The organism is Alteromonas genovensis (assembly GCF_010500895.1).
GTDB classification, from domain to species: domain Bacteria; phylum Pseudomonadota; class Gammaproteobacteria; order Enterobacterales; family Alteromonadaceae; genus Alteromonas; species Alteromonas genovensis.
Genome location: NZ_JAAAWO010000012.1, coordinates 1 through 57,671, shown reverse-complemented (window position 1 = coordinate 57,671; position 57,671 = coordinate 1). Strand labels below are relative to the sequence as shown.

Genomic DNA, 57,671 nt, shown 5'->3' with positions numbered 1-57,671 from the left:
TCTGAGTGTGTGGCAATCTCATACACATCGTACATATTGCCTTTGTAATGCTTGTAGCGGCCTGGCGTAATGAGCTGTTTCGTTTCCATTGTGGGTCCTTATTCTTAGCTAGCTTTATCATGTAATTGAGTTTGTTAGATGGCTTGGCTCTTTTTGCTTAGCTCTTTTGGCTTAGCTCTATTTGCTTAGCTTGGCTGGCTTGGCGTTAATCGTCAAAGGGTAAGATCAATTGCTGTGTTGATTGATGGGCAGCTAAGCCTATGTGTATCCCCACCAGGCGAATTCCCCGTCCGTTGGCCCGCTCGAACGCCTCTTCCATCAGCGTTGCAAAATAATGCTCTTCAAGCATGGCATGTCGATGCTCAACGGTAGTCAGCTGAAAATCATTAAACTTAAGCTTAACGCCCTGTGTTCTTAAACGCACAGGCTTCCCGGTTCTTTTCTTGTGATTTTCCATGCGATCGTGGAGCTTTTCGAGTAAATGGGGAAGGAATGCCTTGCACTGTTCAATCGTTTGAATATCGTCACTTAAGGTACGCTCTACACCAATTGATTTTCGCTCGCGAGACACCGACAATTCGCGCTCGTCGATGCCATGGGCCCTTTCCCACAATACGCTGCCAAACTTTCCAAGCTCTTTCTGTATTCGTTCAAACGGATACTGGCGCACATCGTTACAAATGTTGAGCCCCATGCGCGCTAATTTTTGCATTGTCACTTTACCCACTCCAGGTATCTTCTTGAGGGGCATATTGCGAACAAACTCATCAAGATTATCCGGCGTAATAACACAAATGCCGTCGGGTTTGTTTTCATCACTCGCTACCTTTGCAACGAACTTACATGGGGCGACCCCTGCTGATGCGGTTAGACCTAATTCGCTTTCGATTCTTGCGCGGATCTCTTCAGCTATTAATGTGGCGCTGCCGCCGCAAAACTGACTGTTAGTCACATCAAGGTATGCTTCATCTAATGACAATGGCTCTACTAAGTCTGTGTAGTCAGAAAATATTTTACGAATTTTTTGAGACTCGCTGGCGTAAACGTCCATGCGGCCTTTTACTAAGGTAAGATTTGGGCACAGCTTCATGGCATAAGCGGTAGCCATTGCACTACGCACGCCATATTTTCTTGCCGGATAGTTACACGTTGAAATCACGCCTCTGCGATCAGAACTCCCCCCTATCGCGATGGGAATATTCTTAAGCGCAGGATTATCCCGCATTTCCACTGCGGCATAAAAACAATCCATATCAACGTGGATGATTTTTCGCATTTAAACTCGCATTGCGGTACTAGGATGCTGATAAGTGTATGCTAATACCAAACTGTACATATAGACAGTATAGTAGCGACTAGCGAAGACTTAATCCAGTGAGACGTGCGCTTTGAAGATTAAATGATAAGGTTTCTAACAGCCGCTGGTTGTTAGACTAATGATAGGTTTTGAATCAGCTGAACGAGCAGCTGCATATCTCACTCTGCAATTTGCAGGGTCTGGAGCCTCATCTAATGTAAGGTTGATATTTCCCAACCTACCTGAACAATTGCCTCCACCCCAAGTTAATCCTTCGCTTACATCCATCGCCCTTTCAATACCGCTTGGGTGAGGGCACGGGAAGCCACAGCGTAGGGTAATAGTTTGTCCGGCAAGTTCTACAGTCGGGTCTAAGTTGCAATCGGTTTTATTTTCGAGCCTGGCCTTATAATTGACAAGATCCGACGCCGTTTTCATTGATCCCTCTGCAGCTTCAAGGGTGGCAATTCGACCATCACGTCCTAAGTCTACTAATCGAGGCACTGCAGTCACTGCGAGGATCCCTAAAACAACGATTACAACAATCAACTCGATAAGGGTAAACCCTTTTTCACCTAACTTCATAAATACTCTTCTTTAGTATCAACATATTCATAAGGTAATATTTATTAAGAGATAGTATATGAACTTAAAAGTAACTTGAAATAAAACCGATACAAAAAAGCCGCTAGTGATGACTAGCGGCTTTATTCATTTAGGAAAAGTTGTTAGGTCGCGTATTAACCTACAAAATTTGGTTTTGCTTCCATTCATTCAGCTTTTTCTGACGTGCTTCTTCTTTTTCCATGCGCGACTTTTTGCGATCGCAAGGCTCTGGGCAGTCACACGCTTTTTCTATACCGATTGCGCCTAACCCGCCACAACTTCCCGAAATAGTTTTTCGCTGCACTAGGTAACCAATGGCCATAGCAGCAACCATGGTCAAAAAGAAACCGAATGCGAGAATAAATGTAGACATACCTACCCCTTAATTATGTACTGTGACCAGTTTATCAAATTCTGGCGACGCATACTCCTCAAAACTATCGTCTGTGCGACGAATGAGGAATACAGCAAGATTTTCCTGCTCTGCCACTTCAATAGCCTGTTCCCACCCCATCACGTTAAATGCAGTGGCAAGGCCGTCTGCGGTCATTGATGACGGATGGATAACCGTTACCGACACTAGGTTGTGAGATATCGGGTATCCTGTTGTTGGGTCAATAAGATGAGAATAACGCATGCCATCTTCTTCGTAATAATTACGATAGTCACCCGATGTTGCCACAGCGTTTGTTCCAATCGACACCACTTTTTGAATTGCCCGTTCTGTAGTCACTGGCTTTTCAATGGCAATTAACCACTCGCTACCATCACCACGTAGTCCCTTAACACGCATCTCGCCACCAATCTCAACTAAGTAGTTTTCGATGTTGTACTGCTCTAGTATTTCAGCCACTTCATCAACACCAAAGCCTTTAGCAATGGTAGATAGGTCTACGTACAGCATAGGATGCTGTTTCTTCAGTCCCGTCTGAGTAATACCTAATTTTTGATAACCTACGTAATCGCGAACACCGTCGATATCTTCGCGAGATGGCACTTTCTCAGGTCGCTTAGTGGGGCCAAACCCCCATAGGTTTACCAACGGGCCTACGGTAACATCTAATACACCGCCACTTAATTTGGCCAGCCGCAATGCCTCATTAACCACAAGCAAAGTATCATCAGACACCGCAAAATTATCGGTATAACGATACTGATTAAAGCGCGACAACTCAGACGTGGGGTCGTAAGTTGACATCATTTTGTTAACGTTAACTAAACGCGCATCAATCTCAGCCTGAAGACCTTCTATCGCCTTACCTTTATCAGCCAGGTACTTAACGTTATACGTTGTGCCCATAGTTTGTCCCTGCAGATGCACAACAGGACGACTTTTGTCACTGCAGCTTGCAAGCATTACCATGGCTATGGCTATTACAGCTAATAGAATTCGAACAAAAAATCGAATCACAATAGGTTCCTTACTCTATCCTTTACACAAACAAAAAAGGGGCTTACGCCCCTTTTATAAACTTATTTGCGTAGATTAACCACCGAAGTCATCTAGCATGATGTTCTCGTCTTCAACACCTAACTCTTTAAGCATGTTGATAACGGCAGCGTTCATCATAGGTGGTCCACACATATAGAACTCACAATCTTCTGGAGCAGGGTGATCTTTCAAATATCTTTCTAGCAATACTTGGTGAATAAACCCAGTTTCCCCTTCCCAGTTATCTTCAGGTTGTGGATCAGAAAGCGCTACATGCCACTGGAAGTTCTCGTTTTCTGCGGCTAGCTCGTCGAAATCTTCTGTGTAGAACATTTCTCGAAGTGAACGTGCACCGTACCAGAAACTCATCTTACGCGATGATTTTAGACGACGAAGCTGGTCGAAGATGTGTGAACGCATTGGGGCCATTCCAGCACCACCACCTACGAATACCATTTCGTTCTCAGTGTCCTTTGCGAAGAACTCACCAAATGGACCAGAGATTGTCGCTTTGTCACCTTCTTTAAGGCTCCAAATGTACGATGACATTTTACCAGCAGGTAGGCTTAAGTTATTAGGCGGCGGCGTAGCAATACGCACGTTAAGCATAATAATGCCTTCTTCCTCTGGGTAGTTAGCCATTGAGTATGCACGAATAGTCTCTTCGTCTACTTTAGACTCAATGTCAAAGAAGCCAAAGCGTTCCCAGTCACCGCGGTACTCATCAGGAATTTCAAACTCTTTATATTTAACATGGTGAGCAGGCGCTTCAATCTGAATGTAACCACCAGCACGGAACGGTACGCTTTCACCGTTAGGAATTTTAAGTTTCAGCTCTTTGATGAAGGTTGCCTTATTATCGTTAGAGATAACTTCACAATCCCATTTCTTAACACCAAACACCGACTCTTCAAGTTCGATTTCCATGTCTTGCTTAATCGCAACCTGACACGACAAACGGCAGCCTTCACGTGCTTCACCTTTCGTAATGTGATCAAGCTCGGTAGGTAAAATCTCACCACCACCTGAATGCACATCTACGCGACACTGACCACAAGAGCCACCGCCACCGCACGCTGAAGATACAAAGTAACCAGCATCTGCAAGCGCACCTAGCAACTTGCCGCCTGGCTCAGTTTTAATAGCTTTGTCCGGATCACCATTAATTGTAATAGTAACGTCACCACTTGGTACCAATTTAGACTTGGCAAACATGATGATGAATACTAGTGCCAATACAATGGCAATGAACATGCCGACGCCTAGATAAATTTCTACGTTATTCATTTAAATGCTCCCGAGCTCGATTAAAGCTGAATACCAGTGAATGACTGGAAGCCTAACGCCATAAGACCCGCAATCATGAATACCGATCCAAGACCGCGAATACCGTCAGGCATATCTGCGTATTTCAGCTTTTCACGTACAGCGGCCAATAGCACAATAGCAATTGCCCAACCGATACCACTTCCTACGCCGTAAACTACACTTTCGGTCAAGTTATATTCACGTTGAACGGCAAATGCTACGCCACCAAAAATTGCACAGTTAACTGTGATTAGTGGTAGGAAGATACCAAGTGCGTTGTATAGCGCTGGAAAGAACTTATCCAAACTCATTTCTAATATCTGTACCAACGCAGCAATAACGCCGATGAAGGTTAGAAAGTTAAGAAAACTTAAGTCAGCTTCTGGGAAGCCTGCCCATGCAAGCGCACCTGGAGCAAGGATATTAACGTAAATGATTTGGTTAACAGGTACTGATATACCAAGTACAACGATTACTGCTACACCAAGACCCATTGCAGTTTTAACTTTCTTAGATACCGCCAAGAAGGTACACATACCTAAGAAAAGTGATAACGCCATGTTCTCAACAAATATTGAGCGAACAAATAACGACAAATAATGTTCCACGACTTACTCCTTAGGCTCTACTTGCTCTGGACGGATAGTACGGATAAACCATATCAAACCGCCGATTAAGAAGAATGAACTGAATGGCAGTATTAACAGCCCGTTACCCTGATACCAACCACCGTTCTGAACAAGCGGAAGGATCTCAAATCCAAGAATAGTACCGAAGCCAAATAGTTCTTTGATGGTACCGATAACTACTAGAACGAAAGAGTATCCTAAGCCGTTACCAATTCCGTCAAGGAAGCTCATAAGAGGTGGACTCTTCATCGCATAGGCTTCTGCACGCCCCATTACGATACAGTTAGTAATTATCAATCCGACGAACACCGACAGCTGTTTCGAAATTTCATACGAATACGCTTTCAATATTTGGTCAACAACGATTACCAATGAGGCAATGATTGTCATTTGGATAATAATTCGAACACTAGAAGGTATCTGGTTGCGAATAAGTGAGATAAACAAGTTTGAGAATGCTACAACGCTTGTTAGTGCTAATGACATTACCAACGCTGTTTCTAGCTTTGTGGTAATTGCCAGTGCTGAACATACCCCTAATACCTGAAGGGCGATCGGGTTGTTGTCCAAGATTGGCCCAAAGAGGGCCTTTTTCATTTCTTTAGTATCTGCCATGAGACTTCCCTTATGAACGCCATGCTTGGTTCTTCAGGAACTGGCCGAAGCCTTGCTCGCCTACCCAGTAACGAATTGTGTTTTCTACACCGTTACTTGTTAGGGTCGCACCTGAAAGCGCATCAATTGTGTGAGGATTGCTTGGGTTAGCATTCTTTACTACTCGAATGGCTACATCACCATTTTCGTATATTTCCTTGCCATCCCATTTGTCCTGCCACGCTGGATTTTGAACCTCACCGCCTAGTCCTGGCGTTTCTTTTTGCTGATAGTAAATAAGCTCACGAACAGTTTGTCCGTCTGCATCTAGCGCTAAGAAACCGTACATAAGATCCCATAGTCCACTGCCGTGCACTGGAAGAATAATGCGTGAAACATCACCCTGTGCGTCACGTACCAAGTAAACACTGGCTACGTCAGGGCGGCGTTGGAAACCAACATTGCTGTTTGTTACTTGCGTGCTGTATTCAGTTTGTTTAGCAGCCTTATACATATCGTAATCTGCAGTTGGCGCTTCAACGAATTGACCGCTATCCAGATTAACGAAGCGCGGTTCAACACGCTCGGCGTAAGTGCTTTCAATAACGCTGTTGCTCATGCCCATCTCGTATAGGCCTGCGGCGTTAAGGATATTACTCTTCTTATCAAGAGCAGCGTTCGTCTGCTGTAGCGAGCGCAGGCCAACGGCCGCGCCAGATACAACAATTGAACATACTAAACATACGGCAACAACAATACCTACCGTTTTGCCTAAAGATTCTTTCTTAGCCGACACGTGCTACCCTCCGCTTGATATTGCTCTGCGCGACGAAATAGTCGAACAATGGTGCCCACAAGTTAGCAAATAGAATCGCTAGCATCACACCTTCAGGGAAGGCTGGGTTCAATACGCGTATTAATACCGTCATGAATCCGATGAAGAAGCCGTAAGCCCATTTACCTTGGTTTGTGAATGCAGCCGATACTGGGTCTGTTGCCATAAAGAACATACCGAAGGCAAGTCCACCCACTACAAAGTGCCAGTATGCAGGCATTGCAAACATTGCGTTGGTATCGCTACCGATTAGATTTAGCAATGTTGCAAAGAACGCTACACCAAGACCAACACCGGCAACGATGCGCCAGCTTGCAATACGCATGTACATGATGAATAAACCACCAAGAATAATCGCAAGGGTCGATACTTCACCAGCAGAACCTGAGATAGTACCCAAGAAGCTGTTCATCCAGTGATCCATGTTTGCGTAGTCAAGTTGGCCTGATGCCGCTTGGCTTAGTGACGTTGCACCTGAGTAACCGTCTGCTGCTACCCATACTTGGTCACCTGAAATTTGTGCAGGGTATGCAAAGTATAAGAACGCACGACCAGACAATGCTGGGTTTAAGAAGTTACGGCCTGTTCCGCCAAACACTTCTTTCGCGATAACCACACCGAAGGTAATGCCCAATGCTACTTGCCACAAAGGAATTGTTGCAGGTAACGTTAGTGCGAAAAGTACTGAGGTTACGAAGAAACCTTCATTAACTTCGTGCTTACGCACCGAGGCAAAAAGCACTTCCCAGAAACCACCTACAATAAAGGTAGTGGCATAAATAGGTAACCAGAAACACGCTCCGTAGAAGAACATGCCTAGTACGCCTGCATTCGATAAGTCTCCGCCTAGGGCTGAGAACAAACCTGCCTGCCACGTATCTGGCAGTGTACCTGCACCAGCAGCAATCGCGTCTTGCGCTTGAAAACCAATGTTGTACATACCAAAGAACATAGCTGGGAATGTTGCCATCCAAACCATGATCATTATGCGCTTAAGATCGATACTGTCGCGCACGTGAGTGTTTGCTTTATTTACTTTGCCTGGCGTGTAAAAGATGGTCGCCGCAGCTTCGTAAAGCGCATACCACTTTTCATGCTTACCACCTGGCTCGAAGTTCGGTTCGATTTTTTCTAAATACGCTTTTAAACCCATGACTTAACCCTCTTTCTCTATCGTGGCCAAACAGTCGCGTAAAATAGGAGCATAGTTATACTTGCCAGGGCATACATATGTACACAATGCCAAATCTTCTTCGTCCAACTCTAAGCAACCCAATGTCTGAGCACTGTCAGTATCACCAGAAATCAGATCCCTAAGCAAAAGCGTAGGAATGATATCTAGGGGCATAACGCGTTCATAATTACCAATTGGAACCATAGAGCGTTCAGAACCATTGGTAGTTGTTGTCATATCAAATTTCTTGCTACCACCTAAATGACCTAGGTAGGCACGTGTCACTGAGTGCTTGTCTGAGCCTGGAGTAATCCAACCAAAGAGCTTTTTCTCGTGACCTTCTTTTAATAATGATACTTGCGTGTGAAAACGACCTAAATAACCGTGAACACCTTGTGCTGTTGTACCGTTAAGTACAGAGCCCGACACAACGCGAACGTCACCGTCTACAAGTTCATTTTCTGTTAGTTCTGCTAAATCAGCACCCATCGTTGTGCGAACAAGGCGTGGATTCTTAGCTGCAGGACCTGCTACTGAAATTACACGTCGGCTGTCAAGTTCACCTGTTGTCAGTAACGCGCCAATGGCGATCACGTCTTGGTAATTAACATGCCACACGGTTTTGTTCATGCCAGCAGAATCCAAATAATGGATGTGCGTACCTGGAAGACCAGCTGGGTGTGGACCACCGAACTCTTCGACGTCTACCGCGGCATCACCGGTTGCTACCGATGTACCTGGCGCCTTACAGACGTAAGTCTTTCCACCGCTCAATTGCGTTAACGCCTTCAAACCATTTGCGAAGTCTTCTTGGCGCTCAGCAATAATCACAGCCGGATCGGCTGCAAGTGGATTAGTATCCATTGCTGTAACGAAAATTGAGTTTGGTACAGAATCTAACGCAGGCGATTTGCTAAATGGACGCGTACGAATCGCTGTCCACATGCCAGATTCCACTAGGATTGATTGAAGCTGCTCTCGTGAAGCACTTGAGATTTGTCCAGCAGATAGCGTATCAAATTTAACAGCATCGCTGCCGTTTGCTTTGATAACTACAGACTGAAGCACTCGTTTTGCACCACGATTAACCTCTACCACCTCACCCGCAACTGGTGCAGTGAATTTAACGCCAGGGTTCTTTTTGTCTTCAAAAAGAACCTGACCTTTTTTCACTACATCGCCAGCTTGGACGTGCATGGTAGGGCGCATACCCACATATTCTTCTCCCAGAATGGCAACGCGCGTTGCAGCAGATGCGTCAGCAATCTCCTGCTTTGGCGCTCCCTCAATTGGGAGGTCTAGACCTTTCTTGATTTTTATCATATGTAATTGCACTACTCTAATATAAATACCCTTTTGCATAACCGCAGTTATCCTGCCTGTCAGCATGCAAAAGCGTACTAGTAACAGGTGCTAAACACCTTTTTTGTTTTGATTGGCGGAACTTACCGATAAAGTCGCGGTTTGCTTGCTACTTTGCCGCAACGGCTTATTCCTAACGCGGGCTTCTCGCCCTGTTTTTATTGGACAGCAGTATTTGAATTATTTGTTGCGATAACTCTAATATCAAATTCGTTGCTGCTGTATAGGCAAGGAATCGTAAAAAACTCCTCACTTAATATCGGGATTTTAGCATTAACCAATGCCTTTGTGCCACGCAAATCACAGATAAAGACAAAATTTTCGACAATTTAATGTAAACCTATGGTCTATATCGGCTAATTTTTACTTTTAACGCGTTAAACAGGCTTTAAAAAAGCCGCCTTTAGAGGCGGCTTTCAACATGTTTTAGAGTCGCTATTCAGCGCTTACCAACTTACCTGAGGATCCATATCCTGCTCGTAATCTACCGACTCAATATCAAACCCGAACAGCTTAAGAAATTCGTGATGATAGCCAGCGTAATCACTTAATTCATGGAAGTTCTCTTGCGTGACTTGGTCCCACAACACCTTAATTTTTGCCTGCGTTGCGTCGTTGGTTTCTTTTGCATCCATACGATAGCGATTGGCTTCATCAAGAGTGGGGTTATCGCCAAAGAGGCACTGAGTGAATAACCCGTGAATTTGCTCAATACAGCCCTCGTGGGTTCCCTCTTCTTTCATCACTTTGTAAATGAGTGAGATATAAAGTGGCATTACTGGGATTGCTGAGCTTGCTTGGGTAACAAGTGCTTTAAGCGAACTGACGTTAGCTTCAACAAAGAGATCGCTATTTTTACCAATTATGGCTGCTGCCGCACGGTCTAAATCTTCTTTCGCTTTACCGATTGTCGCTTGCCCGTAAATAGGCCAGGTTAATTCTTTACCAATATAGGTGTAGGCAGTTGTTTTACACCCTTCTGCCAACACATCGGCATCGCGAAGAAAGTCCATCCAGCGTTCCCAATCTTCTCCACCCATTACTTTGATGGTATTGAGAATTTCTTCATCATTAGCAGGCTCTAAAGATACATCGTGGACTTTGTCTTTATCAGTATCGTAAGTTTTGGTGGTATAAGCCTGACCCACAGGCTTTAGAGTAGACTTGTAGGTTACGCCCGTTTCTGGGTCTGTTCTACGCGGTGAAGCGAGACTGTAGATAACAAGGTCTACTTTTCCAATGTTTTGCTTAATCTTTTCGATAGTTTCTGCTTTTATCTCGTCAGAAAATGCATCGCCGTTTACAGTGTCTGCGTATAAACCTTTGGCGTTAGCTTCTTTGTGAAACGCGGCGGTGTTATACCAGCCAGCGGTACCTGTTTTTCTCTCCGTTGGGGCTTTTTCAAAACATACACCCAAGGTTTTAGCGCCATATCCAAAGGCAGAAGTAATTCGAGATGCAAGGCCATAGCCTGTTGAGCTGCCAATAACGAGTACGTTTTTTGGTCCATCACCTAGGTCGCCCTGACCTTGTACATATGCGATCTGCTCTTTAACTGATGCTGTACAACCCGCTGGGTGTGCGTTTGTACATATGAAGCCTCTCACTTTAGGCTTGATAATCATAATAATTTTCCTTATTTAAGCGTGGCGCTATTGTAATGCCGTCATTGCGTTTAACAACTCGGAGCAGATCGAAAATTGTTTATACCATCACACAGCATAACGCAAAGGAAGAGGAATTGAATATGGCCTTGCTAAAAGCCCAATTTACTGAGGATGTTTTTACAGAAGGTGTTTATTACAACAGGTGATTTTTGAGTAGAGATTGGGGCGCAGTAAAATACTGCGCCCCAATAGGCTGATTAACCTAGAATGTCGAGTAGCTCAACATCAAAAATCAGTGTGCTGTAAGGTGCAATTGCTGCGCCAGCACCTTGTTCACCATAGGCAAGATCGTGCGGCACATATAAACGCCATTTTGCGCCAACTTTCATGCTTTGAAGTGCTTCAGTCCAACCTTTGATAACGCCACCAACTGGGAATTCTGCAGGCTGACCACGTTCGTAAGAGCTATCGAACGTTGTACCGTCAGTTAGGGTACCGTGGTAATGAACACGAACCGTACTTTCAGCTACAGGTGAATCGCCTTCACCTTCAGCGATCACCTCAAACTGAAGACCAGACTCTGTTACGTTAACTTCTTCACGCTTGGCGTTGTCTTCCAGGAATTTAGTTCCTGCTTCGATCACAGCTTTGCTTGCTTCTTCTTTAGCAGCTTGCATACGGTTGTGGATTTCACCAAACGCATCGCGAAGCGTGTCGTTATCAACTTGAGGTGCAGAAGCCGCAAACGCATCTTTTAAACCAGCTACAACCGCATCAATCGCTAGGCCGTCGAACGGGTTAGACTGTAGTTGCTGGCCCATTTGGTAACCAATGCCGTAACTTGCTTGGGTTTCTACTGTATTGAAAGTATCAGTCACAATAACTCCTGAAATTAAATTACAAATGCAGTACGAATTTTAAACAACTCGCACACTGCGAGAATTTTTCTGCATTTTCCGGTGCGAGAGTGTATCACACCACAATTTATCTTGCTTTCAGCATTGTTAATTAGGCTATTAAAGTATCAAAATGTTGTAAATTATAACCGAAAGAGGTTAGACAAGTTGCAAAGGACACAGTATGGTTATGACCATATATTTAGGAGGATAGCATGCAAACTCATCACGATGCTGAACTAAAAGATACCGTTCGATATCTTGGAAAGACACTTGGCGAAACGATTAAAAATCAGTTGGGTCAAGACTGGCTTGATCGTATTGAAAAAATACGAATTGACGGCAGAGCCTCGTATCAGGGCGACGGAAAATGTAGCGAAGAGCTGAAAGAAACTTTCAAAACCATGTCTGACGATGATTTACTCACCGTTGGTCGTGCATTCGCGCAGTTTTTGAATTTAGGCAATATTGCTGAGCAAGAGTACAACGCAGCGATGAATGTTGATGCGTCGATGGATGCATTATTTGAGCACCTTGATAAAGCCGAACTTACCACTGAGAAAGTGCAAGAAGCTGTAGGCAAGCTCAATATCGACCTTGTTTTAACTGCCCACCCTACTGAAGTTACTCGTCGAACGCTAATACACAAGCATAAAGAATTAGCCGACTGCTTGCAGGCCGTTCACCAAGAATCACTCAACAACGTGGATCGCGGCAAAGTTGAAACTCGTATCGCCGATTTAATTGCACAGGCGTGGCATACCGAAGAAATTCGTTCGGTACGCCCTACACCTGTAGACGAAGCGCGCTGGGGCTTCTCGGTTATCGAGAATTCACTATGGGAAGCAGTACCAGACTTCCTTCGCGAGTTAAGCGATCGTCTTACTAAAGATTACAATGTTGCGTTGCCACTTGACGCTTCGCCGGTTCAGTTCAGTTCTTGGATGGGCGGCGATCGCGACGGCAACCCATTCGTTACCTCAAAGGTAACTGAGCAAGTATTGTTATTGGCAAGAAAGCGAGCTGCCAAATTATTTGCTATCGATTTAGATCGCCTGCAGGTTGAGCTTTCAATGTACGACTGCAATGACGATATTCGCGCTAAAGTTGGCGATGCTAATGAACCGTACCGCGCCCTGTTGCGTCCATTGGTAAACCGCTTCATTAAAACTCGCGACGGCATTGACGACTATCTTGCAGGGAAAAACCCTGATTCATCGGATTGGATTGAAAGCGACGACGAGCTTATTGATGCACTTATGCTGTGTCATCAATCGTTAATTGACTGTGGTATGCAGGTTGTTGCTAATGGCTTATTGCTAGACACCATTCGCCGTGCTCGCGTATTTGGTATTCATCTGCTGCGCCTTGATGTACGTCAAGATTCAGAGCGTCATTCAGATGTATTCAGTGAACTAACGCGTTATCTTGGCCTTGGTGATTACGCACAGTGGAGCGAAGCAGATAAGCAAGCGTTTCTACTGCGCGAGCTTGGCTCGAAGCGTCCGTTGTTCCCCGCTAAGTGGGATGCATCAGATGATGTAAAAGAAGTACTCGATACCTGTAAAGTGGTGGCTAAACACAGCAAACACGGTTTTGGTATTTATATTATTTCAATGGCGAGTGAGCCCTCTGACGTACTTGCCGTGCAGCTTTTGTTACAAGAAAGTGGCGTAAGCTGGCCAATGCCTGTTGCGCCATTGTTTGAAACATTAGATGACTTAAATAACTCGCCTGATGTAATGCGCAAGCTGCTGTCAATTGACTGGTATCGCGGATACGTGAAAGGCCGTCAGTTTGTAATGATAGGTTATTCTGATTCAGCAAAAGACGCAGGAGCACTCGCCGCTGGTTGGGCACAGTATCAGTCTCAAGAAGCGCTTGTTGCCATTGCTGAAGAGTTTGATGTGTCGCTGACCCTGTTCCACGGTCGTGGTGGTACTATCGGTCGTGGTGGACTACCTGCTCACGCCGCTATTTATTCGCAACCTCCAGGGTCTCTTGAAGGCGGCTTCCGTGTCACTGAACAAGGTGAAACCATTCGCTATAAGTTTGGTATGCCAACTCTGGCTAAACGTAGCTTAGGTATTTATGCCAGCGCTATTATTGAAGCCATGTTGTTCCCGCCTCCGGCACCAAAAGAAGAATGGCGCGAGCTTATCACTACTATGGCAGGCCAAGGCCGCGACAACTATCGCGCCACTGTACGCCACGATGAAGAATTTGTTCCCTACTTCCGCGTTGCAACGCCAGAACAAGAGCTTGGCAAGTTGCCGCTAGGTAGCCGCCCTGCGAAGCGTAAACCACAAGGTGGTATTGAAAGCCTACGCGCTATCCCATGGATATTTGCATGGGCACAAACGCGCTTAGTACTGCCTAGCTGGCTTGGCGTTATGCGTGCAATCGATAGCGTGAAAACACCAGAAAACGAGAAAGTCGTCAACGAAATGTTCAGCGAATGGCCATTTTACCGTTCACGCCTATCAATGTTAGATATGGTGTTCCACAAAGCCGACCCTCGCATCAGTGAAGCGTATGATGAACGCCTAGTGCCAAAAGAGCTTAAGCACTTTGGTGAAGCACTGCGTAGCGAGTTAAAAGAGAGTATTTCTTCCCTACTTGCGATAACTGGCGAAGAGGACATTATGGCAAATGATCCTCAAGGCAAAGAGTCGATGGAAATTCGCGCAGCGTATTTGCAGCCTCTTCACTATCTGCAAATTGAATTGCTTGACCGCATCCGCAAAGCAGGTGATGAGTCGCAAAATACCAGCTTAGAACGCGCTATGATGGTGACGATTGCAGGTATCGCTATTGGTATGCGTAATACTGGTTAATCAGCCATATTAAAAAAACATCAAAAACCCGCGTTTAACGCGGGTTTTTTATATCCTATTTCAGCACTTGCTCTATTTCTTTATCACTTTATTAGATTGTGAAGCTTTAGTTCTATTTTTTATTCGCAGCAATGCTGATTCCCTCACTCGGGACAGTTACCTTCTAGTATCACCCACTATATCGTTAGGCGTGTATTTGCAGTAACAATACAAACCCATAAATCACTGAGGAGATTATTATGCAAGAGATGAAAACTAACGAAATAGAAGCGGTATCTGGTGGAATGAATGATTGGACATCAGGCGGAATAGCCGTTATCGGTCTGGGAATTGCTGGAGGACCAGCCACTGGCGCTTTTGGCTTAGCTGTCGGTGGTGCCATGATGTTTATCGGCTATGTGATGGACAAATAGAAAGCCCATATTAAAGTCCTTTCTAAGGAAGGCGGTTAAAGGAGCTATTGTAATTATGAATTATTTAAAAATAAGCAGCTCGATATATGCAGTTCTTATTATGTCCGCCTTCATTTTAGTACAAGTAAAAGGAGATAATAACGATTTCTTTGACTTCTTCGTTGTATTGACGCTTGGCTATATAGCAATTTTGCAGCATGTTGTTATAAAAGAGATGACTAAAAGCAATGAACGAGACAACGATTAAAACTGAGTTCTTGTTACCACATAAAGAGCGCTTAAAACTGGCAGTGTTGTCATAAGCAGGCTATCCCTCTCTAAAAAGCCCGCGCATGGATGCGGCGGCGAAGCCTACAGGGTGTAACAAAAAGGCTGGATACGTAAGGGCGTAACAGACTGCATGTAACTATTTTAAAACGCAGTGAATCGATGCTATGCGGGGAATGCTTAAACTGGAAGGCTTGTGATTAGCAGGCTTTTACTCTTTCAAGAGCCCGCGCATGGATGCGGCGGCGAAGCCTACAGGGTGTAACAAAAAGGCTGGATACGTAAGGGCGTAACAGACTGTCTGCAGCAGGGATGCTGCAGCCAAGCCTCCATGGATGGAATCTCGGCGTGTCTGTGTAGGCCTTACGTATCCAGCCTTTATCGGCGGATGCAGCGCATCCACCAACAGCCTAATTAGCCGTTTACGAAGTCTACGCCTAGCTTGATATCGCCACGTAGGCCTTCAAGCATGTCGTTTTTCGCTTTTTCTTCAAATGCGCTTAGCTCACCGTATGGCAAGATTTCTTCAACACCGTTTGCACTAAGGCGAACTGGGTGTGCAAAGAATGCTGCGTCATCGCTGTCATCAGTTTGAACGTAAGTGTATTCAACCACGTTCTCGCCTTGCATTGCTGCTACAAGAGACAGGCAGAAACGCGCTGCTGCTTGACCCATAGAAAGGGTTGCAGAACCGCCGCCAGCTTTTGCTTCAACAACTTCAGTACCCGCATTTTGGATACGAGTCGTTAGGCTAGCCACTTCTTCGTCGGTAAACTCAACACCTTCAACTTGTGAAAGAAGAGGTAGAATAGTTGTACCAGAGTGACCACCAATTACTGGTACATGCACAGAAGCAACATCTACACCTTTAAGCTCAGCAACGAACGTTTCAGCACGAATAACGTCAAGCGTAGTTACACCGAAAAGTTTGTTTTTGTTGTAAACGCCTTTTGCTTTAAGCGTTTCAGCTGCGATAGCAACTGTAGTATTAACTGGGTTGGTGATGATTCCAACACACGCATCTGGACAGTTATCAGCAACACCTTCAATAAGGTTTTTAACGATTCCAGCGTTGATGTTGAATAGATCAGAACGATCCATACCCGGCTTACGCGGCATACCAGCTGGAATAAGAACAACGTCTGATCCAGTTAGTGCACCAGCTAGGTCATCTTTACCGTGACCGGTTACTTTAACCGCAGTGGGGATGTGGCTTAAATCAACTGCAACACCAGGAACAACTGGCGCAACATCATAAAGCGCTAAATCTGAACCTGCTGGCAATTGTGTTTTTAACAACAACGACAGCGCTTGACCGATACCACCTGCAGCACCTAACACGGCTACTTTCATACCATTTCTCCTATGGGATTACTCACGTATTTAAACGGAACGTCACACTAATGCAACGCGGGGGAAAACTCAATCACCGGATCGTCTTATTGACGTCATAAGCAGCGATATTTTGTCAATATTCATTATCATGGATGATTATGCAAACAAATTGCCTAAAGTCCACCTGTGGGGCACAATATGCGAATAAAAACCAGATTCTCACGTTTTTGTCACGCCCTACCGACGAAAACGATAAACGACATGAAAAAAGAGCGCTGAATGGCTAATACAAAACAAGAACAACTGATTAAAGCTTTCAAAGAGATACTAAAAGCAGAGAGCTACGGTTCACAAGGTGAAATTGTAGACGCATTAAAGGCCCAAGATTTTGACAACATCAGTCAATCGAAGATATCAAGAATGCTCAGTAAATTTGGCGCAGTACGTACCCGTAACGCCCGTGGGGACATGGTGTACTGTCTTCCCCCTGAATTGGGTATGCCTACCGCTAAAAGCCCCTTAAAGCAGCTTGTGCTTGATGTAGTACACAACAATGTCATGGTTATCATTAGAACTAGCCCTGGCGCCGCACAGCTCATTGCTCGCCTGCTCGACTCATTGAGTAAGAAAGATGGCGTACTAGGTACCATTGCCGGTGACGATACTATCTTTATCGCCCCTGCGGATGTTCAGAAAATTGAAGAATTGCGAATTCGTGTGGAAGAGTTATTCGACAACGTTTAATTAAGACAGTGTTTAACATGGACAGTCTCTAACTGAAACAATCTTACTAAGTAGCGCCAAGCAATAAACGTCACAGCCTATAAAAAAGCCGCCGATGGATATTCACTATGAAGTGAGGCCATTGGCGGCTTTTTGCGTTTTAGTTCACGTTATCATGTTATTCGCACTATCGATGTAGTGCACCTAAGCACTCTATGACAGCAACTTAATTAAGGCATCTGCGGCAGGTCGTGATGACGGTGGATTCTGACCCGTTACCAGTAACCCGTCGGTACATACCTTCACAGCAAAGTCGTCTGCACCTTCAAATTTACCGCCTTTATTTCGCAGCTCGTCTTCCACTAAATAAGGCACCACATCAGTTAACTGCATTGCAGCTTCTTCACTGTTTGTGAAACCTGTTACTGCCTTACCTGCAACAAGAAAGCTACCGTCAGGCATCTTCACGTCTTTAAGTACAATTGGCGCATGGCACACCGCACCAACAGGCTTATTCGCAGCAATAGTATCTTCAATTAATTTAATTGAATGAGCGTTGTCCGACAAATCCCATAACGGGCCATGTCCGCCTGGGTAAAATACCGCATCGAATTCTTCTGCTCTTACATCTTCTAACGGAATTGTAGACGCGATTGCACTTCGGGCAATATCGTCTTTTGTGTAGCGAATAGCATCGTCGGTCATCGCGTCGTCGGAGAGGCTATTGGGGTCGATAGGTACCTGACCACCCATAGGCGATGCAAGTGTAATAAAGTAGCCCTGGTCTTTGAATGCATAGTAGGGAGAGGCAAACTCTTCTAACCACATACCGGTTTTGTTACCCGTATCGCCCATGATTTCGTGTGATGTCATTACCATAAGAATAGACTTTGACATTTGACCTCCTTGCGTTGATTTCCAGAAAATAGAGTCTTCTTCTTTCGTCCAAGGTGAATGATTAGATCAAAAAAAATGCCACTGTCCTTAAAGGACAGTGGCATTTCACACTACAAATGTCTTATATCATTTGATTAGAAGTCGTAACTAATACCAATTTTGATTCTCCAGGTTGAATCGTCAGAATCAAACGCTGTCGAATCGTCGCGAACTCTGTCGATCACATAACGACCTTGTGAGTCAAGTGTGTCAACGTCGTATAAGCGGAATGTACCAAAGTTAGAAGTTTTTACACGACCTGCACTGCTATCAACTAAATTTAGCAAGTTATCTACAATGAAGATCAAACGGCCTTTGTGACCTTCCATCAATCCAGGAATTTCTTGCGTCACGCTTAAGTCAAGTGTCGTAATCCATGGCTCACTTGCAGCGCCCTTCGGTACAAACCCACCTGCATACCCAGCAAGACCGGCCTGCGCAATTGAAGCTTGTAACTCAGCTTCAAGCTCAGGCGATGCATAAACAACATTAGGGTCGTTAACATCAGGAATGTAAGCTAGGTAATTACCGCTGTTGAATTCAGGACTAAATGCGGCGTTGCGAAATTCATCACTACCGAATTCTAATAATCCTCTATCCATTGCAGCTGTGTAAGAGATTGGACGGCCAGAACGACGCTCAAAAAATAAATTGAAGTTCGTTTCATATCCGCTAAAGAACTCAGTCTTATACCCTATTGAGGCTACTAAACGATGCTCTGTCTCAAATCGGCCAGTGCCAAGGAGCGCGTCGTTTCGGTTTATTTGAGGGGAGAAACGATAGTTGCTTTGTGATGTAGAGCTAGTGCCTTGGTTAGCTTCCGTGATGTCTTGATATGCGTAAGACAAAGACATAGATACGCCTTGCTCCCACGATTTATTCAAGCTAGTTGTAATAATGTTAGAACGACCACCTGAAGAATTCGTCAACATAAGGTCACGGTTTTCATCATCGTCAACATAAAGCGTTTGGCCCGTAGCAGTCAGCGCAGTGCTACCGCCAGATGTAGGGCTTTGACTAATTCCAGGAAGTGATACATCAATCCAGTGAGGCGCATCATCTCTGTCTGTGTATATGTATTCAGTAGACCAAGTAAACTGCTCGCCAATACCAGGGATATCGAACACATAGTCGACACCAATTTGCGAGCGGATATCAGTCGGGATGTCAAAATCCGGATCAAGTAGAGACACTACTCCTTCGGCACCTGATGCAAGTAACTCATCAACGGTGCCAGGAATCGCTGCAGAGGCAGCCGGTAATACACCGGTAATATCTGCACCTGTGATTTGTACGTCTTGAGCTTGGAATTGACCTGAATTTACGCCAGCCTGCGAGAATGAGTTACCTAACCATACGTTTGGTTGCCCACCGGCAAACATGCCGATACCACCACGCAAGGTTACGTCATCATTAAATGCATAGTTAAAGCTGAAACGCGGTAAAACTACATCTCTGCCGTCGAACGTAGCATCATTGCGAACCCCTGTTCTTGCAAAGCTTGCTTCGTTGAATTCTGGTCTGTCATCAGACGAGAAACGCTCGTAACGAACACCAAGACTTAACGTTAAATCATCATTAATATCCCATGTATCTTGTACATAGAGCATTAATGTGTCATTTGTAAATTCTGCGGCTGCATTTGCAGGATTATTTGCAATACCATTCTGGTAATCGTAAGAAGCAGCAAGACCATTTCTAAAGTTTTCTAGCCCTTCGAATACCACAGTTCCTTTTGAGTTCTGTAGAAAGATATTAAATACTTCTAAAGACTGATTCTCAATACCAAACTCAATATTGTGATCATCCCAGAGATAGTTAGCATCGATTCTGAAAGTCGTATTCTTACTACTTAGTTTATTAGCATGACGCGATGGATCAGTACCAAATTCAACATCACTCTCAAGCTCTCCAACCTCTTCAATTGTCACTGAGCCAATGTCACTGAAAGAAACTTGGCCGTTATCTACGTCTTGAACGTTGAATGCAATCTCAGTGGAGAAATTATCACTCCAGTCAGAATAAAGTTTTGCACTATAGTTTTGAAGTTCATCACTACGGTTGTAGAAACCCGAACTTAGAGTTAACGTGCCATTATTGTTGGTTAAATTAGCAGTTACGTTACCTTTGTTGTATTGATAAGTTAAAGACGCTCGGTGGTAGTCGTTTATGTTCCAATCTAATTTAGCTACGATACTTTCGTCTTCTTCTACCGGAGAAGCTTCAAATCCACCAACCTGATCTGACGACAGGCCATACACATTTTGAGCGATATTAATTACTTCGTTAATTTCGTCTAAAGTGATATCAGTGTCATTCGGAAATCCAGCTCCTGCAGGTCCCCATTCCAGCGCAGTGTCAATATCAAGTTTTTGATAAGCGCCGAAGAAGAACAGTTTATCTTTGATTATCGGAGCACCAAATGTAGCGCCATAAGTCACTTCACCAAATGTGATTTCCGTATCATTTCCACGAGAATCTACAGTGTCTCCCGCGAGTTCATCGCCAATTTTTTCGTAGAAGAAGTTCCCACTAACCTCATTGGTACCAGATTTAAATACAGCGTTAATCAAGCCACCAGTAAATCCACCTTGCTTAGCCGTAAAGGGCACTGTATCGACAGTAATTTGGTCCAGTGCATCCAAAGGAAAAGGTGAGCGCTGAGTTGGAAAGCCGCCACCATTTAGGCCAAAGTTATCATTCTGGCTAATACCGTCTACTGTAATACTATTGAAACGCGGGTTGTTACCCGCAATTGATAGCTCTCGTGAGCCACCAGTACCGACAGATACAAGTGGATTGGCGCGAATAACGTCTTTTATGTCTCGCGTAAGACCTGATTGGCCAAGTATAGCCTCTTCACCAAAATAGCTGCTGGCACCAATATTTTCGTAGTATGAGCCAGTAGAAGAACCCGAAACTGTGATGACTTCGACATCGTTTGAATTTAGTTTTCTGTTTATTTTTTCAAACTGGCCTAACTGTAAAAAAAGCCCGTCAAGTGTTTGGTCCTCAAACTCTTTCGAATCGATAGTTACTTTATATGGCCCACCTACACGTAGGCCCTGTATCGTGTAATTACCATCCTCATTGGTAGTGACAGTTCTGCGTGTACCAGATGGTAGGTGGGTTACGGTAATATCAACACCCGCTTCAGGGGCACCTGCAGGATCTAAAATTGTGCCACGAATACCCGATGAAGTTTGTTGCGCTAAGGCTGCGGAGGAAAGTCCTGCAGAGAGAGCAACAGCGATCGCGACGCGACTCAGTTTTGCTTTAAAGTTCATGTGTGTTTCCCTTTTTGTAGAATTTTTCTAATTAGATGTTACCGACAATTTTGCTCGCCCAGGTATGGGCGAAAGTTCGCTAGATTGTCTTTTAGCTTCGTGTCACTTTTATTACAAAATTGCATTTTTATTTACGCAGATTTGGTTTTTTACAACAAATGCGCGACATTTAAGCTGACCAAACGGTCAAGTTAAATTACTTATTATTATTATTTGATCCTTTTTACAATTTACGTCGGTATTCTTGCCACAACTGCGACTAATAAACAGCGTTTAACAAAAATCAGTTTAACTCAGACAAATATGATTAAAAACAGTATTATATCCCGTTCAAATAAATTTACCTATTGCAATAAATAATCTTAACTGTTGAAATACAACATTCAATAATTAAACTCTTTGGTCGCTGTTTGACAACTCATCGCATTTTTTCTTATTTAAAATGGTGGTTATTAATACTCGCAGTAGTTTGCTGTGTCTCTGTTAATTACTTTTCAAATTTGACAAATTTAGCTGACATACCGCCGCAAACGGGTCAAGTTTTAACCTGCAATGCCGAATTTTTAGCCAATGCCGACCGGTTTTCAGTATATGTTACAGACCGCCGAATTGCACAGCTCGCTAGCGAAAAAATCTGTAACAATAGTGTCATAAAGCGGCAATATGGAGAAGTAAAAGTAATCATTGGCCAGAGCGACTACGACACCTTTAGATATATAAACCACGGTGTGGTTGATTTAGCCTTAGTGAAAAGGAATGTGGTAGACGCATTCGCAGCCAATGATATTTATGGTTTAACCCCTATCGCATCTCACCCAAATTACGGGGCATTTTTTATCTCATTGCGAGAGCAACCCAAATTGAAAAAAGAATATTTATTGGGTAAACGAATTGGCTTGCTCGACTACCCTAGCAGCCGCTCGGGGCACATCGTTCCAAAGACTGTGCTTAAAAAGCTGGGGTTAACCGATACCAATGTCAGTATAGTTTATTACAGTTCACATCAGGAACTGAGACGAGCACTCTTGGCCGGAGAGGTTGATATCATTTCCTCTTATTGGGCAAAAGACGATGAAGAAATCTTATCAAAGAACTATACAACTCCATTATTGCAGGAGGTAAGTGGAATGCGCTGGTATTTGAAGATGCAGACAGAAAATACCGATTTATTTTGCGCAATGCAGACAGTCATCCATGATATCGCTATGGAACACCCTCGCCCTTACTATAAAAACATTGTGCTCGAGGAAGGCTGCCAGTGAATATATTGAGCAACGTGTCGTATAAACCTAAACGAAGAATTTTCATCAACGGGGCCATACTTTTTTTAGTATTACAGACCGTTGCCATTACTGGACAACTGCTTTCTTACCAAAGCACCCTTCAACGAGCTATTGATAAGGTTGAGCGAAGAATTAGTTTGGACAGTGCTTTTTTAGATGTGGGTAATCAAACTCTGCAGACTCCGGTAAACAGCTTCGCAATATGGCAATACACTACAAAGCTAAATAAAGAGCTGTCGCAGCGAGGTTACCCTATTTTAGTGAAGTCGATTCAGGGTGAAGAATTTAAAAGCGAGGATATCACCGAAGTCAACTTTCCAAAAACCCACACAACAGTTTTAAAAAATGCTGAACAACGTATAGATATTGAAATAGTAAGCAAGCCTACTTCCCACGCACTTTATTTTAGCTGGACAGCTTTACTCATAGCTTTGCTTGTGACGCCAGTGTTTGCAATTAATACACGATTTACCGCAAAACAAAGAGCCCTTCGAGAAGAGGCCCTGTTACCTCCTATTCCAAAACTTATTATTAATTTGGAAGATAAAACCATATCTAATGGCGTTACTGACAATGTAGTAATCTTGCAAAACAAACCCCTGTGCTTTTATACCGCCTTAGTCAAATTCTGCATTGAGAATCCTGAAGAGCCTTTACCACCGCACAAAGACGTACCTAGCGAGTTAGTGGCACTGGCAAATAAAAGTTTTGGTCGACTTATTGAGTTAGGTCATACCAAACGAAAAAGGCCAGATTTCAATGCTAATTTAGATAAAACCCTCAGCGAAATTCGTGCAGCACTTGATGAAGTATTTGCCAACTTCGTTACGGAAAAAGAAACCTACTATCCGCCAAGAGCACAAGGTGAAGGGTCTCGCTCAAAACAACATTCTTATGCTTTACCCAAGATTGCGTTAGCTGACATAGAAATAATTGGTAACTAGGGATTTAGTCTAGACAGCTTGCTTTAAATTTGAACAACAACCCGCTGTATGTGAATGATATTGACCAATTGGATAACATCTTCATGTTTTAATGAAGGGCCTGCAATACCTTGAAATATCGGTGAACTTCAAGAAAAGACCTAGCAAAGACCAGACCAAAGACTAACGAAACATGAATATAACATTGATTCGTGAGGGCTAAGCGCGTATCTTTGCACCAACAAAACCAGCTTTAAAGTACTATGCAATCGCCATTAATTATTGCCATTTCTGGAGCGTCAGGCTCTGGGAAGTCTCTTTTTACGAAAAATTTATTTAACGGATTCAGCGCACAAGGCCGTCCTGTACAGGTTTTGCGCGAGGATCATTACTATCGTGCGCAAGATCATTTGCCCATGGAGCAGCGCGAGCAAAATAACTACGACCATCCAAACGCATTTGAGCACGAGTTGCTTAAAGCGCATTTGCAGGCGTTAAGAGAGGGCCAGCCAATTGACTATCCTCACTATTGCTATAAAACACATACTCGTTTGCCTGAAACTGAGCGCTTAAATCCAGCACCAGTTATCATTCTTGAAGGTATTATGTTGCTTGCTCGTACGGATCTCCTTCCTTTATACGATGTGAAAATCTTCATCGACACACCATTGGATATTTGCTTGATGCGCAGAATGATGCGCGACCTAAAAGAACGCGGGCGCTCTATAGAGTCTGTGGCCAAGCAATACGAAGAAACAGTAAAACCAATGTACCACCAGTTTATTGAGCCAAGCCGCTTTACTGCCGACGTAGTAGTAACGCAGGGTGGAAAAAATCAAATTGCATTAGATGTGATCAAATCACACATTCAGCAAGCGCTTCTTTAAGGGAATAACATTATGGTAGGTTTACTGGGCGTTGCGCTCCTAATAGGTATTGCATTAGCGATGTCGTCGGCGAGGCGCAGCATTAACTGGCGCACTGTTGGTGGTGCATTCGCCATTCAAGCCAGCGTTGGTGCGTTTGTCCTGTATTTTGAACCCGGCAAGGAGTTCCTCCTCAAAGCAACAGAATTTGTTGGCAATATCATTGGCTACAGCCAAGACGGAATAAACTTTTTATTTGGCCCCCTGGGCAATAATTCTCTTGGCTTTATATTTGCGGTTAATGTACTTCCCGTTATTGTTTTCTTCTCCGCACTGATTGCGGTGCTTTATCACCTTAAGGTGATGGGCGTTGTTATAAAAATTATTGGTGGTCTTCTGCAAAAGCTATTAGGCACCAGTCAACCTGAGTCAATGTCTTCAGCAGCAAATATCTTTGTCGGTCAAACCGAAGCGCCCCTGGTAGTTCGCCCCTTTATTCCACACATGACGCGTTCTGAGCTATTTGCCATTATGGTGGGTGGTTTGGCATCAATTGCGGGCTCTGTGATGGCCGGATATGCAGGTATGGGCGTAGACCTTAAATACTTACTGGCCGCGAGCTTTATGGCGGCACCAGGTGGATTGTTGATGGCGAAAATTATCTTGCCTGAAACGACTAAGCCTAACGAAGATTTACACGACGTAGATGCTGACAGTGCAGGCTACGCCAACGTATTTGATGCTGCTAGTGGTGCAGCGTCAGGCATGCAGCTTGCGTTAAACGTAGGTGCAATGCTACTCGCTTTCATAGCACTTATTGCCATGTTCAACGGCCTCATTGGCTGGACCGCGGGGCTTTTTGGCTATGAAAACGTGACTTTTGAAGGGATCCTGGGGTTTGTTCTTCAGCCACTAGCATGGGCAATCGGCGTACCATGGGAAGAAGCACAACTTGCTGGTAGCTTTATTGGACAAAAGATGGTGGTTAACGAGTTTGTCGCTTACCTCAGCTTTTTAGATAACCAAGATCAGCTGTCTCAAGCCTCTCAGGCCATTATCACCTTTGCATTATGTGGTTTTGCAAACTTCTCTTCTATCGCTATTTTGATGGGCGGAATTGGTGCGATGGCACCAACACGCAGAAAAGAAATTGCGCGACTGGGATTAAAGGCAGTTATTGCTGCAACCTTATCAAACTTAATGAGTGCTGCATTAGCTGGCGTTTTCCTTTCTCTCGGTTAAAATTTTTTTAAACAGACTATTTGGTCTAGTTTTTACTAGACTAAACGGTCAGGTTTATGTAAATTACGCATATTCTTCGCAGGCGTTGATCTGAATCAACGACTGCGTCTTTTTTCTGTAGCCCGTCTACCTTTATAATGCCGCAATCAAAATATACGGGATAACGTTATGCAATTAGTTGCTGTTGATTACCAAGCTGAAAACGCACAAGAAGAATTTGTTAAATCACTTCGGGAAACTGGATTTGGTGTTCTAAAGAACCACCCTATTCAGCAGTCTTTGGTTCAAGGCATTTATGACAATTGGCAGGGTTTCTTCAATAGTGAACAGAAGAACGATTACCTTTATAACAAAGGTAAGCAAGACGGATTTTTCCCTCAGAGCGTTTCTGAGGTAGCCAAGGGTTTCACGAAAAAAGACATCAAAGAGTATTATCACTACTACCCTTGGGGCCAGTGTCCAGAAGAGCTACGTCCTCAGGTATCTCAATACTACAAAGAAGCCAACACGCTTGCTTCAGAGTTATTGAGTTGGATTGAGTCTCACTCGCCAAGTGATGTAAGTGATAAGTACAGTCAGCCGCTAGGGGATATGATTAAAGATTCAGATCAAACCCTTTTGCGTATTCTCCACTATCCGCCACTAAGCGGTGATGAGGAGGTAGACGCAATTCGCGCTGCTGCTCATGAAGATATTAATTTAATTACTATTTTACCAGCTGCAAATGAGCCGGGCCTTCAGGTTCAAGCGAAAGATGGCAGCTGGCTAGATGTCCCTTGTGATTTTGGTAGTTTGATTGTGAATATTGGTGACATGCTTCAAGAAGCATCTGGCCACTATTTCCCATCAACAACCCACAGGGTAGTGAATCCTGATGGCGCAGACATGACAAAGGCTCGTATTTCACTACCTTTGTTTTTGCACCCTCGACCAGATGTTGTTCTTTCAGAACGTCATACCGCAGGCTCATACCTGCAAGAGCGCCTTCGTGAGCTGGGCGTGATTTAAGTTAAGTTCCTTTTGTAGTGTTACCTTTCTGCCACGGCTTGTCCGTGGCTTTTTTCTATCCGCTTATTTTCATCTCTATTCAGCGTCGAGCCAGTACAGCAAGCTTTGATGAATAGCGCTCAGCGCTATAATCATCTGGTGCGTAGGTCTCTGCACTTTTTAGGTAACGTACGGCATTGTTAGTATCGCCCAATTCGAAATAGGTCTTAGCCATACCAAATAACACTTCATGATTCTTTCTGTCTAGCCGTACAGCACGTTGATAGTGACTCAGCGCTTTCTCAAACTTACCATCCTCAAATGATTGCTCGCCAAGGATAAAATGATAAAAAGGGTTAGTCTTTCTTTTTGTTTCTATTTTGCTAAACAGTTCAGCCGCTTCCTCCCGCCTATTTTGATATCGATACAAAATAGCGAGGTTCTCCCATACGGTTAAGTTTTCAGGATCAAGAGACAACGCGTGTTCGTAAGTCCGTTGAGCTTGTTCAAAATCTCCCTGCATACGATAAAGCACGCCTAAATTTGTCCAGGTTTGCTGTAATGTTGGCGCAACTTTGGCTGCGGCTCTGAAATAGCTGTATGCACGGGTATAGCTATTGGCCACAAATGCATCTGCCCCCTTGTTATTATAAAACATGGCTAACACATTTTTTTGCGATACGGGAATGCGGGGAAAGTGACTTCGAATGACCTGTGGATCAAAGTCCACGTCGGCATAGGTTGTTCCTATGGTAATTGCCATTGAGGTTTCTGGCGCACTTACCCTTAAATTGATATGCCCATTGAGCAAACTAAAGCCATCTCTGCGGGTCCAGTATTCTGGAATGTCTACCTCGTAAAATGTAGTATCCAATCCAAGGTGTTGGGCTAAGGCGAAGGTCATTATTGACAACGATAGGCAATTAGCCGCTCGGTTATTAAAAGTGGTATTTGCCACCGTATTCGCGTTATTGCGGTACACCATGCCATTGTCTGAGTAGTCTAAAATGGCGTTTACAAAGCCACTAACATTCTTTGCATTTAATGCGTTGTCGTAGGCAGAACGCTCTGCAAAGCGTTTTGCTTCTTCACCGAGATAAAATACATCTTCCTCTGACTCAACGTGGAAAAGATGATAGCTAGGAAACAACTCATCTTTTAATAAGGGCTTGATATCTGCAGTTGCACGATAATCTTGCTGTGTACTTTGGCAAGCAGCTAAACACACCGTTATTATTAATAGTGTTAATAATGATTGGGTAGGCATGGCATATACTCCTCATGCGCTTTTCACAGGCACTTCATGAAGCCGCTCAATAAAAGCGCGCTTCGAGCCCCGATGAAGCGTCATTCGCTACTATAAGTATAGACTGCCCTGATAAACTTGCTTTTCTCTGTATTTAATTTGAGTTATCCCCCCTTCAATGTGCTTTGCCTCTTTTTATATTTACTGCGCCGGACAAAATAAATAAAACCGTCTTTCAACGCCTCGCGCCCTTCCACAGACGCATTTCGACACTAAGAGCTCTCGTGTTACATAAAGTTAATCATCACTTTTTGAGAAACCACCGTAATCATAAGCGAAATCAAATTTGTTAAAATATAGTAAATTTATATAACCCGTTGGATAAACTCAAAAGGAAATATTATGCGTAAGTTTTTAAGTGCTTTAGTTATTTTAGTAGTGAGCTCATCTGCATTCGCTGGACACCATAAAATGGGTGACCACAAAGATATCGTTGACACAGCGGCGAGCAACCCAATGTTTTCAACCTTGGTGGCTGCGGTAAAAGCAGGTGGTTTAGTAGACACATTAAAAGGTGACGGACCGTTTACCGTGTTTGCACCTACTAATGACGCCTTTGCAGCGCTTCCTGCTGGTACATTGGAAATGCTGTTAAAGCCAGAGAATAAAGACACCTTGGTGCAAATTCTTACTTACCACGTTGTTGCAGGTAAAGTAGCTGCGAAAGACGTAGTATCGCTTTCATCTGCGACCACAGTGGAAGGTAGCGACGTAACGGTAGATGCCGGCATGGGTAAAGTAAAAATTAACAACGCGAACGTTGTGAAAGCTGACGTAATGGCTGAAAACGGCGTGATCCACGTCATTGATGCAGTATTGCTACCTGCTGATGTCGCAGCAGCGTTATAGTCTCGAAAACTAGAAAACATACTAAAACCACCGTGCCGCGCGGTGGTTTTTTTGTTCGGTCACTGAAATTATAAATCAGTTTTGCCGACATATTAGATTTCTGTAATTTAAACTTATGTTGAATAACTTTTTTTCTGGCGTAGGTGTAGAGTTAAAAGAAATACTGCCTCAGAGTAGTACCCTAACGAGGAATTGCTGTGTACATCGAACAAGTTGACAACAGAGCACTCTCTGATTGTAACGTTCTTATTGTAGATGACGATGCTAGTAGCAGACTCATACTAGAAACCTTACTGACAGATATGGTTTCGTGCGTTTCAGTTGACTCTGGCAAAGCGGCCATCGAGCACTGCCGATTTAAAAAGCCTGACCTAATTTTGATGGACGTGTCCATGCCGGAATTAGACGGTCACGCCACCACGGCATTATTGCGTAAAAAACCTCAGTGTGAATCCATACCCATTATTTTTGTTACTTCGTCTTCAACGGAAGAAGAAGAATCTAAATGCTGGAACTCTGGGTGTGTGGATTTCGTCGTAAAGCCAGTTAACGCCTGCACACTGCTAAATCGCGTAAAGTCTCACCTTAAAAATAAAATACGCAATGACTTGCTCGAAAAGCTTATTTATATAGATAAGCTAACTGGCGCATATAACCGCCATTACCTCGATGATTATCTTCCCAGACTTGTTCGCGATGGGCTTCGCAATGTTACGCCCCTGTCACTTGTCATATTAGATATTGACCACTTTAAGCTTTTCAACGACATGTACGGTCATTTAGACGGCGATAGCTGTCTGTGGAAAGTCAGCCAGTGTATCAGTGACACATTAAAACGGCCTATGGATAAGCTGGTTCGTATCGGTGGCGAAGAGTTTTTAGTTATTTTGCCCAATACGGACACAAAAGGCGCCGCTGTAGTCACAAAGAGGCTGTTAGAAACCGTATATGAATTGAATATCAAGCATGACGCCTCTGAATTTGATAGGGTCACATTAAGCGCAGGACTCTCGACTAAAAACGCGGACGATGAGAAAACGATAGACTATGTCATGCTAGAAGCTGATAAAAACCTTTACCTTGCAAAAACCGATGGTCGAAATCGTTTGAAAGTAGAAGGACTTGATGAAGCTGAGTATGATACCCCTGTGCGAGAAACAAAAAGACGAATACTTGTTTAATCTCAGCTTTTTCATTGGCTACGTTTTTACCTCTTCTGTGCTTTTATCTGTCCTGTGTTTCTCCCAATCGATATTTTCCTAACGCCTTAGTGTGCAGCAGTTGCGATAACGGACTGGTTTGGTCTAATCCAAATTGCTCAAATTGAGCGAATAACAGCTGAATTGTGGCAAGTGCGTCATCAAGGGCGTTGTGTTCAGGACAGCTTGGAAGGTCTAATCGCTGTCGACACACGGTAAGTGTTGCACTATTGGTAGGAAGCACTTGATGCTGTTTGCTCAACTGATAAACCGCGAGCTTAAGCGTATCAATGTAGATAACATCTATAACAGGTAAAGACAGTTCTATAAACGCTTTGTTAAGCGCTGCTAAATCAAGGCTCGCATTGTGAAACACCAGCACTGACGATTGAAGCAGTGGCATCAACTTATCTAAGCTCACGGCTAACGGCTTGCCTTGGGCCAAAATATCATGGGTTAGCCCGTGAATGACTGGGCTTTGGCCTAACGCAGCCGATGTGTTTATAACAAAGTACTCGCAAGAACTTAGTGACAACTGCCCGCCCTTACCTGCCACCCATCCTATAGATGTAATATCAGTGGCTTTGGCATCAAGTGAAGTCAACTCAACATCAATAGCCAGTAAATCCGTGTTATTGATATACCTACCGCTAAGTTGCTTTGTTAGCGATGACCCTGCTGCTAATGTGAGCTGTCTTTTAAGCCATTGCAATATCATCTATCGTTATACCCTACCCGTTAATTTGCCTTATGTTTTAAATCACCTTACGGCTTTCTTACCCCAGCGTTGCCTACCTTTGTGTCATTTATTCTAGTGGGCAGTGACACGGGATGCGCTAACCAACCCCGCCGGAAAACTTCATTACCATGGCTTCGTTAGCTCGCTCTATGGCTTTAAAACCCGCTTTAAGTTGGTGCTTTTGAATCGACGACAACATGCTCACCGACACTAGATTATCGGTGACTTTGTTCTCTAGCTGATGACGCCAGCGCAGCCTATTTAAAAATACCCAGATATCTTTCAAGTTAGCCGCATCCTTAGAAGAAAGCTCAGACTTATCAGACAAACTCTCAAGGCGAGCAACGGTATTGGGCAAGGTAATACCATCAGCTAACGCATAAATTCGAGCAATGTTGTTAATAAGCGCTACCGCACGGGTTTTTAAGTCGATGGTGTCTTTTTGTTTACGTCCTTTTTCATAGCTAAATTTTTGAAACATAGATAGGGGGACAGACACATCATTGCTATTGCGCGCCAAGGCGGCTAAGAACATCTTCTGCTGTAATAATGGTGCTCGCCTTTTCTGCAGCTGTTTGAACAGGCTTGCATCGCCCGCAGCGCAGCGTACATCCAAAAAAATATTAAAGTGCATAATGGCCTTACTTGTGGGTGCTGCGACCCATCGCTCGGCTTCTTTTACCGCTTCATCAACTGACAATCGCAATTCAGGATTGCTGGCCATAATATTGCCATCACACAGCTTAATGCCGCATTTTGCTAATCCTTTGCACACGTAATCTGTCATATCAGCAAAATAGGCGGCCTGCTTTTCGTTAGGGGTAGACGCTAACAATAACCCGCTGTCTTGGTCAGAGCCCGTGGTTTGATCTTCCCTTGCCTGCGAGCCATAAACTAGCCAGGCAAACATCATAGGGGCTTTGCCATTATCTTGTTGGAAAAAGCCAATAAGCTTTCGCGTCATTACGTCGGTTGCTTGAGACAAGATTTTGCCCGCAATATCGTAATCACCGGCTCGCTTGGCGTGCGCGGCAAAATAGTGTGGCAATTGCCAAGACAGCCTTGTGAGCTCATACAGGTTATTCGCTTTTGTGAGCTCTCCTATAATAAAAAGTACGTTGCCCCTTTGGTGCCTTATAATATCGCTAGCCGTCACCATTCCTATGGGTGACTGAGATAGATGGTCGATAACTGGCAAATGATGAATATTTTTTTCTGTCATCAATGCCATAGCATCAAACAGGGTTCTGCTATTGCCAATTTGGGTAGGGTTCACTGTCATTATTTGTTTAACCGGAAGGGCGGTATCAAGAGCGTGGGCGACTACGCGAGAGCGCAAATCTCTATCCGTCACTATGCCAATGAGCTTGTCGTTGGCGGTTACCAATAAAGAAGATACTTTTTCTCGAGTCATTAACATGGCAGCATCTGCAATTGACGTATTGCCGTGGGCAGCCACAGGCGCTTTATCGATAACATCGGTCAGTGGCTTGTATAGCCACATGGAATTGGAATCGGCTATGGCGTGATTTTGCAGCGCATTATTGCGTAAGCCCGTAAAAAAGCTATTAACCTCTACAAGCTCAAGTAACGCACATACGTCTTCAGCGGCAAAACTGTAAACTAATCCAGGGCTATCTACATGTACAGACAGTGGATAAAAACGCTTATCTAAAATTGCGGCATAATTAAAATAATCTCCCTCGCTTAAATGCCTAGCAGCGCCTTCTCCATCTTCCACGGAAAACTGACCGCTTTGAATAAGATAAAGTCGAGGCTCGCCCGTTTTAAAATGCTCGGTGTTATCTGTCGTCACATAGAGTAAATCAGCATGTCGAATAAGGTCATGACGCATTGACTCATTCAACATATCAAACGGTGCTGATGTAGAAAGAAAGTCTTCAACCTGCTTTGCTATTGCTGTCATTTGTTCATCCTTATTCTCGTTCTATTGGCCTTTCAGTTGCGCTGTGCCTTTCTTTAGATTTGGTCTTTAGATCTGGTCTTTAGATCTGATCTTTACCTCTAAATTTTACATCAGGCTCTTACCTCTGGCTCTTACCTCGGCTATTACCTCCGGGGCTGTTGAGACTTCTGCCGCCGTACCTGCCTATATCCCTTTCTTTAATGAATTGATTAATGCATTCATTAAAGAAAGAGACACCTGCACAAAAGAAAAAACCAACCCACTAAACACTGCTAGAAGGTTGGTTTTCTATTGTACTAATGCTTCTTCTTACTCATGTTTTTCATTCATTAGTGTGCAGAGGCCTCGCCAGCGCCCTTAGGATAGCGAATACTTTCAACCAACTCTTGGATTTCCTCTGGTGCTTCGTCGGTCACTTTGAAGACAAGGAATGCCACCACAAAGTTAACTATCATACCCAATGTACCAATCCCTTCAGGTGAGATACCAAACAACCAGTTGTCGGGGATGTTCGCCTCAGGATTAACAAACTTGAAGTAGATAATGTACGTCGCGGTGAAGGCAATACCAGATAGCATTCCTGCAACAGCACCTTTGTCATTCATGCGTTTGCTAAAGATGCCCATAATAATAGCAGGGAAGAAACTGGACGCTGCTAAGCCGAAGGCAAAAGCGACCACCTGCGCAACGAACCCGGGCGGATTAATACCAAAGTAACCGGCAATCACAATGGCGACACCTGCGGCCAATCGTGCATAAAATAGCTCTGCCTTATCCGTAATATTCGGCGCGAAGTTTCGTTTCAGTAAGTCATGAGATACCGACGTGGAGATTACGAGCAACAAGCCAGCTGAGGTAGAAAGCGCAGCGGCAACACCACCAGCGGCCACCAGGGCAATAACCCAAGCCGGTAAATTCGCAATTTCAGGGTTCGCCAATACCATGATGTCACGGTCCACTGTCATTTCGTTGCGCTCATCACCAGAATAGAACATGACGCCATCGCCATTCTTATCGTTAAATTCGATAAGTCCGGTTTGCTCCCAGTTCTTAATCCACGATGGTGCTTCTTCGTAACTTGTACCTGTAAGCTCAGGGCCGTTAATGGTTTCAATCATGTTAACGCGAGCGAAAGCAGCTAGAGACGGTGCAGTGGTGTAAACAATGGCGATAAACGCTAGTGCATAACCTGCTGATTTACGTGCATCGTGTACTTTAGGAACAGTGAAGAAGCGAACAATAACGTGTGGTAAACCTGCCGTACCTACCATCAGTGCAAAGGTAATGAAGAACACATCAATCGTACTTTTCGTGCCTGTCGTGTATTCATGGAACCCAAGATCGGTGGATAAGTTATCGAGCTTTTGCAGCAGATGCATGCCCGACCCATCGGCCAGCGTGGCACCGAATCCGGTTTGAGGAAGAATATGACCGGTTACCATGATGGAAATAAATACCGCAGGAACTACATAGGCAAATACCATTACACAGAACTGTGCAACTTGCGTGTAGGTAATACCTTTCATGCCACCCAATACGGTATAGAAAAAGACAATAACCATACCAAGCACAACGCCGGTAACAATATCAACTTCTAAGAATCGACTGAATACAACGCCAACCCCTCGCATCTGCCCTGCCACATAGGTAAAACAGACAAAAATGGCACAAAATACCGCAACGGTTCGCGCTGTTTGTGAGTAGTAGCGGTCTCCAATAAAATCGGGTACAGTGAATTTTCCGAATTTGCGAAGATAAGGTGCTAGGCAAAGCGCAAGCAGAACGTAACCACCGGTCCACCCCATAAGATAAACGGCACCGTCGTATCCCATAAAAGAGATAAGACCTGCCATAGAGATAAACGATGCAGCTGACATCCAATCGGCGGCAGTTGCCATGCCGTTTAGTACAGGTGGAACACCGCCGCCGGCGACGTAAAAATCGTTTGTCGATCCGGCTCTGGCCCAAATTGCAATTGCAATGTACAGCGCGAAAGTAGCGCCTACAATGATAAAGGTGAGTGTTTGCACATCCATCGTATTACTCCTCTTCTACGCCGTAACGTTTATCCATCGCACTCATTTTCGCCATGTAGACAAAAATAAGGGCAACAAAAACTAAAATGGAACCTTGTTGCGCAAACCAGAAGCCCAGTTTGAAACCAAAGAATTGGATGTTGTTTAATGCATCGGCAAATAAAATGCCGGCACCAAAAGATACAGCGAACCAAACGACTAAAAGTTTAAAAAGGAGAGCTAGGTTCTCCTTCCAATATGCTTTTTGGTCATCATTATTTCTAAAAGACATTGTTCCGTCCCCACGTCAGGTTAATCGGTTGTTGTTTTTTTACATTTTCCTAACGCTTAACTTTTTTTACATTGTCGCTACTGATTTCACGTTGCGAGCAACGATAGCCAAAAGCAGCGAAGCCAAGCCTATAGGAGGTTGGATATCACTTTAGACCTGCATGAAATATTTAAAAATGAGACCATGGTCGTAGGTAGACGAAGGCCTCAATAGGTATAATAGATATCGAGTTGTAAATTTTCAGTTAATGGAAAGACTATGGTTTTTGGTTGGGTTACACTGGCAGTACTGTATCTGTTTTTACTTTTTTCTCTGGCAAGCTGGGGCGAAAAGAACTCGCCAACGGCGCGGGCGCTTACCTCACACCCAGCGATCTACTCTCTTGCATTGGCTATTTACTGCACTGCGTGGACGTTCTTCGGCATGGTGGGACAGGCAAGTAGAGATACCTGGATTTACCTGCCTATTATGCTCGGCCCCATTTTGGTGTATGTGGTGGGTCACAAGTTTATTTATAAGCTGACTTTGGTCAGTAAAAAGCAGCACATCACGACGATTTCTGACTTTATTGCTTCTCGTTACGGTAAGCGACAAACAGTGGCCTTAGTAGTTACACTCATCGCGTTACTTGCCACCATTCCCTATATCGCGCTGCAACTAAAAGCGGTTGGCAATACGTTTCAGCTACTGACCCAGCAACCTAAAAACGACATTATTATTATTGCGGCAACGGCTTTTATCGCAGTTTTCGCCATCTATTTTGGTACCCGTCAAACGGATGTCACTGAATACAGAAGAGGGTTGATGCTAGCTATCGCCTTCGAGTCGTCGGTGAAATTGCTCGCATTGGTTTTAGTGGCATTTGTTGGCTATAGCGCCTGGAAAACCACACAGAGCGGGCCCTTTTTTGAAAGCTTTTTAAACGAGGCGGCCTTGTCTACCTTTAGCTCATTTACGTTTATTGCTCAAACCATAATGGCAGCCGCCGCCATTGTGTGTTTGCCGCGACAGTTTCACGTAGCAATTATCGATAATTTAAGCTTGTCTCATTTGCGTACCGCCCGCTGGTTGTTTCCGCTTTATCTCATTATTATTTCAGCGGTTATTCCGGTTATCGCCATTGCCGGTAAAGCCATATTTGCAGGTACCAGTGTTGAGCCCGATTCGTACGTGTTATCACTGGCCATGTTTTCAGAGTCAGCCTTACTACAAGTCATCGTTTTTGTTGGCGGTTTGTCTGCTGCCACTGCGATGATTATTGTGGCAACGCTTACGCTCAGCACTATGCTAACAAACGACGTTATACTGCCGCGCATATTGGCACTGACCGAAGACACAGGCAAAAAACGGGATATTTCACGCCGCATTAGGCTAATACGGCGTGTGGTTATCGCCTTTATTTTGCTAATGGCCTTTTTATACCACCAGCAAATGACAAGCAGCCGCTCTCTGCACTCTATCGGTCTAATTGCTTTTTCATTGGTTATTCAACTGCTACCTGCCATTGTAGGCGGCTTGTATTGGAAACGAGCCCATGCGCACGGTGTGTATGCCGGACTAATGATTGGCTTAGTTATTTGGGTTTTGTGGCTAGTGCTGCCTATTGTGAGCGACCAAGTGTCAAGGCTTGAACAAAACGAACTGATTAGCCAAGGAGCAATGATAAGTTTAGCCGCCAATGCGTTTATGTACATGCTTTTTTCTTGGTTTGCGCCTCAGCGACTTATCGATCGCATTCAGGCAGAAGCCTTCGTGTCGCCCACTATGTCTGCCAGCAACACCATAAAAACCCAAGTAGCAAACGTTAGAGTGTCAGACTTAACCACGCTACTGTCCACGTTTATGGGTTCGGGCAGATGCGTACAGCTTGTTGATGAATACCAGACCCTTAATCACTGTCAGCTGAATGAGCAAGATACCCCAGATGAATCGTTCTTATCATTTTGTGAACGAGCTTTAGGTGGGGTAATTGGTGCATCAAGCGCAAAAGTGCTTCTTGATAGCGCCTTGCGGGGCAAAAAAATGGACTTCACTGAGATCATCAACTTCTTTGATGATACCACCCAAGCCATGCAGTTTAATATGACCGCCCTACTTACCTCCCTTGAAAATATGGACCAAGGGATAAGTGTTGTCGACAAACACCTTCATTTAGTCGCGTGGAATAAGCGCTATTCAAACCTGTACCCCTACCCAGATGACTTACTTGCCGTGGGCGTGCCCATTGAACGTCTTATTCGCTATAACGCGGCTCAGGGCGAGTTTGGCACTTACAATGTTGAAGCCGAAGTTGAAAAGCGCTTAGAGCACTTACGCTCGGGCATGCCCCATCGATTCACTCGCCAGCGAAAAGATGGCCGAGTGATAGAAATGGTGGGTAACCCGTTACCTGGTGGTGGCTTTGTAACCAGCTTCAATGATATTACCGGCCACGTAGAAATTCAGCAGGCCCTTGAAGAGTCCAATATCGATCTTGAAGCCAGAATTAAAGAGCGTACTGAAGAGGTACATTCCATTAATGCCGAGCTTCGCCTTGAAATTGAAAAGCGCGCCGGGGCCGAAAAAGAGTTAATTCGAGCAAGAAAGGCGGCGGAAGATGCCAACGCAAGTAAAACGCGATTTTTAGCCCTTGCTAGCCATGATGTATTACAGCCACTCAATGCGGCCAAGCTATACGTAAGCGCATTGGAAGAACAAGACTTGTCGGAGCAAACACATACGATCATTCAAAAGCTCAGTCATAGCGTGTCGTCCAGCGAAGCGCTTATTGGTACATTGCTAGATATTGCGCGCCTTGATCAAGGCGAGATGAAGCCAGATTTCGAGTCGATTGACGTACGCAATCTGCTTTCACCCCTTGTGGATGAGATGTCTATGCGAGCGAAAGAGAAAGGGCTGGAGCTTAAAGCAATCATTCGCCCATGTTGGGTGCGGGCTGATAAAACTTATCTATACCGGATTTTGCAAAATTTACTGTCTAACGCGGTGAAGTATACCGAAAAAGGCAGAGTGTTATTTGTTGTTAAACCTGTGGGCAATTCCGTGACGTTTAATATCATGGATACCGGCATTGGTATTTCTAGCGACAAATTGGACACGATATTTGGCGACTTTTTCCGTGCTAATGAAAGCAAAGAGCACGGTCTTGGATTAGGGCTTGGTGTCGTAAGGCGACTTAGCTTACAGCTTAACAGCGAAATTAAAGTCACTTCTCGCCTAGGCAAAGGTAGTAGCTTTCAATTCACACTGGAAAAAGTAGCGGCAAAACGTTCCTCTGCCCAAGTCGCGAAGCCAAGAAACACCACATTTAGTGGTATGAAAGTGCTATGTGTAGACGATCAGCGGGAAAACTTAGATGCGTTGAGTACCTTACTTGAAAAATGGGGCGTTAGCGTAACCCTTGCCAACAATTGGGACGATGCACTATCTCTTGCAGTATCGGTGAAGCCACAAATTCTCTTAATGGATTATCAGCTAAGTTTTGAGGAAGAGAAAAACGGCTTGGCGCTTATCGAACTTATTAGAACAACGCTGAATGTGGTTGTACCCGCGGCACTGATTACAGCGACCCCCGATGAAAACTTGTTGGTTCAATGCAAGGAGCAGGGAGTCAACTTTTTAGCTAAACCGCTAAAACCAGCAAAGCTGCGGGCCTTACTGCAAAGCATGACCCGCTATATTCGAGAAGCCAAAAATGTAGAGCGCGATTAGAAGCGTTGAGAGAATCTGCTATCGCTCTTCATTTGCTTGGTTTGAATCGTCTACTTGCTTAGGAGTAGGCGTGTCGGTCTTGGCCACCACCTTTCCTATGCTATTCCACTTTACCTTCGGGTTTAGCATAACAGGGCGGGTAAGAATGAGGTTGTTTGGGTACATAATGGTTTCGCGCTCTGTTGTCACCAATCGAGTACTAAACGGACCAATATCAGCTATAAAGCCTTCAACAAAATTATCGCCATCGATAATGCGTAGGTAGTTGCCTCTGCGATAAGACACATTGGTGAGCAAAATAAAGTAGGCGGTTATATTACTGATTAGCGACCAACTCGCGAATAAAGCTACACCGGTTACCGTAATAATGGAGGTGGAAAGTACAAGTAGCCCTGAAAAGTCGATACCCCAAGCAAGTAATAGTAAACACAAAGAAACCGTAGCCACCAGCACGCGCGCAGCAAATAGCCCTTTTAATGCGCTATGAGATTTTAACTTTGACTTGGCAATATCACTTTCAATTTTTGGCAGCAGCTTTCTAGACATCACCAGATAAAACAGCAAAACCAAACTGCTAAATATAATGTTTGACTGGTACTCAGTTGACCACCGTAACACCCCATTTAACAGCTCTATCATTACCCCGTCATTCTTCACAAAAATCCCTATAATCAGTGTCAATATTCGTTAATAAGCTCACGGCAAATATACCGCCACTTTAACATGCTATCGTTATTGGACTACTCTTTCATAAAATAAAAACAATCGCCACCATAAGAAAAATTCGTAAGACTCCTGTTACAGACTCAATTAATATGCGCGCCTAAATAGCTTGCGCATTTACGTATCACATGTAACGGTGTGGTTAATTCGTGAGCAAACTCACTTTATCGTTATCAAGGTTGATATATCAATGCGTATTGCAATACTCTCGAGAAACCCAAAACTTTACTCTACTTCACGCCTTGTTGAGGCTGGCAAAGCGAAAGGCCATGAAGTGGATGTTATTGATACTATGCATTGCTATATGGATATCACCAGTGCCCGCCCTTCGGTAAGATACAAGGGAAGAAAGCTTCCCTATTACGATGCGGTAATTCCCCGTATAGGCGCGTCAGTGAGTTTTTACGGCACATCAGTCGTTCGTCAGTTTGAAATGATGGGCACATACAGTGTTAATGAATCTGTCGCTATTAGCCGCTCCAGAGACAAGCTTCGCTCTTTGCAGCTGCTCTCTCGTAAAGGCATTGGTATGCCAAGAACAGGCTTTGCTCATCACCCAGACAAAATAGACGACGTGATAAAAACCGTTGGTGGCGCTCCTGTGGTGATAAAATTACTGGAAGGCACCCAAGGCATTGGCGTGGTGCTGGCAGATACACACAATGCGGCTGAATCTATTATCGAAGCCTTTATGGGGTTAAACGCCAGCATACTGGTGCAAGAATTCATCAAAGAGGCGGGTGGCAGTGACATTCGCTGCTTGGTAGTGGGCGGCAAAGTGGTAGCAGCAATGAAGCGTCAAGCGGCCGAAGGTGAGTTTCGTTCTAACTTACATCGCGGCGGTCAAGCAAGCTTAGTACGATTAAGCCCTGCAGAGCGCAAAACCGCCATAGATGCCGCTAAAACCATGGGGCTGAACTGTTGTGGAGTGGACATTTTGCGCTCTAACAATGGCCCCGTTGTCATGGAAGTTAACTCATCGCCAGGCTTGGAAGGTATAGAGAAAGCGACCAACAAAGACGTCGCGGCAATGATTATCTCATTTATTGAAAAAAGCGCTGAACCACATAAAACAAAGACACGTGGTAAGGGCTAGCTAGCGCCAGCTGTCATAATAACTTTAGGCTGAAACGCCATTTGTGAAGGAAAACCTGAGTGGTAAATGATGTTTTGACGATTGGGGGACACGATATAGCCCCAGGCGAAACCAAAAAAATAGACCTTGAAATGCCACCGCTCTATACAGCGACGAATATGAGCATTCCCGTTTATGTAAAACGAGGCAAACGCCCCGGTCCAATTATGTTTGTTAGTGCAGCGATTCACGGTGACGAACTTAACGGTATAGAAATTGTAGGCCGCTTAATTCGTTCAAAAGCCATTGAAAAACTGCGCGGCACCCTTATCGCAGTGCCGATGGTCAATGTATACGGTGTACTGAATCAATCCCGCTATTTACCCGACAGACGAGATTTAAACCGCAGCTTTCCAGGCAGTAAAAAGGGCTCTTTAGCAGGCAGATTGGCGAACCTGTTTTTTAACGAGGTGGTGAGTAAGTGCGACGTAGGAATAGACCTACACACGGGCGCTATTCACCGAAGCAATCTTCCGCAAATTCGTGCAAATTTAGACGATACGGACGTGCTGGAAATGGCGAAAGCCTTTGGCGTTCCGGTGTTACTGAATGCTGAAATTCGCGAAGGTTCATTACGCGAGGCGGCTAGTACCAGTGGTGTAAAGATTTTACTGTATGAAGCCGGACAAGCACTTCGCTATGATGAGTTTTCTATAAGAGCCGGTGTAAAAGGTATTATCAATACCATGCGGCACTTAGGCATGCTGAACAAGAGCCGAAGTAGAGGCCACAGCATCAATCGTTTTATCGCGCAGCAAAGCGGCTGGGTAAGAGCGTCAGAAAGCGGATTTGTTACCCATTTGGCACAGCTTGGTGACCATGTTGAAAAAGGTGATAAATTAGCGGCCATTGCCGACCCATTTGGTAACTTTGTCGGCAGTATTATTAGTCCGGCTGAAGGCATTGTTATTGGAAAGCAAAATATACCGCTTACCCAAGAGGGTGAAGCCATATACCACATTGCCTATTTCTCTAAGCCAAACGAGGTAGCAGAGCATGTTGAGCTTTACCAAGACAACTTACTGCCCAGCGAAGAACCTCTTGTTGAGTAAAAAATAATGAACAATAAAAAGCTTATTGGTGTTGTAGAATTATGCGACCTTCCCCAGCTAGCCATTACAGAACTGAATGTGCGGGTAGACACTGGGGCAGCGACGTCGTCTTTACATGTGGATAATATTGAAGAGCTTACCAAAGGCGATGAGCTATGGATTAGCTTCGACATTCACCCTGATATTTACAATGTAGATACGGTAGTACGGCGAGAAGCGAAAGTTTTTGGCAAAAAAAAGGTGAAAAGCTCTACCGCTACGCGAGAAAAGCGCTATGTTATATTAACGGATATTGTTATGGACGGTTTTCAATGGAATATACAGCTTACCCTGACAGATCGCTCGGAAATGACATATTCTATGTTACTAGGTCGAGAGGGAATGGCTGGACACTTTATTGTAGACCCTGAATACGACTTCCTTCTCACTGGAAAAGACTAAAGCGCACTCCCCTTTTTACTAGCAGTTACTGTATAGCAAAGGCCAGCGCGCTGTTATTAAAGGAAAGATCGCAATGGACATGTGGCGGCAAGGTAGGGCTTTGCTTTTGTCATCTTTACAAACGCGTATAATCTTTGCGCTGCTTGCCTGTGCCCTTTTTACCTTAATACCTCACGCATACGCCAATCAAGATAGCAACTCTGCAAGCGCTGCCCACACTAAAATACGACTACCCAATGTGCACCCGGGTAGAGATGCAGTTTACGCCCACGCAAAACAGTTACTCACCGAAGCGCTCCTTGTAACGCAAGCAGACTACGGCACTTTCGAATTCGTAGTGAGTAGCCAAGAAAGTCCTCAGCGCCGACAGCTGAGAAGTTTAGAACACGATCTTTTAGATATTACGTGGAGTGTTACCTCGTCAGACAGAGAAGCCTATTTTTTGCCTATCCGTATTCCTATTATGGCTGGACTCTTCGGCAAGCGCGTGCTGTTAATTAATGCTGAAGACACCCGCTTCTCAAAAGATATGGATATTACAGACCTTAAAGAGTTCAGGGCGGTGCTTGGCTATGACTGGCCCGATACCACTATTTTCAGAAAGGCGGGTATTCCAGTACTTGAAACCACCTATCGCGCGTCGTTTAAAATGGTGTCTGAAGGGTTTGCTGATATGTTTCCTCGAAGCGTGATGGAAGTGTTAGAGGAAATGGAGCACAAAGACTTGAGTAAAGGGCTTGTTGTTGAGGACAATATTGTTATTTCATACCCTAGCCCGATTTTTTTCTTTGTGGGTAGTAATAACCAGCAGCTTGCAACACGAATAACCGAAGGCTTATTACAGCTGTTAAAAAACCATCGATTCCAACAATTGTTAAAAGAGCATAAGGGCTTTCAACAAAGCCTTGCACTTGTAAAGGGGCGAACCGTTATAAGCATCGACAATCCGCTTTTAAGTAAAGAGAGTCAAAAGGCGATTGAAAACTTTCTCCCGCTTTTTGCACCCGCTGAACTGTTGTTAAATGGCTCAACCACAGATGGCACTGTTGTAGATGGCACTGTTGTAGACGGGACTGCGGCAGACAGCGCTATTGTCGAGGACTCGGTTTTGGACAACTCGACGGCAGAGAGCTCAGTTGAGGACAGCTCGACTTTAGAGAGCTCGGTGATAGAAGACCGGAGTTAAAAGGCCTTAGCGTGATGAACCACCATATCGCACCTATATCAACGTGAGGGTGGCTCTAATTCTAGCTGTGAAGCAATGAGTACCGCTTGCGTGCGATTGTTAATTCCCAGCTTTTTGAATAGGGCTGTAACGTGGGCTTTCACCGTCGCTTCAGCAATATCTAAGTTGTAGCCAATCTGTTTATTTAACAAACCATCTCGCATGTAACACAGCACTTTATACTGAGAGGGTGTCAGTGAAGCCACCTTATCTGCAAGCTCTGAAAATGCCTCGTCCACTTCATCGACGCTTTCACTAAGCCCTTCAGGCAGCCAGATATCACCATCGAGAATGGCTTCAACAGCATTACCAATGTCTTGTGCACTGGCAGTTTTAGGTATAAAGCCAGAGGCACCAACACCAATAATTTTAGATATTAACGCAGTATCTTCAGTGCCAGATACCACAGCAACGGGAATATCTGGATACAGTTTGCGAATATGAAGAAGCCCGAACAGATCGTTACTGCCGGGCATATGTAAATCAAGTAAAAGCAGGTCGACATCCTCTTTGTTGAGCATATCAACCGTAGACATTAAATCTCCTGCCTCCTTGAGTGTTAAGGACGGCAGCGACAAGGATAGAGCGCCTCTTAATGCATCGCGATACAGCGGATGATCATCTGCGATTAACAGCGTTATCATTGTCGTTTTCCTTAATTATTTATTGAGTCGTTCCTCTATGAGTGTATCAACAACGGATGGATCCGCCAACGTCGATGTATCACCCAGTTGCTCATGCTCGTTTGCCGCTATTTTGCGCAATATACGACGCATAATTTTACCAGAACGTGTTTTCGGCAGCCCCGTTGACCACTGAATAATATCGGGTGTGGCTATGGGGCTCAGTTCTTGGCGGACCCAGCCTTTCAGCTCTTTGGTAAGGGCATCATTAACCTCTACCCCTTCAATAGGACTCACGTAAACGTAGATCCCTTGGCCTTTAATATCGTGAGGATATCCAACAACCGCAGCCTCGGCCACTTTGCTGTGCGCTACCAATGCGCTCTCGATTTCTGCAGTACCTAAGCGGTGGCCTGAAACGTTGAGTACGTCGTCTACACGGCCTGTGATCCAATAGCAGCCATCTTCATCGCGACGCGCGCCATCACCGGTAAAGTACACACCTTCATACGCACTAAAATAGGTATTAATAAAACGTTGATGGTCGCCATAAACAGTGCGAGCCTGACTCGGCCAACTGTCTTTAATGACGAGGTTACCTTCGGCGGCACCTTCAAGTTCTTTGCCATCAGCATCAAATAGCGCTGGCGCTACGCCGAAGAAAGGGCGAGTTGCCGAACCAGGCTTAAGCTCTGTCGCACCCGGTAACGGCAAAATCATATGCCCACCGGTTTCCGTTTGCCACCAGGTATCGATAATTGGGCAACGGCCTTTACCAATCACGCGGTGATACCATTCCCATGCCTCTGGGTTAATCGGTTCACCAACTGTGCCCAACAAACGCAGCGATGATAGGTCGCAGCCCTCTGCGGGTGTGTCTCCATGGGCCATTAGCGCACGGATTGCCGTTGGTGCGGTATACAGGCTGTTTACTTTATATTTTTCAACCACCTGCGCAATGCGCTTAACATCTGGATATGTAGGTACACCTTCAAAAAACACCTGTGACGCGGCATTAACCATAGGCCCGTAAACCATGTAACTGTGCCCCGTTACCCAGCCTACATCAGCAGTACACCAATAAATGTCATCATCTCGGTAATCAAAGGCATATTTAAACGTCATGGCTGAATACAATAAATAACCGCCAGTGGTATGCACAACGCCTTTCGGTGTGCCAGTAGAGCCAGATGTATACAAAATAAATAGTGGGTCTTCGGCGTTCATGACCTCTGGTTCGCACTGCGCAGAGCAATTACCAATTGCATCTTGCCACCAAACGTCGTGCTTACTGTTCCAATCGACATCGCCACCAGTAAGCTTATGCACAACGACATGCGTGATAGAAGGACAAGCATCGCTTGCTAACGCCTTATCAACGTTTGCTTTAAGAGGGATGCTGCGCCCTGCTCTGCGCCCTTCATCAGCGGTAATAACCACTTTAGCCTCGCTGTCGTTAATGCGATCAGCAATGGCATTTGGCGAGAAACCACCAAAAATAACGGAATGCACTGCGCCTATGCGGGCACATGCTAACATCGCGTAAGCGGCTTCTGGCACCATGGGCATGTAAATCGCCACGCGGTCGCCTTTTTCAACGCCCATTTCTTTAAGCGCATTCGCTAACTTACATACCTCATAATGTACCTGTTGGTAGGTAATATCTAAGCTGTCTTGTGGAGAATCACCTTCCCAGTGAAAGGCAACCTTTGTGGCGTTCTTCTCTAAATGTCTGTCGATGCAGTTGTAGCTTGCGTTTAACGCGCCATCTTCAAACCACTTTATCGATACGTCGTTTTTATTAAAAACCGTATTTTTAATTTTTGTTGGCGCTTCATACCACTCCAATAGTGCAGCATGCTCCGCCCAGAATGACTCAGGGTCGTCTATCGACTTCTTGTACATTTCGTCGTATTGAGACGCAGTAAGATGTGTAGATTGAAGGATATTTTCAGGTACGGGATAAGTCTTGCTGGCAGTCATAGATTGCCTCCGATTTAATAATGTTAAATTCTCGATTGATTGAGGAATACTCTAGTCATTAATCAATAAAGCAAAATGAGACATTGGTCTTAATGATTTTTTTCATCGAAAAGTTATTGCTCAACGTTCATGTGTAGACGCTTGTTTGTTTTTTTAGTTCTGTGAAGTTTTTTAAGATAATCACTAAAAAGATGCTACTACAACGTTTTACACCCGTTATTTCTGAACCGAAATAACGGGTGTAGGTATTTATCAATTGGTCTTTGCCGTTAGAACTTAAAGACAACCCCAGCGCGACCAACATTTGCCGAGAAGTCTTCAAAATCGCTTCCGTATTCGGTATTAAAGTTAGTCAATTGAACAAACGCAGTAAAGCTATCCGTTATCTTATGGCCGTAGTTGATATAAGCGGTGGTGTTTTCATTTAAATCAGTAAGTGATAAACGAGCACGGTCACCTGAGTCGACAGAGGCACTGGCATAACCCACCTTAATCGTAGAGTCTGCATTTAGTTTCCACGTCACATACGTAAAAAAGCCGCTTTCGCTAAAACTCTCTCGTACTTCGCCTGCAGCGTTTAAACCTGAAGACGGAGCAACACCCAACGCATTTTGGTTGTTTAACGCTTCACCAGTATAATATTCTGCATTTACGCTAACTGCCCCAAAATTCAATGTGGTATACATTTTCAATAAGTTAGCGTCTTGGTTTTCACCCGAGACAAAACCAGCTTCATCTTCATAATTCAATTCAGCAAAATGGCCCGCGGCACCAATTTTATGACCAGAGAAGCTATAGTTAACGTCTACCGCAAAGCCTGGCATGCTGCCAAGCTCATTCGCGTTAATACCACCCGCGGTAGCATTTCTTCCCTTACCTGTTAAAGCACCAGTTACCGTTAGCCCATCGTTTTTATATGTAGCACCCACTTCCACGGCTAAGAATCCAGAATTACCGGCACGATAGGCATTACCAACCCAGTTGTAACTACCGCTTGATTTGATACCTGAGGCAGTGCTCCACTTTTGACCACCAAAGAACGTCCAGTTCTCGTTCATGTCATAATACAAGGTCGCTAAGCGTAATCGTGGCTCTTGAGCCTGAATGGCCGTTTGGTTAGTAAAACCATCTTCACCATCAATAAAATCAAATTCCAGTACCGTTCTTACTTTTTCATGGCTCATGTTTAGTGAAAAGCGAGACTGTGAAGCTTGAAACGATGTGGCATCAGAACTAAGAAACGTCGTTTGTTGCTCTGTGGCTGGCGCACCGCCGAATATATCGGTTCTTAATGCATGCGTTGGGGCTACTTGGCTATAAGCACTGCCAAAACTGGCAACGCCTTGATCAGACGCTACCATTTCGGGTTTGATCATACCTTTAAAACTGAATTCAAAAGCAAGCGCAGGTGAAGATATCAAAACAAGTGCGCACGATGCAGCTACACGATTAAGCATGTGGTTCTCCAAAATTTTTTTAGTGTTTAACTTTAATTCTTTTCTTAGTGCCCCTGCGAACGCGTGTAAGCGCAGGGAGTATGTAATTTAGTGTGTTCATGCAGCGGATTAACTTCCGATTAACATAAAGCCAACAAATCAATTGTGAGTTAAAAATAAGCAAAATACTCTATAAATCATAGTTGTTGCGACCAAAGTCTTATGATTTCTTGTATGGCAAAACAGCGTTTAGTTAACGTACAAATAAGCTAAAGCACTGTTTAATTTAGAAACTTCAAACACCGCATAACGGATTTAACTCTTAAACAAATTAAGATTTTTCAACGCGTTAATGGCTAAGGCTATAAGCATAGGTAAAAAAGAGAAAATCACCGGCCTTATTGCTGATTTTTTGAGATGATAGGGAGCAGTGAGAGTTAAAAAATAGGACAAGCGATTTATCAAAAAGCAGTAGTTCAACGTAGAAAAGCGTGGGGAGTGCGCGTCAATACGTTAGAAAAATGGGTTAGCGCGCCTTGATTCAAGGCGCGCTAACCGAAGTTAAGCGGGTAGATTTAAAATCCCATGGGATAGGCTTTAAACACGTTATTTATATCATTAAATGTGTTATCGCTTAGCGTAATATCAAACGCTGCGATGTTTTCAGAAAGCTGCTTGAGCGTAGTTGCACCGATAATAGTAGATGTAACACCCGGTACTTGCTGACACCATGCTAAAGCAAGTTGCGACGGCGTAATACCTGCGTTTTCTGCAATATGGACGTACTGCTCGGTGGCTGATTGCGCTGCAGGTTGGTCTCTGAATAACCCCATTCGCTGTGCCAATGTCCAACGCGACCCCTCAGGCCGTGCACCATTGTGGTATTTTCCACTGAGCATTCCCGTGGCTAGCGGCGACCAAGGCAGATAAGCAATGTTTTCACACTGGCACATCTCGATAAGATAAGGCCAATCTTTTGCGTGTAACAGGCTAAATTCATTTTGAATCGACACAGGTAAAGGCACATTTTCTTCTGCGCACAAACGCAAAAACGCATGAATTCCCCACGGTGTATCATCAGATAGTCCCCAATGGCGAATTTTGCCCGCATCAAGGGCCGCTTTTATGCCTTTGAGAATATTGCGCATGCCGCTGATTTCTTTGTCGCGGTCGATAGTTGTTGGGTCTGTACTGTCAGGCCAATGTTTGCCAAAGTGCGGGGTTACCCTATTTGGCCAGTGAAGCTGATACACATCAATATAGTCGGTATGTAAACGCGCAAGTGATTCATCAAGGGCAGTAGTAAGCGAAGAAGCCGTTATTGGCCCACCCTCTCGGATATACTTTAAACCTGCACCTGCTACCTTGGTCATCACCACAATATTATTACGGGCGTCTTGATTACGAGCAATCCAGTTGCCAATAATTCGCTCTGTGTCGCCGTAGGTATCTGCGTTAGGAGGTACAGGATACATTTCAGCGGTATCAATAAAATTCACCCCCGCATCAAGGGCCATCGCCATCTGCGCATCGGCATCTTGCTGCGTATTTTGGATACCCCAGGTCATGGTACCTAAGCAAATATCGGAAACTTTTAAGCTACTTGAGCCCAAAATATTAAATTTCATTCTACTTTTACCTCTAAAATGTTCTTTTGAACTATGCCTTTGAGTCGTCAGGCACTCATACTTTGTGAATCGCTCTTTTTCACTGGTTGTTTTGCTAGCCTACTACTCGCGATTAGAATCGATTAGAATGACTGTCTTAGTAGAGATTATGATGCCAGAGATTACGATGCCTGTCTCATTATCGTGCATTATCGCAAAGCCAATATGATGCTCTATGCCTAGCGCTCAATAACTGCCTAGCGCTCAATAACTGTCACCTTAATTAGTATTCGTTGACTGTCACGTTAATGGCTCGCATTAAGAATAATTACAGTGCCTGTCTCGATAATATTAATTAGTATTCGTTGACTGTCATAGAGAATAATTACAGTGCCTGTCTCGATAATAGTGGTCTCGATAATAATGTTCGGATTCGACCTCATTATTCAAACATCTAGAAAGTAGTATTCGTTGACTGTCACGTTAATGGCTCGCATTAAGAATAATTACAGTGCCTGTCTCGATAATAGTGCATTAGTGCTGTATTCCCCCTGTTATCTTCTTGACAAGGATCGGCATCGCTTTGAGCAATTAAAAATTCAACGGTCTCTGAGTGACCGTGGTAAGCCGCTAAAATCAGGAATAATTACAGTGCCTGTCTCGATAATAGTGGTCTCGATAATAATGTTCGGATTCGACCTCATTATTCAAACATCTAGAAAGCGAATTCAGTAAGCTGACTTTTATTCTGTAAACCCACTTGGCATGAAATCTATTTTGAATGATTGCTTTGAGCGGCTAGAAAACAGTGCAACGTTAGCAAAAGCTCGCTGAGATGTCGCTAAGCTCTGGATAAAAGCCAAGTGCAGTAGAGTTGATTATTACGACCTTTAAACAGGTATTTATGTCTGATTCGAAAGTGAATGAACATCTAGGACATATTGGCTATTACAGCTTAAAAATTACTTGCTTTCTTTTGAAGCAACAAAGAATGTTGCTAAGTCATAATTTCCCTTAGAAATAGCTATATCTGCCACTGAATTACTCGACTTGCCTTTGTGATGAGGATTAGCGCCCATTAGTGCTGTATTTCCCCTGTTATCCTCTTGGCAGGGATTGGCATCGCTTTGAGTAATTAAAAACTCAACGGTATCTGAATAACCGTGGTAAGCCAATAAAATCAGCGCTGTGAAGCCCTTTTCATCAGTGATAATTGCATTAATGCCTCCATCAAAAAACGCATTTAATATTTAATTATTGCCGTTAGGTGCAGCATCAAAATAGCGACTTTTTAAATCGTTGATCTGAGTATTAGCTAATGATGATAGTGAAACGATGCAGAGACAAAGTGTTAGACCGTTCAGTATAAAACTTTACCGCAAAGCCTCGAGGGTCACGCAAGGTTTCAGGAGAAAGGTGACCATGCACTACTGATGAAAAGCGCACAAACACTTCAGTTTTTTTACCTTCACCTTGGAAAGGCGCTGCCATTGTGTCTTCAGATAAGTCTTCGTAGTTTTCATAGTAGCCATGAAAACCCACACCACGGGCATGAACCACACGCTCTGGAATGCGCTCACGATCAAACGCGGCTAGCTTTTCAATAAGGTGAGAGTCTTGCAGTAACACTGGGCCCCACGGACCTGCAGTTTGTGAATTTTGGTTATCGCCTACTGGTGCGCCATTTTGACGAGTAAGGGTATCTGCACTCACGCCAAGTGTAAGCATGCTAGCGGTAACGCCGCCTAAGATAAATTTAGATAAGGTAGATTTTAATGCAGTACTCACAGCTGAACTCCTACGTGAATGTTGATGCGGGATTGGGTATTTTTAACTTCAACGCAAACTTGGTCGCCGTAATAGTTATCAGCGTAGTTGCATCGTGTTTGAACAGGTTGGTTAGTAGTGGAGGAAACACGATGGCCGTTCGCTGTTGATAGTTTTTTGAGTAATGTGTTCATTTGATTCTCCTTGTTAAGTTAGGAGCATTATTATCAATTTAAAAAAGCTATTAAAACGACTAAAACTGATTCATAAGATTAATTTAATAGATTATAAAGGCGCTTGCTAATCGAGAAACATCATGAACGGGGCATTACTTTGGGAGTACTAAGCAGAATAGGAGACAGCAAGGACAATAGAGGATAACGAGAAAGTAAAAAGCAAGTTAGACCTGAATTATGCAAGGGCTGGGTAAGGAGTATATGGGTACTGATGAAAGTTAAGTAATTGATAAATTTGAGCGCAGATTTGTGTACGAACGTGAGCGTTAGTGCGGCTGTTAGCACAGAGCCTGGACACAAAAGCGCCGCTCCCATAATAAATTATAAAAGCGGCGTAGATATTAGGGAGGTAGGTGAATACAAGTGACGGTTGACCACAGTAAGCGCAGTCTTTCCTATTAAACATTCACTGCTATTTGTTAACTGTTATCCGTTAACGTCTCACCGCTAACTGCTAAGCCAGGGGCCAGTGATAGCCAATGTTTTAGTAGGCGAGTAAACATTAACAAAGAGTGTGCTACCGTCAGGAGAAAAACAGGCTCCGGCAAGTTCGGTTTGTGCATGTAATTTGGCAAAGTTATACACCTCACCCTCAGGGGTTATCCCACGAAGATGGTTATCAACTATATCGGTGTATTGGTCTTCGCATACTAGTAAATGCCCGCTTGGACACACCGTTAGATTATCGCCAAAGTTGTATAAGTTTTTATCTTCACTTTGTAAGAACAGTTGAAGTTTATCGGCACTGCCATCAAGTGATGGCACCACACGCATTACTTGCCCTAACTGTTTTTCTCCGCCGTTGGTGCAGCAAAAATATAATTCTTCATCACCCCAGTGCATACCTTCCCCACGCGCAAACAACGCAGCGCCTTTCTCATAGGCTTGTATACGAAGATCATCCTCTGGACTTTCTGGATTATCTAAATCTACCCAATCAATATCAAACCACTGTCCAGTTTCCATAGACGGATTATTCCAATTTCGTGAATCGAACTGGGGCCTATCGACCACTTTAAGGGCTTGCAACTTGCCGCCATCTGCCAATTTAGCAGGTGTATTCGGTACAAACCGATACAGCACACTATCGCCTCGGTCTTCAGTGAGATACACCATTCCAGTGCGAGGGTCTATGCTTGCGGCTTCATGATTAAATCGCCCCATGGCTTTTAAAGGCTCGGGTTGCGTCATCGCTATGGCAGAGGCAGGAACCTCAAAAATATAGCCATGGTCTTTGCTTACCACGCCGTTTGGTTTATCTACTGACTCTTCGCAGGTAAGCCATGTTCCCCATGGGGTAATACCGCCTGAGCAGTTGCGCACAGTGCCGCTTAAACTGATAAATTCCCGCTCAACCTTGTGAGTGGAAAGGTTATAGACGAGGGTGCTTGTGCCCCCAGGCAGCGCAACACCTTCAAACCCACTTCCCTTGCTATATGAGTCGTAAGCTAACGCTGGCGAATGCTGTTGAATAGACTGAGGCTGGTTTTCAATATGTGTAGGGTGTAGCTCGTGATTGCGAATTAGCGCGACACGTTGCTCATCAAGGCCAAAACAGCCCATACCGTCGGCTCTATCGGGCACGTTCAGGCCATCGGACATGGCATCACCAAATTGAGATATTACTCGGTAAGAAAAGCCTTCTGGCAAATCTAGTAGTGAGTTTTTATCTTTTACAAGGTTACCGTATCCCCTTGAAATGGGCATTGCAGAGGCTACTGCCTTACTCAGTTGGCTTTTACCAAATGCACTTGACGCAAGACCGCCAAAAGCGAGTGAGCCCAACATAAACTGTCGCCGTGAAATCATACTAAATGCCCCAAAGGTGCTCGTGATAAAAAGGTAGAAAGGTAGCACTCAACAAGCAAGACCTAAGTGCACAGGTGTACATAAATCATCGCCATCTATTGTTATAGCATAACAATAGATGGCAAAAACAATCATTACTACCGTCGTATATTTTTACTTTAGGTTAGTACTGGTTTTGGTGCTCAGATTAGTATTGTGCCAGTGTTCTACAGGCATAGGCTTTGAAAAATAATAACCCTGAAAGCGATTGCACCCTTTGCTGATTAAGTATTCAACCTGCTCTGGAGTTTCTACCCCTTCAGCAATAGATGTCACATTAAGGGCTCTTGCCATATCAATGATTGCATCAACTATGGGCGAGCCATTGTGATTGCTGCGTGTGCTGACATCATCTATGAATATTTTGTCTATCTTAAGCTCACTAATTGGAAGCTCTTTTAGATAGGCCAGACTGGAATAGCCAGTTCCGAAGTCATCGATAGAAAAGCGGAAGCCGCATTTTGCTAGCTGATCCATCGTATGTTTAACCGTATCGATATCTACCACTAAAGCCGTTTCAGTAAGCTCTAACATAACCATTTGGGTAGGAATGCCATAATAATTGACTCTTGCTAGCAAAGAAGAGGCAAAGTCTAGCTGTACAATTTGTTTGGCACTTATATTAATGGCAACACACAAGTCAAAACCTCGCGCGATAAACTGCTTTAGGGTTTTAAGTGTTTCATCGATAACCCAATTCCCAATGTCGCAGATAATATGACTTTCTTCCGCAATAGGTATGAAGTCGCCAGGGCTCACTGTCCCCAGCTCACTAGAATGCCAGCGAACTAAGGCCTCAAACGACGTGGTAACCCCTTGATGATTCACTTGGGGTTGCAACGATAGAGATAGCTCTTGTTTCTCTAAGGCTTGGCGTAAATGCGATTTGATGGCGAGGTAGCGATCGAACTCTTGCATGCCATCATCAGAAATATGGCAAAGTCCGAACGGGGCTGATTTCTTAGCCCGCTTAACCGCGTTCTCTAGCACATTAACCACGCGCTCATAGTTTTGCTTATTGGCTTCAAACACCGCACTACCCAGGGATGCACTTAGCGACCAGTTGCCATCTTCAGTATCTATGTCGTAGTGTCGAGGATTAATAAGTGCGTTCTCGATTAAGCTGGTATCAAAACGGTAAATGTCAGCTTTTTTATAGGTCTTTTTAGACATGATAATAAAGCTGTCGCCGGCAAATTTATAAATATGATATTCATGCCCTATGATAAACAACAGCTTTTCAGCAATGGCTTGAAGCGCATTATTTGCATTAGAATAGCCGAGACGGGTATTAATTTGCGCCATATTGTCCATATCAAGCAATAAAATATGCATATATTCTTCATGCACGGCGGCCCGTAAGATTAAGTCTTTGCACTCCTTTTGAAACCACTGGCTGTTGCGTAAATGGGTGGCACTGTCAGTGTAGGCTAGGTTATAGATGGTATCCTGGGCGGCAATACGCTCACTAATATCGCGCACTACGCCGATATATATTTTTTCCCCTAAATCCGTACTTTCAGACAGCGATAGCTCCATTTGAAATACCGAACCGTCCTTGCGCTTTGCCGGAAGCTGCCGACCAGTTCCGATAATTTGAGCGTTTCCGGTACGCTCGTAATTAGCCATATACCTAGCGTGATTTGATGCATACGGATCGGGCATTAATATCTCAACCGACTTCCCAATAAGCTCGCCCTCGTCATAACCAAAGATTTTAAGCGTAATGTCGTTGCAATGAAGAATTATGCCTTTTGAATCTATGCTTACTACTGCATCGTTTATACTGTCGAGGATATTCTGTAATCGGCTTGCCCGCTCTTCGCTTAGTAAAACAGTACTTTTGTAATTTGTGATGTCTTCGAAGGCACCGAAATAACGACGAATATTTCCTTCATCGTCTAACTCGTGTTTGCCAGAAGTACGGACCCATTTTTTATCGTTATTTGCCGATATAATTTGCACTTCAATATCGTATGGCGTGTTGTGCTCTAACAACTCGTGAAACGCCGATTGAACGGCGGCTTTAGACTCTGGCTTATAAAATGTTAACGCTTGCTCAACATCGATGGGGACTTTCATGGTTAAATCGTGTATTGCGTAGGTTTCTTTAGACCAAAAAAGCTTCTTATCCTGAGGGTAGTATTCCCATGCCCCTGTTTTTGAGAGACTGCTAACCTCATCGAGTAGAGATAAGTTATTAATAGTGCGAGTTTCTAAGTAATATTTTTGTAGGCGCGTAGCAATTAGCTTGGCATTTGCGTGAAATCCAGCTTTATAAAGCTCGATGTTGGGTTGAGGCGAATTAAAAATAGCGACCAAAATTCCCACATTGCGTCCGAGCTCATTGAAAAGCCCAGCGCCAAGATAAGCCTCAGCACCTATTTGTGAAAGAGAGCCGTCATCTGGAAATTGAGAGCACACCGCACTTGGGTAAGCACATACGCCGGTTTGTAAAACCTGCTCACAAGGTGAGCCCTGCAAGGGATACTCGAACAGCTCGCTGGCTTCAGACTGCTGTTGAGTGCCAATGAGCACTGAAACACGGTCGTCGTCTCGAACACCTAGCAGTAAATAATCCGCTTTCAACGACGCGTTGTATTCAACAAGCTCATCAAAAAATTCTTGCCTGTATTTGCGAACAAGACTGCGAAACTCAGCCTCTTCGTAAACCATATTATGCGAAAACATAGCCGCCTATTATTCAACACAAACCAATTAACCGCATTTATGTTGGTAGAGTTGATGAATGCAAAGACATAGAAGAACGCTAAAACGATGCCTTAGCCTTTAGTAGTATGATAGTAGAGTCTGTATCACAGTCAATTGATTAATAATGACTACTCAATAATGACAGGCAATAATGACAGGCATAAAAAATACCAATACAAACAATAACTAAGTGAGTTCTAAACTATTAAACAGGCAGTTTTAGCTTACTACTTATTGAGACAGGCACCTTACCTCCCACAGTTACTTATGGAGACAGGCATCATAAGTCACTTATCGAGACCACTTATCGAGACAGGCATTTTTCAAACACTCAGATAAACAAAACTGTACCTCAAGACACTTTCTTTAGCCTAGATAGCTATACACACTAGTCATTGAGTAATCCAGAGTGGGAAAACTTGATGCCAAAGGCCAGAAAATCACAAATTAGTCTATCAGACACGCCCTATTATCACTGCGTATCTAGGTGTGTTCGTCGAGCGTTTTTATGCGGCTCTGAGCAAGGAAAAAGCTTCGAACATCGCCGTCAATGGGTTGAAGATCGTATTCATGTTCTGAGTGAGGTATTTACCATTGATGTGTGTGCTTATGCGGTAATGAGCAATCACACCCACCTTGTGCTGCATATTTGCAGGGAAAAGGCGCAGGCGCTCACTACAGATGAAGTAATTCAACGGTGGCACATTCTGTACAAGGGAACCTTATTAACACAGAAATATGCTTTACAAGAGACAAGAAAAGACCTTAGTAATGCTCAAGTAGAGTCCGTGGAAAGCACTGCGGAGATTTGGCGAACACGCTTACACGATATTAGTTGGTTCATGAGAGCCCTGAATGAATATATCGCCAGAGCCGCAAATAAAGAGGATGAGTGCACCGGACACTTTTGGGAGGGACGGTTTAAGTCACAAGCACTATTAGATGACGGCGCTCTCGCAGCCTGTATGGCATACGTTGACTTAAATCCAGTTCGCGCGAAGTTAGCCGTTTCACCTGAGACCTCTACGCATACTAGTATCCAGTATCGCATTCGTGCTGCCAAAGCAGGCAAGATACCGAAACGCCTTATGCCGCTAAAAGGCAGCTCTCAGCAGAGTATTGAAAATAGTCTACCTTTCAGCCTCGTCGACTATCTTCATTTGGTCGATGCCACTAGCCGTTCCATCTCCCCTAATAAGCGAGGCAAGATACCCAACAAAGTACCTAACATTCTAGACCGGCTTAATATTGGCAATGAAAAGTGGTTGATATTAACCACACAATTTGAAGTTTGTTTTAAACGAGCGGCTGGCCAGGTGATTAAACTTGAACAATATGCTCATAACCTAAAGCAGCTGAGAGTTCATGGGAAGCACCATGCTATGCGCTTATTTGGATAGATTAATATCTCACCGAACAACACAAGTGTAATACGGTTAAACTTTAATAGAGTCTTGACTGCGGGGATAGAGTTCGCTTCACTACTCTAAATCATACTGTTTCAACCTAGCTCCATCACCTGTTTGACCAATAAAACACATCCCTATCGCAATTAAATTTATAAATAGCACTCGAGCTTTGGCGTTTTTTGATTGTTCTTTATGCCTGTCATAATAGTACTCCTATGCCTGTCTTAATAGTGGCTGGTCGTAATAGTGGCTGGTATGTTGCGACTGTCTAATTAGTAGCTTTGGCTTGCCATGTGTACTTATTATGCGTGTCTTGATGATAATTGATAATAGCTACCTGCAATTACGGGAATGGCTAGATTAGAGTGCCTGTCTCTTTAGTAGCTAGATTAGAGTGCCTGTCTCTTTAGTAAATCGTAGGCATAAAAAAAGCGCACCTAAGTGCGCTTTTTTGTGCAATGTTTGCAGAGTCTAGATTAGTCTAGGATCTTCGCAACAACACCAGCACCTACTGTACGACCACCTTCACGGATTGCGAAACGTAGACCTTCGTCCATCGCAATCGGAGCAATTAGCTCAACTTTGAATTTAAGGTTG

At 44.2% G+C, this 57,671-nt stretch carries 49 protein-coding genes and 1 pseudogene (1 of these 50 running past the window's edge); 17 read left to right on the top strand and 33 right to left on the bottom strand.

The features are described 5' to 3' along the window. From GTQ48_RS14615 to GTQ48_RS14555, 13 genes are all read right to left on the bottom strand, one after another. On the bottom strand, window positions 1-89 hold the start of the coding sequence (locus tag GTQ48_RS14615) for a DUF1653 domain-containing protein (protein WP_163107331.1). It extends 160 nt beyond the left edge of the window; only the first 89 of its 249 coding nucleotides appear in the window; the start codon lies at window positions 87-89; its stop codon lies off the left edge, out of view. A gap of 116 nt (window positions 90-205) precedes the next feature. Then, a complete protein-coding gene (gene dinB, locus GTQ48_RS14610; RefSeq protein WP_163107330.1) occupies window positions 206-1,276 on the bottom strand; it encodes a DNA polymerase IV in 1,071 nt (356 codons plus the stop codon). Window positions 1,277-1,411: 135 nt separating this feature from the next. After that, complete coding sequence (locus GTQ48_RS17840; protein WP_163107329.1) at window positions 1,412-1,882, bottom strand: type II secretion system protein; 471 nt, start codon at window positions 1,880-1,882, stop codon at window positions 1,412-1,414. 160 nt (window positions 1,883-2,042) lie between these two features. Beyond that, window positions 2,043-2,276, bottom strand: a complete 234-nt coding sequence (nqrM, locus tag GTQ48_RS14600; RefSeq protein ID WP_032095528.1) for a (Na+)-NQR maturation NqrM — start codon at window positions 2,274-2,276, stop codon at window positions 2,043-2,045. A gap of 9 nt (window positions 2,277-2,285) precedes the next feature. Continuing rightward, window positions 2,286-3,314: an FAD:protein FMN transferase gene (locus tag GTQ48_RS14595; RefSeq protein ID WP_163107328.1), complete on the bottom strand. Its 1,029-nt coding sequence runs from the start codon at window positions 3,312-3,314 to the stop codon at window positions 2,286-2,288. Between the two features lie 75 nt (window positions 3,315-3,389). Further along, window positions 3,390-4,622, bottom strand: coding sequence for an NADH:ubiquinone reductase (Na(+)-transporting) subunit F (nqrF, locus tag GTQ48_RS14590; RefSeq protein ID WP_163107327.1), 1,233 nt, complete (start codon window positions 4,620-4,622; stop codon window positions 3,390-3,392). A gap of 20 nt (window positions 4,623-4,642) precedes the next feature. Beyond that, window positions 4,643-5,251, bottom strand: a complete 609-nt coding sequence (nqrE, locus tag GTQ48_RS14585) for an NADH:ubiquinone reductase (Na(+)-transporting) subunit E (RefSeq protein ID WP_032095525.1) — start codon at window positions 5,249-5,251, stop codon at window positions 4,643-4,645. 3 nt (window positions 5,252-5,254) lie between these two features. Further along, window positions 5,255-5,887: an NADH:ubiquinone reductase (Na(+)-transporting) subunit D gene (locus GTQ48_RS14580; RefSeq protein ID WP_032095524.1), complete on the bottom strand. Its 633-nt coding sequence runs from the start codon at window positions 5,885-5,887 to the stop codon at window positions 5,255-5,257. 10 nt (window positions 5,888-5,897) lie between these two features. After that, window positions 5,898-6,662: a Na(+)-translocating NADH-quinone reductase subunit C gene (locus tag GTQ48_RS14575; RefSeq protein ID WP_163107326.1), complete on the bottom strand. Its 765-nt coding sequence runs from the start codon at window positions 6,660-6,662 to the stop codon at window positions 5,898-5,900. Beyond that, the gene (locus tag GTQ48_RS14570; protein ID WP_163107325.1) at window positions 6,652-7,854 is read right to left on the bottom strand and encodes an NADH:ubiquinone reductase (Na(+)-transporting) subunit B; all 1,203 of its coding nucleotides are present in this window, start codon (window positions 7,852-7,854) and stop codon (window positions 6,652-6,654) included. Before GTQ48_RS14570 ends, GTQ48_RS14575 begins: the two co-directional genes overlap by 11 nt. Window positions 7,855-7,857: 3 nt before the next feature. Further along, on the bottom strand, window positions 7,858-9,198 hold the full coding sequence (locus GTQ48_RS14565) for a Na(+)-translocating NADH-quinone reductase subunit A (protein WP_163107324.1): 1,341 nt from the start codon (window positions 9,196-9,198) through the stop codon (window positions 7,858-7,860). 485 nt (window positions 9,199-9,683) lie between these two features. Continuing rightward, window positions 9,684-10,862, bottom strand: a complete 1,179-nt coding sequence (gene fabV, locus GTQ48_RS14560) for an enoyl-ACP reductase FabV (RefSeq protein ID WP_163107323.1) — start codon at window positions 10,860-10,862, stop codon at window positions 9,684-9,686. 239 nt (window positions 10,863-11,101) lie between these two features. After that, window positions 11,102-11,722, bottom strand: coding sequence for a BamJ family beta-barrel-assembly machinery protein (locus GTQ48_RS14555; protein ID WP_163107322.1), 621 nt, complete (start codon window positions 11,720-11,722; stop codon window positions 11,102-11,104). A 233-nt stretch (window positions 11,723-11,955) separates the two neighbouring features. Between GTQ48_RS14555 and ppc the strand changes: the two genes are divergently transcribed. From ppc to GTQ48_RS14540, 3 genes are all read left to right on the top strand, one after another. After that, window positions 11,956-14,577 carry a phosphoenolpyruvate carboxylase gene (ppc, locus tag GTQ48_RS14550; RefSeq protein ID WP_163107321.1) on the top strand — a complete coding sequence of 874 codons (2,622 nt, stop codon included), beginning with the start codon at window positions 11,956-11,958 and terminating at the stop codon, window positions 14,575-14,577. A 239-nt stretch (window positions 14,578-14,816) separates the two neighbouring features. Next, a complete protein-coding gene (locus GTQ48_RS14545) occupies window positions 14,817-14,990 on the top strand; it encodes a class IIb bacteriocin, lactobin A/cerein 7B family (protein WP_163107320.1) in 174 nt (57 codons plus the stop codon). A gap of 100 nt (window positions 14,991-15,090) precedes the next feature. After that, window positions 15,091-15,237 carry a hypothetical protein gene (locus GTQ48_RS14540; protein ID WP_163107319.1) on the top strand — a complete coding sequence of 49 codons (147 nt, stop codon included), beginning with the start codon at window positions 15,091-15,093 and terminating at the stop codon, window positions 15,235-15,237. Window positions 15,238-15,671: 434 nt separating this feature from the next. On the opposite strand, the gene mdh is transcribed toward GTQ48_RS14540, so the two are convergent. Continuing rightward, complete coding sequence (mdh, locus tag GTQ48_RS14535) at window positions 15,672-16,610, bottom strand: malate dehydrogenase (RefSeq protein WP_032095517.1); 939 nt, start codon at window positions 16,608-16,610, stop codon at window positions 15,672-15,674. 261 nt (window positions 16,611-16,871) lie between these two features. On the opposite strand from mdh, the gene argR reads away from it, so the two are divergent. Then, a complete protein-coding gene (gene argR / locus GTQ48_RS14530) occupies window positions 16,872-17,336 on the top strand; it encodes a transcriptional regulator ArgR (protein ID WP_032095516.1) in 465 nt (154 codons plus the stop codon). 192 nt (window positions 17,337-17,528) lie between these two features. On the opposite strand, the gene GTQ48_RS14525 is transcribed toward argR, so the two are convergent. Together GTQ48_RS14525 and GTQ48_RS14520 are read right to left on the bottom strand one after the other, a co-directional pair. Further along, complete coding sequence (locus GTQ48_RS14525) at window positions 17,529-18,212, bottom strand: type 1 glutamine amidotransferase domain-containing protein (RefSeq protein WP_163107318.1); 684 nt, start codon at window positions 18,210-18,212, stop codon at window positions 17,529-17,531. A gap of 134 nt (window positions 18,213-18,346) precedes the next feature. Continuing rightward, window positions 18,347-21,538, bottom strand: a complete 3,192-nt coding sequence (locus GTQ48_RS14520) for a TonB-dependent receptor (RefSeq protein ID WP_163107317.1) — start codon at window positions 21,536-21,538, stop codon at window positions 18,347-18,349. 500 nt (window positions 21,539-22,038) lie between these two features. On the opposite strand from GTQ48_RS14520, the gene GTQ48_RS14515 reads away from it, so the two are divergent. From GTQ48_RS14515 to GTQ48_RS14495, 5 genes are all read left to right on the top strand, one after another. Beyond that, window positions 22,039-22,800, top strand: a complete 762-nt coding sequence (locus GTQ48_RS14515; protein WP_239060143.1) for a PhnD/SsuA/transferrin family substrate-binding protein — start codon at window positions 22,039-22,041, stop codon at window positions 22,798-22,800. After that, window positions 22,797-23,765: a hypothetical protein gene (locus GTQ48_RS14510; RefSeq protein WP_338023330.1), complete on the top strand. Its 969-nt coding sequence runs from the start codon at window positions 22,797-22,799 to the stop codon at window positions 23,763-23,765. Before GTQ48_RS14515 ends, GTQ48_RS14510 begins: the two co-directional genes overlap by 4 nt. A gap of 242 nt (window positions 23,766-24,007) precedes the next feature. Then, window positions 24,008-24,631, top strand: coding sequence for a uridine kinase (gene udk, locus GTQ48_RS14505; RefSeq protein WP_032095511.1), 624 nt, complete (start codon window positions 24,008-24,010; stop codon window positions 24,629-24,631). A 12-nt stretch (window positions 24,632-24,643) separates the two neighbouring features. Then, complete coding sequence (locus GTQ48_RS14500) at window positions 24,644-25,852, top strand: NupC/NupG family nucleoside CNT transporter (protein WP_163107316.1); 1,209 nt, start codon at window positions 24,644-24,646, stop codon at window positions 25,850-25,852. A 168-nt stretch (window positions 25,853-26,020) separates the two neighbouring features. Next, a complete protein-coding gene (locus tag GTQ48_RS14495) occupies window positions 26,021-26,860 on the top strand; it encodes an isopenicillin N synthase family dioxygenase (protein ID WP_032095509.1) in 840 nt (279 codons plus the stop codon). A gap of 79 nt (window positions 26,861-26,939) precedes the next feature. Here the strand turns inward: GTQ48_RS14495 and GTQ48_RS14490 are convergent, their stop codons facing one another. Next, window positions 26,940-28,106 (bottom strand): tetratricopeptide repeat protein, encoded by a 1,167-nt coding sequence (locus GTQ48_RS14490; protein WP_163107315.1) that lies wholly within the window; start codon window positions 28,104-28,106, stop codon window positions 26,940-26,942. 381 nt (window positions 28,107-28,487) lie between these two features. Between GTQ48_RS14490 and GTQ48_RS14485 the strand changes: the two genes are divergently transcribed. Both GTQ48_RS14485 and GTQ48_RS14480 read left to right on the top strand, forming a co-directional pair. Then, window positions 28,488-28,994: a fasciclin domain-containing protein gene (locus tag GTQ48_RS14485; protein ID WP_163107314.1), complete on the top strand. Its 507-nt coding sequence runs from the start codon at window positions 28,488-28,490 to the stop codon at window positions 28,992-28,994. Window positions 28,995-29,191: 197 nt separating this feature from the next. Continuing rightward, a complete protein-coding gene (locus GTQ48_RS14480) occupies window positions 29,192-30,175 on the top strand; it encodes a diguanylate cyclase (RefSeq protein ID WP_163107313.1) in 984 nt (327 codons plus the stop codon). 43 nt (window positions 30,176-30,218) lie between these two features. On the opposite strand, the gene GTQ48_RS14475 is transcribed toward GTQ48_RS14480, so the two are convergent. From GTQ48_RS14475 to GTQ48_RS14460, 4 genes are all read right to left on the bottom strand, one after another. Further along, entirely contained in the window at window positions 30,219-30,911 is a 693-nt protein-coding gene (locus GTQ48_RS14475) for a 3'-5' exonuclease (protein ID WP_163107312.1), read from the bottom strand. 118 nt (window positions 30,912-31,029) lie between these two features. Beyond that, the gene (locus GTQ48_RS14470) at window positions 31,030-32,859 is read right to left on the bottom strand and encodes a putative nucleotidyltransferase substrate binding domain-containing protein (RefSeq protein WP_163107311.1); all 1,830 of its coding nucleotides are present in this window, start codon (window positions 32,857-32,859) and stop codon (window positions 31,030-31,032) included. 329 nt (window positions 32,860-33,188) lie between these two features. Then, window positions 33,189-34,895, bottom strand: a complete 1,707-nt coding sequence (locus GTQ48_RS14465; RefSeq protein ID WP_163107310.1) for a sodium:solute symporter family protein — start codon at window positions 34,893-34,895, stop codon at window positions 33,189-33,191. A 4-nt stretch (window positions 34,896-34,899) separates the two neighbouring features. Next, the gene (locus GTQ48_RS14460; RefSeq protein ID WP_032095503.1) at window positions 34,900-35,166 is read right to left on the bottom strand and encodes a DUF4212 domain-containing protein; all 267 of its coding nucleotides are present in this window, start codon (window positions 35,164-35,166) and stop codon (window positions 34,900-34,902) included. 258 nt (window positions 35,167-35,424) lie between these two features. Between GTQ48_RS14460 and GTQ48_RS14455 the strand changes: the two genes are divergently transcribed. Next, window positions 35,425-38,877 (top strand): PAS domain-containing hybrid sensor histidine kinase/response regulator, encoded by a 3,453-nt coding sequence (locus GTQ48_RS14455; protein ID WP_163107309.1) that lies wholly within the window; start codon window positions 35,425-35,427, stop codon window positions 38,875-38,877. Between the two features lie 18 nt (window positions 38,878-38,895). On the opposite strand, the gene GTQ48_RS14450 is transcribed toward GTQ48_RS14455, so the two are convergent. Further along, window positions 38,896-39,516, bottom strand: coding sequence for a mechanosensitive ion channel domain-containing protein (locus tag GTQ48_RS14450; protein WP_163107389.1), 621 nt, complete (start codon window positions 39,514-39,516; stop codon window positions 38,896-38,898). Window positions 39,517-39,790: 274 nt separating this feature from the next. Between GTQ48_RS14450 and rimK the strand changes: the two genes are divergently transcribed. The 4 genes from rimK to GTQ48_RS14430 all read left to right on the top strand — a co-directional run bounded on the left by rimK (window position 39,791) and on the right by GTQ48_RS14430 (window position 43,414). Continuing rightward, entirely contained in the window at window positions 39,791-40,696 is a 906-nt protein-coding gene (gene rimK, locus GTQ48_RS14445) for a 30S ribosomal protein S6--L-glutamate ligase (RefSeq protein ID WP_163107308.1), read from the top strand. Window positions 40,697-40,755: 59 nt separating this feature from the next. After that, window positions 40,756-41,787, top strand: coding sequence for a succinylglutamate desuccinylase/aspartoacylase domain-containing protein (locus GTQ48_RS14440; RefSeq protein WP_163107307.1), 1,032 nt, complete (start codon window positions 40,756-40,758; stop codon window positions 41,785-41,787). 6 nt (window positions 41,788-41,793) lie between these two features. Further along, the gene (locus GTQ48_RS14435; RefSeq protein ID WP_163107306.1) at window positions 41,794-42,228 is read left to right on the top strand and encodes an ATP-dependent zinc protease family protein; all 435 of its coding nucleotides are present in this window, start codon (window positions 41,794-41,796) and stop codon (window positions 42,226-42,228) included. Window positions 42,229-42,301: 73 nt separating this feature from the next. Beyond that, window positions 42,302-43,414 carry an amino acid ABC transporter substrate-binding protein gene (locus GTQ48_RS14430; protein ID WP_163107305.1) on the top strand — a complete coding sequence of 371 codons (1,113 nt, stop codon included), beginning with the start codon at window positions 42,302-42,304 and terminating at the stop codon, window positions 43,412-43,414. Window positions 43,415-43,452: 38 nt separating this feature from the next. Here the strand turns inward: GTQ48_RS14430 and GTQ48_RS14425 are convergent, their stop codons facing one another. The 10 genes and pseudogenes from GTQ48_RS14425 to GTQ48_RS14385 all read right to left on the bottom strand — a co-directional run bounded on the left by GTQ48_RS14425 (window position 43,453) and on the right by GTQ48_RS14385 (window position 55,644). Then, the gene (locus GTQ48_RS14425; RefSeq protein ID WP_032095498.1) at window positions 43,453-44,097 is read right to left on the bottom strand and encodes a response regulator transcription factor; all 645 of its coding nucleotides are present in this window, start codon (window positions 44,095-44,097) and stop codon (window positions 43,453-43,455) included. A gap of 15 nt (window positions 44,098-44,112) precedes the next feature. Next, a complete protein-coding gene (gene acs, locus GTQ48_RS14420; protein WP_163107304.1) occupies window positions 44,113-46,059 on the bottom strand; it encodes an acetate--CoA ligase in 1,947 nt (648 codons plus the stop codon). Between the two features lie 269 nt (window positions 46,060-46,328). Next, window positions 46,329-47,516: a hypothetical protein gene (locus GTQ48_RS14415; protein ID WP_163107303.1), complete on the bottom strand. Its 1,188-nt coding sequence runs from the start codon at window positions 47,514-47,516 to the stop codon at window positions 46,329-46,331. Between the two features lie 554 nt (window positions 47,517-48,070). Beyond that, a complete protein-coding gene (locus GTQ48_RS14410) occupies window positions 48,071-49,123 on the bottom strand; it encodes an aldo/keto reductase (protein ID WP_163107302.1) in 1,053 nt (350 codons plus the stop codon). 475 nt (window positions 49,124-49,598) lie between these two features. Next, entirely contained in the window at window positions 49,599-49,739 is a 141-nt protein-coding gene (locus GTQ48_RS17740; protein WP_420837610.1) for a hypothetical protein, read from the bottom strand. A 325-nt stretch (window positions 49,740-50,064) separates the two neighbouring features. After that, the gene (locus GTQ48_RS17735; protein ID WP_338023334.1) at window positions 50,065-50,316 is read right to left on the bottom strand and encodes an ankyrin repeat domain-containing protein; all 252 of its coding nucleotides are present in this window, start codon (window positions 50,314-50,316) and stop codon (window positions 50,065-50,067) included. 136 nt (window positions 50,317-50,452) lie between these two features. Beyond that, window positions 50,453-50,830: pseudogene (locus tag GTQ48_RS14400) on the bottom strand (catalase); the annotation flags it as partial. A gap of 56 nt (window positions 50,831-50,886) precedes the next feature. Continuing rightward, a complete protein-coding gene (locus GTQ48_RS14395; protein ID WP_163107301.1) occupies window positions 50,887-51,063 on the bottom strand; it encodes a hypothetical protein in 177 nt (58 codons plus the stop codon). A 489-nt stretch (window positions 51,064-51,552) separates the two neighbouring features. Then, on the bottom strand, window positions 51,553-52,914 hold the full coding sequence (locus tag GTQ48_RS14390) for an alkaline phosphatase PhoX (protein WP_163107300.1): 1,362 nt from the start codon (window positions 52,912-52,914) through the stop codon (window positions 51,553-51,555). Window positions 52,915-53,067: 153 nt separating this feature from the next. Further along, window positions 53,068-55,644: a bifunctional diguanylate cyclase/phosphodiesterase gene (locus GTQ48_RS14385; RefSeq protein WP_239060141.1), complete on the bottom strand. Its 2,577-nt coding sequence runs from the start codon at window positions 55,642-55,644 to the stop codon at window positions 53,068-53,070. A 443-nt stretch (window positions 55,645-56,087) separates the two neighbouring features. On the opposite strand from GTQ48_RS14385, the gene GTQ48_RS14380 reads away from it, so the two are divergent. Continuing rightward, complete coding sequence (locus GTQ48_RS14380) at window positions 56,088-57,065, top strand: transposase (RefSeq protein WP_163107299.1); 978 nt, start codon at window positions 56,088-56,090, stop codon at window positions 57,063-57,065. A 485-nt stretch (window positions 57,066-57,550) separates the two neighbouring features. On the opposite strand, the gene GTQ48_RS14375 is transcribed toward GTQ48_RS14380, so the two are convergent. Beyond that, window positions 57,551-57,671: EF-Tu C-terminal domain-related protein (locus GTQ48_RS14375; protein WP_163106822.1), on the bottom strand; the 121-nt coding region annotated here is incomplete at its 5' end.

Bases quoted from the DNA above. Each gene is read 5' to 3' on its own strand.
- dinB (WP_163107330.1), bottom strand. From the start codon at position 1,276: ATGCGAAAAATCATCCACGTTGATATGGATTGTTTTTATGCCGCAGTG.
- GTQ48_RS17840 (WP_163107329.1), bottom strand. From the start codon at position 1,882: ATGAAGTTAGGTGAAAAAGGGTTTACCCTTATCGAGTTGATTGTTGTA.
- nqrM (WP_032095528.1), bottom strand. From the start codon at position 2,276: ATGTCTACATTTATTCTCGCATTCGGTTTCTTTTTGACCATGGTTGCT.
- nqrF (WP_163107327.1), bottom strand. From the start codon at position 4,622: ATGAATAACGTAGAAATTTATCTAGGCGTCGGCATGTTCATTGCCATT.
- GTQ48_RS14580 (WP_032095524.1), bottom strand. From the start codon at position 5,887: ATGGCAGATACTAAAGAAATGAAAAAGGCCCTCTTTGGGCCAATCTTG.
- GTQ48_RS14570 (WP_163107325.1), bottom strand. From the start codon at position 7,854: ATGGGTTTAAAAGCGTATTTAGAAAAAATCGAACCGAACTTCGAGCCA.
- GTQ48_RS14565 (WP_163107324.1), bottom strand. From the start codon at position 9,198: ATGATAAAAATCAAGAAAGGTCTAGACCTCCCAATTGAGGGAGCGCCA.
- fabV (WP_163107323.1), bottom strand. From the start codon at position 10,862: ATGATTATCAAGCCTAAAGTGAGAGGCTTCATATGTACAAACGCACAC.
- ppc (WP_163107321.1), top strand. From the start codon at position 11,956: ATGCAAACTCATCACGATGCTGAACTAAAAGATACCGTTCGATATCTT.
- GTQ48_RS14545 (WP_163107320.1), top strand. From the start codon at position 14,817: ATGCAAGAGATGAAAACTAACGAAATAGAAGCGGTATCTGGTGGAATG.
- GTQ48_RS14540 (WP_163107319.1), top strand. From the start codon at position 15,091: ATGTCCGCCTTCATTTTAGTACAAGTAAAAGGAGATAATAACGATTTC.
- mdh (WP_032095517.1), bottom strand. From the start codon at position 16,610: ATGAAAGTAGCCGTGTTAGGTGCTGCAGGTGGTATCGGTCAAGCGCTG.
- argR (WP_032095516.1), top strand. From the start codon at position 16,872: ATGGCTAATACAAAACAAGAACAACTGATTAAAGCTTTCAAAGAGATA.
- GTQ48_RS14525 (WP_163107318.1), bottom strand. From the start codon at position 18,212: ATGTCAAAGTCTATTCTTATGGTAATGACATCACACGAAATCATGGGC.
- GTQ48_RS14520 (WP_163107317.1), bottom strand. From the start codon at position 21,538: ATGAACTTTAAAGCAAAACTGAGTCGCGTCGCGATCGCTGTTGCTCTC.
- udk (WP_032095511.1), top strand. From the start codon at position 24,008: ATGCAATCGCCATTAATTATTGCCATTTCTGGAGCGTCAGGCTCTGGG.
- GTQ48_RS14500 (WP_163107316.1), top strand. From the start codon at position 24,644: ATGGTAGGTTTACTGGGCGTTGCGCTCCTAATAGGTATTGCATTAGCG.
- GTQ48_RS14495 (WP_032095509.1), top strand. From the start codon at position 26,021: ATGCAATTAGTTGCTGTTGATTACCAAGCTGAAAACGCACAAGAAGAA.
- GTQ48_RS14490 (WP_163107315.1), bottom strand. From the start codon at position 28,106: ATGCCTACCCAATCATTATTAACACTATTAATAATAACGGTGTGTTTA.
- GTQ48_RS14485 (WP_163107314.1), top strand. From the start codon at position 28,488: ATGCGTAAGTTTTTAAGTGCTTTAGTTATTTTAGTAGTGAGCTCATCT.
- GTQ48_RS14475 (WP_163107312.1), bottom strand. From the start codon at position 30,911: ATGATATTGCAATGGCTTAAAAGACAGCTCACATTAGCAGCAGGGTCA.
- GTQ48_RS14470 (WP_163107311.1), bottom strand. From the start codon at position 32,859: ATGACAGCAATAGCAAAGCAGGTTGAAGACTTTCTTTCTACATCAGCA.
- GTQ48_RS14465 (WP_163107310.1), bottom strand. From the start codon at position 34,895: ATGGATGTGCAAACACTCACCTTTATCATTGTAGGCGCTACTTTCGCG.
- GTQ48_RS14460 (WP_032095503.1), bottom strand. From the start codon at position 35,166: ATGTCTTTTAGAAATAATGATGACCAAAAAGCATATTGGAAGGAGAAC.
- GTQ48_RS14455 (WP_163107309.1), top strand. From the start codon at position 35,425: ATGGTTTTTGGTTGGGTTACACTGGCAGTACTGTATCTGTTTTTACTT.
- GTQ48_RS14450 (WP_163107389.1), bottom strand. From the start codon at position 39,516: ATGATAGAGCTGTTAAATGGGGTGTTACGGTGGTCAACTGAGTACCAG.
- rimK (WP_163107308.1), top strand. From the start codon at position 39,791: ATGCGTATTGCAATACTCTCGAGAAACCCAAAACTTTACTCTACTTCA.
- GTQ48_RS14435 (WP_163107306.1), top strand. From the start codon at position 41,794: ATGAACAATAAAAAGCTTATTGGTGTTGTAGAATTATGCGACCTTCCC.
- GTQ48_RS14430 (WP_163107305.1), top strand. From the start codon at position 42,302: ATGGACATGTGGCGGCAAGGTAGGGCTTTGCTTTTGTCATCTTTACAA.
- GTQ48_RS14425 (WP_032095498.1), bottom strand. From the start codon at position 44,097: ATGATAACGCTGTTAATCGCAGATGATCATCCGCTGTATCGCGATGCA.
- acs (WP_163107304.1), bottom strand. From the start codon at position 46,059: ATGACTGCCAGCAAGACTTATCCCGTACCTGAAAATATCCTTCAATCT.
- GTQ48_RS14415 (WP_163107303.1), bottom strand. From the start codon at position 47,516: ATGCTTAATCGTGTAGCTGCATCGTGCGCACTTGTTTTGATATCTTCA.
- GTQ48_RS14410 (WP_163107302.1), bottom strand. From the start codon at position 49,123: ATGAAATTTAATATTTTGGGCTCAAGTAGCTTAAAAGTTTCCGATATT.
- GTQ48_RS14395 (WP_163107301.1), bottom strand. From the start codon at position 51,063: ATGAACACATTACTCAAAAAACTATCAACAGCGAACGGCCATCGTGTT.
- GTQ48_RS14390 (WP_163107300.1), bottom strand. From the start codon at position 52,914: ATGATTTCACGGCGACAGTTTATGTTGGGCTCACTCGCTTTTGGCGGT.
- GTQ48_RS14385 (WP_239060141.1), bottom strand. From the start codon at position 55,644: ATGTTTTCGCATAATATGGTTTACGAAGAGGCTGAGTTTCGCAGTCTT.
- GTQ48_RS14380 (WP_163107299.1), top strand. From the start codon at position 56,088: ATGCCAAAGGCCAGAAAATCACAAATTAGTCTATCAGACACGCCCTAT.